This window comes from Simiaoa sp., from assembly GCF_051972595.1.
Lineage (GTDB): Bacteria > Bacillota > Clostridia > Lachnospirales > Lachnospiraceae > Acetatifactor > Acetatifactor hominis.
The window spans coordinates 1-57671 of sequence record NZ_JBOKRY010000016.1 but is presented as its reverse complement, the minus strand read 5'-3'; the positions used below and the strand labels follow the sequence as shown (position 1 = coordinate 57671).

53 protein-coding genes, 1 tRNA gene and 1 pseudogene (1 of these 55 running past the window's edge) are annotated in these 57671 nt (G+C 45.8%); 6 read left to right on the top strand and 49 right to left on the bottom strand.

Annotation, left to right across the window (positions count from 1 at the left end; genetic code table 11):
- Positions 1-127, bottom strand: partial view of a serine hydroxymethyltransferase gene (gene glyA / locus ACTRDR_RS07820; RefSeq protein WP_440526801.1) — the 5' portion only. Its footprint begins 1112 nt before the window's first position; the window shows 127 of its 1239 coding nt (coding positions 1-127); its start codon is at positions 125-127; the stop codon falls past the left edge of the window.
- 161 nt (positions 128-288) lie between these two features.
- Between glyA and ACTRDR_RS07815 the strand changes: the two genes are divergently transcribed.
- Positions 289-1257 carry a YegS/Rv2252/BmrU family lipid kinase gene (locus tag ACTRDR_RS07815; protein ID WP_176864330.1) on the top strand — a complete coding sequence of 323 codons (969 nt, stop codon included), beginning with the start codon at positions 289-291 and terminating at the stop codon, positions 1255-1257.
- Between the two features lie 122 nt (positions 1258-1379).
- Positions 1380-2063 carry a phosphatase PAP2 family protein gene (locus ACTRDR_RS07810; protein WP_176864332.1) on the top strand — a complete coding sequence of 228 codons (684 nt, stop codon included), beginning with the start codon at positions 1380-1382 and terminating at the stop codon, positions 2061-2063.
- A 98-nt stretch (positions 2064-2161) separates the two neighbouring features.
- Here the strand turns inward: ACTRDR_RS07810 and glf are convergent, their stop codons facing one another.
- Positions 2162-3277, bottom strand: coding sequence for a UDP-galactopyranose mutase (gene glf / locus ACTRDR_RS07805; protein ID WP_440526798.1), 1116 nt, complete (start codon positions 3275-3277; stop codon positions 2162-2164).
- 72 nt (positions 3278-3349) lie between these two features.
- Positions 3350-4897 carry a Na+/H+ antiporter NhaC family protein gene (locus tag ACTRDR_RS07800; RefSeq protein ID WP_440526796.1) on the bottom strand — a complete coding sequence of 516 codons (1548 nt, stop codon included), beginning with the start codon at positions 4895-4897 and terminating at the stop codon, positions 3350-3352.
- Positions 4898-5133: 236 nt separating this feature from the next.
- Between ACTRDR_RS07800 and ACTRDR_RS07795 the strand changes: the two genes are divergently transcribed.
- Positions 5134-6162, top strand: a complete 1029-nt coding sequence (locus tag ACTRDR_RS07795) for a 3-deoxy-7-phosphoheptulonate synthase (protein WP_440526794.1) — start codon at positions 5134-5136, stop codon at positions 6160-6162.
- Between the two features lie 12 nt (positions 6163-6174).
- Here the strand turns inward: ACTRDR_RS07795 and ACTRDR_RS07790 are convergent, their stop codons facing one another.
- The 8 genes from ACTRDR_RS07790 to ACTRDR_RS07755 form a co-directional block, all read right to left on the bottom strand.
- Positions 6175-6777 carry a hypothetical protein gene (locus ACTRDR_RS07790; protein ID WP_440526793.1) on the bottom strand — a complete coding sequence of 201 codons (603 nt, stop codon included), beginning with the start codon at positions 6775-6777 and terminating at the stop codon, positions 6175-6177.
- 132 nt (positions 6778-6909) lie between these two features.
- Positions 6910-7452, bottom strand: coding sequence for an NUDIX domain-containing protein (locus tag ACTRDR_RS07785; protein WP_176862218.1), 543 nt, complete (start codon positions 7450-7452; stop codon positions 6910-6912).
- 41 nt (positions 7453-7493) lie between these two features.
- Positions 7494-8780, bottom strand: a complete 1287-nt coding sequence (locus ACTRDR_RS07780) for an aminotransferase class I/II-fold pyridoxal phosphate-dependent enzyme (RefSeq protein WP_440526791.1) — start codon at positions 8778-8780, stop codon at positions 7494-7496.
- A gap of 240 nt (positions 8781-9020) precedes the next feature.
- Positions 9021-10592 carry a ribonuclease Y gene (gene rny / locus ACTRDR_RS07775; protein ID WP_440526789.1) on the bottom strand — a complete coding sequence of 524 codons (1572 nt, stop codon included), beginning with the start codon at positions 10590-10592 and terminating at the stop codon, positions 9021-9023.
- A 234-nt stretch (positions 10593-10826) separates the two neighbouring features.
- Complete coding sequence (locus ACTRDR_RS07770; protein WP_440526787.1) at positions 10827-11456, bottom strand: regulatory protein RecX; 630 nt, start codon at positions 11454-11456, stop codon at positions 10827-10829.
- 4 nt (positions 11457-11460) lie between these two features.
- Positions 11461-12489, bottom strand: a complete 1029-nt coding sequence (gene recA / locus ACTRDR_RS07765; protein ID WP_176862225.1) for a recombinase RecA — start codon at positions 12487-12489, stop codon at positions 11461-11463.
- Between the two features lie 365 nt (positions 12490-12854).
- The gene (locus ACTRDR_RS07760) at positions 12855-14120 is read right to left on the bottom strand and encodes a competence/damage-inducible protein A (protein WP_176862227.1); all 1266 of its coding nucleotides are present in this window, start codon (positions 14118-14120) and stop codon (positions 12855-12857) included.
- Positions 14121-14204: 84 nt separating this feature from the next.
- Positions 14205-15077, bottom strand: coding sequence for an AraC family transcriptional regulator (locus tag ACTRDR_RS07755; protein ID WP_440526785.1), 873 nt, complete (start codon positions 15075-15077; stop codon positions 14205-14207).
- Between the two features lie 235 nt (positions 15078-15312).
- Here ACTRDR_RS07755 and ACTRDR_RS07750 point away from each other — a divergent pair, with 235 nt between their 5' ends.
- On the top strand, positions 15313-17442 hold the full coding sequence (locus ACTRDR_RS07750; RefSeq protein ID WP_440526783.1) for a glycoside hydrolase family 3 C-terminal domain-containing protein: 2130 nt from the start codon (positions 15313-15315) through the stop codon (positions 17440-17442).
- A 169-nt stretch (positions 17443-17611) separates the two neighbouring features.
- Positions 17612-19234: an extracellular solute-binding protein gene (locus ACTRDR_RS07745; protein WP_440526781.1), complete on the top strand. Its 1623-nt coding sequence runs from the start codon at positions 17612-17614 to the stop codon at positions 19232-19234.
- Positions 19235-19339: 105 nt separating this feature from the next.
- Here ACTRDR_RS07745 and ACTRDR_RS07740 read toward each other — a convergent pair whose 3' ends face one another.
- From ACTRDR_RS07740 to ACTRDR_RS07560, 37 genes and pseudogenes are all read right to left on the bottom strand, one after another.
- The gene (locus ACTRDR_RS07740; protein WP_176862229.1) at positions 19340-20992 is read right to left on the bottom strand and encodes a Na/Pi symporter; all 1653 of its coding nucleotides are present in this window, start codon (positions 20990-20992) and stop codon (positions 19340-19342) included.
- 199 nt (positions 20993-21191) lie between these two features.
- The gene (locus ACTRDR_RS07735) at positions 21192-22103 is read right to left on the bottom strand and encodes a bifunctional riboflavin kinase/FAD synthetase (protein WP_440526778.1); all 912 of its coding nucleotides are present in this window, start codon (positions 22101-22103) and stop codon (positions 21192-21194) included.
- A gap of 2 nt (positions 22104-22105) precedes the next feature.
- On the bottom strand, positions 22106-23020 hold the full coding sequence (truB, locus tag ACTRDR_RS07730; RefSeq protein WP_440526776.1) for a tRNA pseudouridine(55) synthase TruB: 915 nt from the start codon (positions 23018-23020) through the stop codon (positions 22106-22108).
- A complete protein-coding gene (locus tag ACTRDR_RS07725) occupies positions 23020-23976 on the bottom strand; it encodes a DHH family phosphoesterase (RefSeq protein ID WP_440526775.1) in 957 nt (318 codons plus the stop codon). The genes truB and ACTRDR_RS07725 overlap by 1 nt, the downstream gene beginning before the upstream one ends.
- The gene (rbfA, locus tag ACTRDR_RS07720; RefSeq protein WP_176862237.1) at positions 23976-24389 is read right to left on the bottom strand and encodes a 30S ribosome-binding factor RbfA; all 414 of its coding nucleotides are present in this window, start codon (positions 24387-24389) and stop codon (positions 23976-23978) included. The genes ACTRDR_RS07725 and rbfA overlap by 1 nt, the downstream gene beginning before the upstream one ends.
- Positions 24390-24557: 168 nt before the next feature.
- Positions 24558-27557: a translation initiation factor IF-2 gene (infB, locus tag ACTRDR_RS07715; protein ID WP_440526772.1), complete on the bottom strand. Its 3000-nt coding sequence runs from the start codon at positions 27555-27557 to the stop codon at positions 24558-24560.
- Between the two features lie 17 nt (positions 27558-27574).
- Positions 27575-27892, bottom strand: a complete 318-nt coding sequence (locus ACTRDR_RS07710; RefSeq protein ID WP_440526770.1) for a L7Ae/L30e/S12e/Gadd45 family ribosomal protein — start codon at positions 27890-27892, stop codon at positions 27575-27577.
- Positions 27879-28151 (bottom strand): RNase P modulator RnpM, encoded by a 273-nt coding sequence (gene rnpM, locus ACTRDR_RS07705; protein WP_118546568.1) that lies wholly within the window; start codon positions 28149-28151, stop codon positions 27879-27881. Before rnpM ends, ACTRDR_RS07710 begins: the two co-directional genes overlap by 14 nt.
- 3 nt (positions 28152-28154) lie before the next feature.
- Positions 28155-29279: a transcription termination factor NusA gene (gene nusA, locus ACTRDR_RS07700; protein WP_176862260.1), complete on the bottom strand. Its 1125-nt coding sequence runs from the start codon at positions 29277-29279 to the stop codon at positions 28155-28157.
- Positions 29280-29375: 96 nt separating this feature from the next.
- Positions 29376-29840 carry a ribosome maturation factor RimP gene (locus tag ACTRDR_RS07695; protein ID WP_176862243.1) on the bottom strand — a complete coding sequence of 155 codons (465 nt, stop codon included), beginning with the start codon at positions 29838-29840 and terminating at the stop codon, positions 29376-29378.
- Positions 29841-29962: 122 nt separating this feature from the next.
- Positions 29963-31276 carry a sensor histidine kinase gene (locus tag ACTRDR_RS07690; RefSeq protein WP_440526768.1) on the bottom strand — a complete coding sequence of 438 codons (1314 nt, stop codon included), beginning with the start codon at positions 31274-31276 and terminating at the stop codon, positions 29963-29965.
- A gap of 6 nt (positions 31277-31282) precedes the next feature.
- The gene (locus ACTRDR_RS07685) at positions 31283-31969 is read right to left on the bottom strand and encodes a response regulator transcription factor (RefSeq protein ID WP_440526766.1); all 687 of its coding nucleotides are present in this window, start codon (positions 31967-31969) and stop codon (positions 31283-31285) included.
- A 57-nt stretch (positions 31970-32026) separates the two neighbouring features.
- On the bottom strand, positions 32027-33847 hold the full coding sequence (locus ACTRDR_RS07680; RefSeq protein WP_440526764.1) for a Na/Pi cotransporter family protein: 1821 nt from the start codon (positions 33845-33847) through the stop codon (positions 32027-32029).
- Between the two features lie 380 nt (positions 33848-34227).
- Entirely contained in the window at positions 34228-34893 is a 666-nt protein-coding gene (gene phoU / locus ACTRDR_RS07675) for a phosphate signaling complex protein PhoU (RefSeq protein ID WP_440526762.1), read from the bottom strand.
- Between the two features lie 30 nt (positions 34894-34923).
- Positions 34924-35682: a phosphate ABC transporter ATP-binding protein PstB gene (gene pstB / locus ACTRDR_RS07670; RefSeq protein ID WP_440526760.1), complete on the bottom strand. Its 759-nt coding sequence runs from the start codon at positions 35680-35682 to the stop codon at positions 34924-34926.
- A gap of 26 nt (positions 35683-35708) precedes the next feature.
- On the bottom strand, positions 35709-36596 hold the full coding sequence (gene pstA / locus ACTRDR_RS07665; RefSeq protein ID WP_440526758.1) for a phosphate ABC transporter permease PstA: 888 nt from the start codon (positions 36594-36596) through the stop codon (positions 35709-35711).
- The gene (gene pstC / locus ACTRDR_RS07660; protein WP_440526756.1) at positions 36589-37527 is read right to left on the bottom strand and encodes a phosphate ABC transporter permease subunit PstC; all 939 of its coding nucleotides are present in this window, start codon (positions 37525-37527) and stop codon (positions 36589-36591) included. The genes pstA and pstC overlap by 8 nt, the downstream gene beginning before the upstream one ends.
- 29 nt (positions 37528-37556) lie before the next feature.
- Positions 37557-38477 (bottom strand): phosphate ABC transporter substrate-binding protein, encoded by a 921-nt coding sequence (locus ACTRDR_RS07655; protein WP_440526754.1) that lies wholly within the window; start codon positions 38475-38477, stop codon positions 37557-37559.
- Between the two features lie 118 nt (positions 38478-38595).
- Positions 38596-39117: pseudogene (locus ACTRDR_RS07650) on the bottom strand (N-acetylmuramoyl-L-alanine amidase family protein); the annotation flags it as partial.
- Positions 39118-39184: 67 nt separating this feature from the next.
- Complete coding sequence (locus ACTRDR_RS07645) at positions 39185-40159, bottom strand: RsiV family protein (RefSeq protein WP_440526753.1); 975 nt, start codon at positions 40157-40159, stop codon at positions 39185-39187.
- 144 nt (positions 40160-40303) lie between these two features.
- Entirely contained in the window at positions 40304-40783 is a 480-nt protein-coding gene (locus tag ACTRDR_RS07640) for a sigma-70 family RNA polymerase sigma factor (protein ID WP_440526751.1), read from the bottom strand.
- A gap of 81 nt (positions 40784-40864) precedes the next feature.
- Complete coding sequence (locus tag ACTRDR_RS07635; protein WP_440526749.1) at positions 40865-41008, bottom strand: hypothetical protein; 144 nt, start codon at positions 41006-41008, stop codon at positions 40865-40867.
- A gap of 93 nt (positions 41009-41101) precedes the next feature.
- Positions 41102-41344, bottom strand: a complete 243-nt coding sequence (locus ACTRDR_RS07630) for a hypothetical protein (RefSeq protein WP_176862258.1) — start codon at positions 41342-41344, stop codon at positions 41102-41104.
- A gap of 240 nt (positions 41345-41584) precedes the next feature.
- Positions 41585-42157 (bottom strand): CDP-alcohol phosphatidyltransferase family protein, encoded by a 573-nt coding sequence (locus tag ACTRDR_RS07625; protein WP_440526747.1) that lies wholly within the window; start codon positions 42155-42157, stop codon positions 41585-41587.
- Complete coding sequence (locus tag ACTRDR_RS07620; RefSeq protein WP_440526745.1) at positions 42147-43211, bottom strand: FUSC family protein; 1065 nt, start codon at positions 43209-43211, stop codon at positions 42147-42149. The genes ACTRDR_RS07625 and ACTRDR_RS07620 overlap by 11 nt, the downstream gene beginning before the upstream one ends.
- A gap of 31 nt (positions 43212-43242) precedes the next feature.
- Complete coding sequence (locus ACTRDR_RS07615) at positions 43243-44286, bottom strand: ATP-binding protein (protein ID WP_440526743.1); 1044 nt, start codon at positions 44284-44286, stop codon at positions 43243-43245.
- The gene (locus tag ACTRDR_RS07610; RefSeq protein ID WP_440526741.1) at positions 44286-44957 is read right to left on the bottom strand and encodes a response regulator transcription factor; all 672 of its coding nucleotides are present in this window, start codon (positions 44955-44957) and stop codon (positions 44286-44288) included. Before ACTRDR_RS07610 ends, ACTRDR_RS07615 begins: the two co-directional genes overlap by 1 nt.
- Before the next feature lie 18 nt (positions 44958-44975).
- Positions 44976-46409, bottom strand: a complete 1434-nt coding sequence (locus ACTRDR_RS07605) for a phospholipase D family protein (protein WP_440526739.1) — start codon at positions 46407-46409, stop codon at positions 44976-44978.
- A gap of 196 nt (positions 46410-46605) precedes the next feature.
- Positions 46606-48165 carry a cardiolipin synthase gene (gene cls, locus ACTRDR_RS07600; protein WP_440526737.1) on the bottom strand — a complete coding sequence of 520 codons (1560 nt, stop codon included), beginning with the start codon at positions 48163-48165 and terminating at the stop codon, positions 46606-46608.
- A 35-nt stretch (positions 48166-48200) separates the two neighbouring features.
- Positions 48201-48881 (bottom strand): GTP pyrophosphokinase, encoded by a 681-nt coding sequence (locus tag ACTRDR_RS07595; protein ID WP_118547576.1) that lies wholly within the window; start codon positions 48879-48881, stop codon positions 48201-48203.
- Between the two features lie 38 nt (positions 48882-48919).
- Positions 48920-49897, bottom strand: a complete 978-nt coding sequence (bsh, locus tag ACTRDR_RS07590) for a choloylglycine hydrolase (protein WP_005347230.1) — start codon at positions 49895-49897, stop codon at positions 48920-48922.
- Between the two features lie 266 nt (positions 49898-50163).
- Positions 50164-50301 carry a hypothetical protein gene (locus ACTRDR_RS07585; protein ID WP_413088277.1) on the bottom strand — a complete coding sequence of 46 codons (138 nt, stop codon included), beginning with the start codon at positions 50299-50301 and terminating at the stop codon, positions 50164-50166.
- 417 nt (positions 50302-50718) lie between these two features.
- A complete protein-coding gene (locus ACTRDR_RS07580) occupies positions 50719-52263 on the bottom strand; it encodes a glycoside hydrolase family 43 protein (RefSeq protein ID WP_440526735.1) in 1545 nt (514 codons plus the stop codon).
- Between the two features lie 124 nt (positions 52264-52387).
- Positions 52388-52561, bottom strand: a complete 174-nt coding sequence (locus ACTRDR_RS07575; RefSeq protein WP_022153764.1) for a hypothetical protein — start codon at positions 52559-52561, stop codon at positions 52388-52390.
- Positions 52562-52931: 370 nt separating this feature from the next.
- Positions 52932-54557: a chaperonin GroEL gene (groL, locus tag ACTRDR_RS07570; protein WP_440526734.1), complete on the bottom strand. Its 1626-nt coding sequence runs from the start codon at positions 54555-54557 to the stop codon at positions 52932-52934.
- An 87-nt stretch (positions 54558-54644) separates the two neighbouring features.
- Positions 54645-54929, bottom strand: coding sequence for a co-chaperone GroES (gene groES, locus ACTRDR_RS07565; RefSeq protein ID WP_022153767.1), 285 nt, complete (start codon positions 54927-54929; stop codon positions 54645-54647).
- A 387-nt stretch (positions 54930-55316) separates the two neighbouring features.
- The gene (locus tag ACTRDR_RS07560) at positions 55317-56180 is read right to left on the bottom strand and encodes a formate/nitrite transporter family protein (protein ID WP_440526732.1); all 864 of its coding nucleotides are present in this window, start codon (positions 56178-56180) and stop codon (positions 55317-55319) included.
- A gap of 476 nt (positions 56181-56656) precedes the next feature.
- On the opposite strand from ACTRDR_RS07560, the gene ACTRDR_RS07555 reads away from it, so the two are divergent.
- Positions 56657-56727, top strand: a tRNA-Trp gene (locus ACTRDR_RS07555).
- Between the two features lie 497 nt (positions 56728-57224).
- Here the strand turns inward: ACTRDR_RS07555 and ACTRDR_RS07550 are convergent.
- The gene (locus tag ACTRDR_RS07550) at positions 57225-57602 is read right to left on the bottom strand and encodes a hypothetical protein (protein ID WP_003509342.1); all 378 of its coding nucleotides are present in this window, start codon (positions 57600-57602) and stop codon (positions 57225-57227) included.
- Positions 57603-57671: the final 69 nt, after the last annotated feature.

The window sequence follows — 57671 nt, the reverse complement described above, 5'->3', positions numbered from 1 at the left end:
TGACTGCCTTACTCACCCAGTTCTCGGAAGCGATCAGCTCGATATGACTGTTCTGACGATTCTCCTCGTCAATAATGGTCTGTGCCACCTCGGGATCTACTTTTTTTACTTCATCCAATGAATACATGCCTCATTCCTCCTTATGTTACGTTAATTCGCTAAACTTATGGTTTAGTATAGCATAGAACTATTCAGTTGCAAAGATGGAAAATGAACAATGTTGGCAGAAGCCCCTGAGTGTGTTAGAATAAACTTTAGTTATATCCTTACGAAAGATGAGGTATCCTCATGTATCATATTATTATCAATCCCGCCTCCCGCTCCGGCAGAGGGGCGAAGATCTGGTCAGAGCAGATTGAACCTGCTCTGAAAGAAAGCAATGCCGTATATCAGACCTATTTTTCAAAAAAGGCCGGAGAAGTAAAGCAGCTGGCTGCACAGATCACCGCAGAGCATCCTGACGATCCTGATTTAAAACTCATTATCTTAGGTGGCGATGGCACGGTGAACGAAGCCCTGCAGGGCATCGCTGATCCTTCTAAGGTGATCCTGGGTTACATTCCCACCGGCTCCAGCAACGATCTGGCCAGGGATCTTCATATTCCCAAAGAGCCGAAAGCAGCCCTTGATCTGATCCTTCGGGATGCTGCTCCCAGCATCATGGACTTAGGGAGACTTACTTATCTCGATGCGGATCAGCCGGAAGAATCCAGGCTGTTCGCTGTCAGCTGTGGAATCGGCTTTGACGCAGCCGTCTGTGCAGAAGCCATGCATTCCCCCATCAAGGATACCATGAACCGGATCGGTCTTGGCAAGCTGACGTATTTAGGAATCGCCTTAAAGCAGCTGATCACCGCCCGCAAGGTCTCCTGTACCCTGACATTGGAAGACACCGTGCATAACAGGCAGGAAGACTTAGCACTTCCACGCTTTTTGTTCGTTACCTGTATGAGTCACCGCTACGAGGGCGGCGGTTTCATGTTCTGTCCCTCCGCCAACGATCATGACGGCGTGCTGGATCTGTGCTCGGTAGGTAATATTTCCAAAGGACTGGTGCTGCTTGCCCTGCCCACAGCCTTTTTCGGTAAACACTATTTTGTTAAGGGGATCAATGCGCATACCGCCACCCGGATGTCCATTACCACTTCCTCTCCGTTGTGGGTACATACCGACGGAGAAGTAACCAGAAAAAGCTGTGGTTTTCGGGTAGAATGCCTCCCCGGTGCCATCCGCATGGTCACTCCCGAAGTGAAATAAACATACCCTAAAGATTTTCTTAAGAATGCTTAAGTATTCCAAAAAAACCTTGATTTTTTTCTTCCGGTGATTATACTAAAATTGATTTTGAAGCATAGGTTTGGTAGAGAAATGAGGTTTTTATGGAAAAGCTTAAGATCTTCTATTTAAAATATAAACATGCCGTTCCACTTATTATATATGCCATTATCTATATGACATGGTTCGCCTGGCTGGAGAAGAACACCACCGGGCATTACCGGATCATACATATGGCTGCCGATGACTACATCCCTTTCTGTGAGGTGTTCGTCATTCCTTACTTTTTATGGTTTGCCTATGTATCGGCAGTGGTCATCTACTTTTTCTTCAAAAATAAAGAGGATTACTACCGCACCTGTATTTTTCTCTTTACAGGCATGACGATCTTCCTGATCGTATCCACTCTGTGGCCCAACGGACAGCACCTTCGTCCCGCAGTAATGCCCAGAGACAATATCTTCACCCGCATGGTAGCCGCTCTGTACCGGACGGACACACCTACCAACCTGTGGCCCAGCATTCATGTATATAATTCTCTGGGTGCACATTTTGCGATCATCCGCAGCAAGTGCTTCGAGAAGAAAAAGGGCATCCGCATCGGATCCCTGATTTTGGCTTCTTCGATCATCCTGGCGACCATGTTCATCAAACAACACTCTGTCTTCGATGTACTCACCGCTTTCGTTATGGCAGCGATAATGTATACCCTGGTATATCGTTACGACCTGCTGATCGCAGTCAGAGAGTTCCGCAACAAGAGAAAAGCAAAACCGCAGATCGATTAATACATTCAATTTCTTGAGATAAAAAATGCAACGGTGTGATTCACCGTTGCATTTTTTATGAGTCACACCAGGTATGCTCACCGCTGTGGTCTGAATGATCACAGTACTTCTTCACTTTTCTGCAGTGCCGACGCAATGACCGCATCCATATCATAATAGCGATATTCCGCCAGTCTTCCTCCGAAGATCACATTCTGCTCGGCATCTGCCAGCTTCTTATACTCAGCATACAACGCGCCGTTCTTTTCATCGTTGACCGGATAGTAAGGCTCATCTCCCGGCTTCCATTCGGAGCTGTACTCTCTGCTGATGACCGTCTTCGGTAACTCCTGTCCCTGTTCGTCTTTGCCGAACTCGAACCATTTATGTTCAATGATCCGGGTCCAGGGAGTCTCACGGTCCGTATAATTCACTGCCGCATTGCCCTGGAAGTTCGGAATATCCAGCACCTCTGTCTCAAATCTTACGGAACGATATTCCAATGCTCCCAGCGAATATCCGAAATACGCATCGATGGGACCGGTATAGACGACTGTTTCCGCCAGTCTGTCCAGTTCCTCCTTCTGCTCCAGATAATCTGTATTCAGGTGTACTTCCATACCTTCTAACAAATGCTCCACCAGCCTCGTGTAACCGCCGATGGGAATGCCCTGATACAGGGCGTTGAAGTAATTATTATCAAAAGTCAGTCGAACCGGCAGACGCTTGATGATAAATGCCGGAAGTTCCTTACAGTCACGTCCCCACTGCTTCTCTGTATAGCCCTTGATCAGCTTTTCAAAAATATCTCTTCCAACCAGAGAAATGGCCTGCTCTTCTAAGTTCTTCGGCTCCGTGATACATGCTTCTTTTTTCTGCGCTTCGATCTTCGCCGCTGCTTCCGTAGGCGTCACCACACCCCACATTTTATTAAACGTATACATGTTAAAAGGCAGGGAATACAGTTCTCCACGGTAGTTTGCCACCGGGGAATTGGTGAACCGGTTGAACTCCGCAAATCTCGTAATATACTTCCATACCTTCGTATCATTGGTATGAAAAATATGGGCACCGTATTTGTGGACATGGATCCCTTCCACTTTTTCCGTGTAAATATTACCCGCCACATTGGGACGCTTGTCGATCACAAGAACCTTTTTCCCTCTGTCAGCCGCTTCTCTTGCGAACACGGCTCCGTACAGGCCGGAACCGACGACCAGATAATCGTATTTCATAGTTTCTATATATTTCCTTTCCCACAGACACATTCAGACACATTTCTGTACTAATATTATTCCCGTTTTATGTTACTGCTGCGTAGCAGTCTTCTGTCCGAAGACACGCTTCAGTACAAGCAGTGTCACCAGTGTCAGCAGAATACCGATCACCAGACAGATCACCACATTCTGTACAAATCCGGCAATGATATAGGTCACAAAAGAGATTGCTGCCACAGTCAGTACGTAAGGTACCTGGGTGGATACATGGTTGATATGATTACACTGTGCCCCTGCGGAAGCCATGATCGTGGTATCGGAGATAGGAGAACAATGGTCACCCATAACAGCACCTGCCAGACATGCAGACACACCGATGATGATCAGATGCTCGGCTCCGGGTACGATGGCTCCGGTAGCAGGATCGGTAAATACGCCGGTTACAATAGGGATCAGAATACCGAAGGTTCCCCAGCTGGTACCGGAAGCAAAAGCTAAGAAACATGCTACCAGGAAGATGATCGCGGGAAGCATATTGGTCAGCCCCGAAGAGGCACCCTGCATCAGACCTGCCACATAGACATCCGCGCCTAACAGTCCGGTCATGGTCTTCAGGGTAACTGCAAAGGTCAAAATCAGCATGGCAGGTACCATAGCGATAAAGCCCTGGGTCAGACAGTTCATGGCCTCCTTAAAGGATACCAGTCTTCTGCACATATAATATACAATGGCAAACAGCAGCGCGATCAGCGATCCCCAGGGAAGTCCCACAGAAGCATCTGTAGCACTGAAGGCATCGATGAAATCCACACCTTCGAAAAATCCGCCGACATAGATCATACCAACGACACAACAGATGATCAATACGATCACAGGGATCAACAGATCATATACTTTTCCTCTTTCAGAACCCTTGGGTGCGTTATCCGCATTTGTCACGCGTTCACCCTCCGTGAACAGGTCCCCCTTTTCTCTGGCATTACGCTCATGCTTAGCCATGGGACCGTAATCGAATCCCATCAGTGCCATTCCGACGACAAATACAATGGTTAACAGCGAATAATAGTTATAGGGAATTGCCCTTACAAACAGTTCGATGCCGGAATACACACCCTCATCCACCATACCGGATACTGCTGCTGCCCAGGAAGAGATCGGTGCGATCATACAGATGGGTGCCGCCGTGGCATCTATGATATATGCAAGCTTTGCGCGGGAAATCTTGTGTCCGTCTGTGACCGGCTGCATAACGGAGCCTACGGTCAGACAGTTGAAATAGTCATCCACGAAGATCAGAACACCTAATAAAAAGGTGGCAAGCAGTGCTCCCGCTCTGGTCTTTACATGCTTTTTCGCCCATTCACCGAAGGCTGCAGAGCCTCCTGCCTTGTTCATCAGTGCCACCATGGTTCCAAGCAGGATCAGGAACATGAAGATACCGATATTCCATGCATCCGCAACGGAATTGATGAATCCGTCGTTGATCACTGTGTCCAGCGTCGCAATGGGAGAAAATCCGGTATAGATCAAAGCTCCCGTAACGATACCGATAAACAGTGATGAATATACTTCCTTTGTGATCAGTGCCAGTACAATTGCTACCACCGGGGGTAGTAATGCCCAAATTGTTCCGTACATAATTTTGCCCTCTCTCGTAGTTTTTTTCGCAGTTTTTCACTACATATTTAAATTTATGTCAAACGTTTCAGTGTGTCAATATAATTTTCCAAATTAACGCTTTAGCACAGCAATTTATTTGTTTTAACTCTTTTTCGCTTTAAATCGCTAAATTTTCTTGCATCCGAACGCAATCTGGGCTATAATGGGCAATGACATTTATCAGAAAGGACGTGCCCCTCGCACGATGGAATACTATGAGCTTTGAATTTATCAAAAAACTCCCCACTCCTGCGGAGATCCGCAAGGAACTGCCTCTTCCGGCAGAATTAGCCAAGATCAAAGAAGAAAGAGACGCCGGGATCCGTGATGTTCTCACCGGCAAAAGCAATAAATTCCTTGTGATCATCGGACCCTGCTCCGCTGATAACGAGGATTCCGTATGTGACTATGTCAATCGTCTGGCAAGAGTCAATGAGCAGGTCAAGGACAAGCTGATCCTGATCCCCAGAATCTATACGAATAAGCCCCGTACTACCGGTGAAGGCTACAAGGGCATCACCAGCCAGCCCGATCCCGAGAAAAAGCCTGATTTCCTGGCTGGTCTGATGGCAATGCGTAAAATGCACATCCGTGCGATCCAGGAGACAGGACTTACCGCTGCAGACGAAATGTTATACCCGGAGAACTGGGGGTATGTATCCGACATCCTCTCCTATGTGGCCATCGGTGCCCGTTCCGTAGAGGATCAGCAGCATCGTCTGACCGTCAGCGGCTTTGATGTGGCTGCCGGCATGAAGAACCCTACCAGCGGAGACTTCTCCGTAATGCTGAACTCCGTATATGCGGCACAGCATCCCCACTCTTTCATCTATACCGGATGGGAAGTGAACACCCATGGCAACGACCTGGCACATACTGTACTGCGCGGTGCTACCAACAAGCATGGTGCCAACATTCCCAACTACCATTATGAAGATCTGATCCGCCTGTGGGATATGTACAATACGATGGACCTGAAGAATCCTGCCTGTGTCATTGATGCGAACCACTCCAATTCCAACAAGCAGTTCAAGGAGCAGATCCGTATCACCAAGGAGGTAATGCACAGCCGTAAGCTCAGTCCCGATCTGCACAAGCTGGTCAAGGGTGTCATGATCGAGAGCTATATCGAGGAAGGCAACCAGAAGGTAGGTGCCGGCTGCTACGGCAAGTCCATCACTGATCCCTGCCTGGGCTGGGAAGACAGCGAGCGTCTGATCTATGATATTGCAGAGTACGAATAAGGCAAAGCTTTTTTAGAAAAATTGCAGGAAGCCTTTTAATAACACAGGATTCACAAAGCATTCCAATATGCATCCGAAAACGAGCACCATCAGAATAAGTGCCAGTTTTCCCAATCTGCCGGGCAGGGACTTTTTTCCCTGCCCGGTTATATTATGATAAAAATAAATACTACGGTGCAGATCCTCACACCATCTGATCAACAGAAGTATCGCCGGCACATAACACAGATACTGTGGAAATGCACCTACAATTCCCAATAAGAGTCCTTTGACCCCATACCGGTAAATAGCCGTACTTATAAAAAAACCTATGGAAAATCCGTACTTTACCGTAATCCCCCCACAAAACACCAGTCCCAGATACGTGGTTGCCATAATGATCAGCACGATAAAATTCCGACATCTTTTACACAACACATACAAAAACAATCCTCTACTGTCCACTGTCATATATTTCATCCGGTACAACATATCTTCGTCCAGTATCCCCGTGGTCTGAAACCAGATTCTCCGTCCAAAATATGCTGCAGACAATCCGATTACAAATCCGATCAGGAACAAAAAACGCAGCGGAAGCTTTCCCGCCGGCAGCATTGATCTGTCCCATTTCCACAAATCCCCATCCTCCGCTTCACTGTGTTATGCTAATATATGCGGACAACATGCCGGATCATGCTTTGTCGGCACAAAAAAGCCCCATCAGACAGTTTTACTTGTCGGATGGGGCTTAGCATCTTAAATTATATATTATGCATTCAGATATTTTGAAGCATAGGTCAGAATACCACAGATGGTCTTGGAATCCTGAATCTTGCAGTCATAGATCATCTGCTTTAATTCCTCCACAGAATACGCCTCTACATTGATGAATTCATCTTCATCCAGATGCTGGCTTCCTCTGTCCTTCAGACCTCTCGCCAGATAGATGTCGATCTTCTCATTACAGAAAGCCACTGTGGTATAGATGGAAGTCAACAGTTCCACATGGTCGGTATGATACCCGGTCTCCTCCTGCAGTTCCCGCATAGCTGCCTGATCCGTAGGTTCTTCCCTGCCGTTCAGTCCTCCTGCCGGGATCTCCAGTGTCTCACGCTCCAGTGCATTACGGTACTGGCGCACCATCAGAAGCTTGCCGTCTTCTCTCACAGCCACCACGGCAGCCGCTCCCTTATGATCGATCAGATCCCATTTTGCAATATTGCCATTAGGAATCTGCATGGTATCCTGATAATAATCGAGAATGGCACCTTTTGCTACCAGATCACGGCTGATACGCTTGAATTTTTCCATGACTCATCGTCCCTTCTCATCCAAATATAACTCAAATAAACTTATTTGCTCTCCAGCAATTTATCTACGCTTACCATCTTGACACAAAGTACGAACAGATCCGTAGCCATTGCCATCTCTTCCGGAGTCGGGAAGGAAGGTGCAATACGGATATTCGAATCCTTCGGGTCCTTCTTATACGGGAAGGTTGCTCCTGCTCCGGTCAGCGTCACACCGGCTTCCTTACACTTTGCCACGATTGCCTTCGCACAGCCCTCCATGGCATCAAAGGAGATGAAATATCCGCCGTTGGGTTTCGTCCAGATACCGATACCAAGACCTCCCAGTTCCTCCTCCAGTACTTTCAGTACTGCCTCGAACTTGGGTCTCATAATAGCCGCATGTTTCTTCATATGTTCACGGACACCGTTGATGTCCTTAAAGTAACGCACATGGCGCAGCTGGTTGATCTTGTCATAACCGATAGTCTGGATCGTCATGGACTTACGCATATCATCCAGATTTGCCTTAGAGGATGCAATCGCTGCAATACCCGCTCCCGCAAATGTCACCTTGGAGGTAGAGCAGAACTCAAATACCATATCAGGATGTCCTGCCTTCTCACATTCAGAGAGAATCTCTAACAGCTGATCCTGTCTGTCATCGTATAAATGATGAATTGCATAAGCATTATCCCAAAAAATACGGAAATCCGGTGCCGCCGGCGTAAGCGCTGCGAAACGTCTTACCGTCTCATCGGAATAAGAATATCCCTGAGGGTTGGAGTACTTCGGTACACACCAAATACCCTTGATGGCGGGATCTTCGGATACCAGCTTCTCTACCAGATCCATATCCGGTCCTTCGGGAGTCATGGGAACGTTGATCATTTCGATTCCGAAATGCTCGGTAATACCAAAATGTCTGTCATAGCCGGGGACAGGGCACAAGAATTTAACATGATCCAGCTTGCACCAGGGGGTATTGCCTAAGAATCCGTGGGTCATAGCCCGGGATACGGTATCATACATGATGGTCAGACTGGCATTACCACAGACGATCACATTCTCCGGCTTCACTTCCAGAATATCAGCAATCAGTTTTTTCGCCTCGGGAATACCGTCCAGTCCCCCGTAATTACGAACATCCATGCCATCCTCAGCTTTCATAGCGCTCTGAGAATTCACAACATCGAGATAATCCATTGTCATATCCAGCTGGTTCACTGCCGGTTTTCCTCTGGACATATCCAGTTTCAGTCCTTTGCCTTTTGCATCTTCGTATGCAGCGTTAAGCTCTGCCTTCAATGTTAAAAGTTCTTCCTTGGATAATTCCTGATATGCTTTCATTTCGTACCATACCTTTCTCGTTCTTTCCCATGGGGAATACGCTTTCTTCTGTGAATATTGGATAATCGTATACAATCATACACTTTGAATATCATACTATAAGACAGCAGATAACACAATAGGGAACTTTCACTTTTTTTACTACTGTTTTTGATACAAATGTATGAAAACAGCCGCTGCATGTTTCCATACAACGGCTGTCAGTTACATCTTATGAAATTGTCATTTCTGACTGGTCAGTTATTTGGCGTAATCAATTACGCGGCTCTCACGGATCACATTTACCTTGATCTGTCCGGGATATTCCAGTTCAGCTTCGATCTGCTTGGAAATATCTCTTGCCAACAGTACCATATCGGCATCTGAGATCTGCTCAGGCACTACCATAACACGAACTTCACGACCTGCCTGAATAGCAAAAGATTTATCTACACCTTTGAAATTGTTTGTGATATCTTCTAACTGTCTTAATCTGCTAGTATAGGTTTCTAATGTTTCCCTTCTAGCTCCCGGTCTTGCAGCGGATATTGTATCAGCAGCTTGTACAATACATGCAATCAGGGAAGTAGGCTCTACATCGCCATGGTGAGATTCCACTGCGTTGATAACAGTAGCATTCTCTTTGTATTTCCGACACAGTTCAGCACCTAACTGAATATGGGAGCCTTCCATTTCGTGGTCAACTGCCTTACCGATATCATGCAGCAGTCCCGCTCTCTTGGCAAGTCTCACATCCAGTCCCAGCTCTGCAGCTAACAGCCCTGACAGCTGTGCCACTTCGATGGAATGCTTTAATGCGTTCTGACCATAGCTGGTACGGAATTTCATCTTGCCGAGTAATCTTACCAGTTCGGGATGGATGCCATGTACGCCAACCTCCAGGGTTGCGGCTTCTCCCTCTTCCTTGATCATTACTTCGACTTCCTTCTGCGCTTTCTCTACCATCTCTTCGATTCTGGCGGGATGAATACGTCCATCCACGATCAGCTTCTCCAGCGCAATTCTCGCTACCTCACGTCGGATCGGATCAAATCCGGACAGAATAACTGCCTCCGGTGTATCATCAATGATCAGGTCTACACCCGTCATGGTCTCAAGGGTACGGATGTTACGTCCCTCACGCCCGATGATACGTCCCTTCATCTCGTCATTAGGTAACTGTACAACGGAAATTGTAGTCTCAGAGACATGATCTGCTGCACATCTCTGTATTGCGTTAACCACATATTCCTTTGCCTTTTTGTCTGCTTCTTCTTTGGCCCGACTCTCCATTTCCTTGATCATCACGGCCGATTCATGCTTCACTTCATCTTCAACAATTTTCAATAAGTAATCTTTTGCTTGTTCAGAGGTTAATCCGGAAATTCGTTCCAGTTCCTGCACACGCTGCTCATTCAGCTTGGAGACTTCATCCTTCATACGGTTGAGAGTTTCTTCTCTGGATGCTAAACTTGCTTCGCGCTTCTCGATGGCATCTGCTTTCTTGTCGATGTTCTCTTCCTTCTGCTGAACTCTGCGCTCATACCGCTGAGCTTCCGCTCTGCGTTCCTTGATCTCTTTGTCCAGTTCATTCTTGGTACGAATGGACTCTTCCTTGACTTCCAGGAGTGATTCACGCTTTTTGTTCTCCGCAGTTCTCAGAGCTTCATCAATAATCTCTCTTGCCTTCTCCTCCGCATTACCGATCGTACTCTCCGCATTGTTCTTCAGGCGGGAAGTAGTAACTTTGGATGTGATCAGCACGGCTGCGATAACGGCTACGACAAGAACGATCGCAGAAGCCACTAATACTATTACAATATTAGTGTCCACTACAGGAGCACCTCCTTATGAAATTTTCATTGTACATTTTGCTCCGACAATACAAATTATCGTTCATAATAGAATGCAATTTATGTACATTCTAACAAGCAATTCACAACAGTATTAGTGTAAACTGAAATTACACCTCTGTCAAGTACAAGTCGCAATTACTCCAAAAATAGTTCCCATATTAAAATATTCTTTGTGCATTATTTCTTGTAAATACCACTCAATCCGACATTCTTAAAAATCATCGCCATGCATGCCGCCGATTGCCTTACGAATTACTTCCGCGGAAAACCCCTTCCTTGCCAGGAAGGCGTATATCTTCTGCCGTTCCTTCCAGTCCGTCTCGCCTTCTGTATCGTAGTGCTTCTTATGAAGGAGCTCCCGGATCATAGCCTGTTCATCCTGCTTACCACCGTTCTCCCGCCATACCTGCCATGCCTCTTCTATGGTCGCTGCTAAGATTCCCTTGCCCTGCAGATCCTGTTCGATCCGACGTCTGCTGCGGCTGTCCTCATGATAGGTAATATAGTCCACCGCATACCGCAGGTCATCAATATAATGAAATCCTGCCACATAGTCGATTGCCTGCTCTATGATCTTGGGCGGATAAAAGCCCTGCTGCAGCTTCGTCCGAAGCTGCGATGTGGTATATTCTCGTCCCTGTAACAGATTCATGGCACGAAGCTTCGCCCGTTTGGGAAGTACTTCCCCCATGATGGTCCGGTAGTCCTCTTCCTTTAACGGCTCGCCCTCTTTTATATGGTAGAGACGCAATTCGCCTTTGTATAATACAAAGGCGAATTCCTGGTCAATATATACCTTACTTCTCGATTTGGAAAGTTCCGTAACCTGTGTTACCAGCATGTATCTACTCTTCTTTCTCGGCTGCGGCAGCAACGTCTGCCTTCAGTCCGTAATGCTCTCTGACCTTCTCGGCGATCTCATCACAGACGGCAGGATTGTCCTTCAGATACTGCTTGGCATTCTCGCGTCCCTGTCCGATCTTGTTCCCTTCATAGGCATACCAGGCACCGGACTTGGCTACGACATCACAGCTGGCTGCCAGATCCAGAATATCTCCTACCATGGAAATACCCTCACCGAACATGATATCAAACTCTGCTTCCTTGAAAGGAGGCGCGATCTTATTCTTAACGACTTTGACACGGGTACGGTTACCGATGACTTCACCGCCCTGCTTCAGCGCTTCGATTCTTCTGACGTCCAGTCGTACGGAGGAGTAGAACTTCAATGCACGACCACCGGTGGTAGTCTCGGGATTACCGAACATTACACCTACCTTCTCACGCAGCTGGTTGATGAAGATTACGGTACAGTTGGACTTGCTGATGACAGCAGTCAGCTTACGCAATGCCTGGGACATCAGTCGTGCCTGTAAGCCCACATGGCTGTCTCCCATGTCACCGTCGATCTCCGCCTTCGGTACCAGTGCGGCAACAGAGTCCACTACAATAATATCGATGGCGCCGGAACGTACCATGGTCTCAGTGATCTCCAGTGCCTGCTCACCGTTATCCGGCTGGGAAATGTACAGATTATCAATGTCTACACCGATATTCTTCGCATAGACGGGATCTAAGGCATGCTCCGCATCGATGAATCCGGCAATACCACCTCTCTTCTGTACCTCTGCGATCATATGTAAGGTAACGGTGGTCTTACCACTGGATTCCGGTCCGTAGATCTCGATGATCCTTCCCTTGGGAATACCACCCAGTCCCAAGGCTATATCCAAACTTAAAGAACCGGTGGGAATGGTCTCCACATTCATCTGCGCTGTGGGATCTCCCAGCTTCATTACCGCGCCCTTTCCATATTGCTTCTCAATCTGGCTCAGTGCCGCATCCAATGCTTTAAGCTTATCGTCTTTTTCCATGTTAATCTCCTTTTCTTACAAGGAACAAATGTTCTGCTTTTATTTAGGATAAAACATTTGTTCGTGTTTGTCAATGTCTATTTTTATTATATCTATTTTATGTCCAATAAAACTCCCTTTAATAGCATCCCCCCCTATTTACTAATTTTGTCCCGATAATCGTCTGAAATTTTGGCGAATGCCTGAATTGCCGATAATCAGAGATAGAAAGACATGTCAGCGAATTACTCCGCTACAAGATATAAAAAGAATGTACCACACATCCCCGCTTCCCGCAAGGACGCATGATACATTTCTTTTTTTTCGGCACTATCTACAATTTTTACCCCCTACGTTTTGAGGGTATCTCACAAATTATTTTTTTGTTACTTTTTACCAAAAGTAACCTTGCTGAAGTATTTCAGTATACAGCTGCGCATCAGGATCAGCGCTGCACAGGTGGTTGCCTCTCTGATCTGGCTGCGGGTTCCTGAGAAATGATATTCCTTCACCGTAAGCTCTCCCTTCACGCTACATCCGATGTATACCAGCCCTACCGGCTTCTCCTCGGTTCCACCGTCCGGACCCGCAATGCCGGTCACTGCCACTGCCACATCCGACTTCATCAGCATTGCCGCTCCCTTTGCCATTTCACCGGCGGTTTTGCTGCTGACAGCACCGTATTTATCCAGTGTGCTCTTGCGTACACCCAAAAATTTTCTCTTGGCTTTGTTCGAATAAGTTACCAGTCCCGCCTTATAGCATTCCGATACCCCGGGCACGTTGATAATCCTTGCAGCGATCATACCGCCGGTGCAGGACTCTGCGGTAGTCACCGTCAGATCGTTGGCAAGCAGTAGATCCGCCACTGCCGTTTCCAGCGTCGTCTCCCCTTTTGTGCTGTAAATATCCGCTCCGAAACGGGATTTTAATTCCTTCACCACAGGTTTGATGGCTTTTCCGGCTGCCTTGGCATTCTCCCCGGAAGCCGTCACCCGGATATGTACCTCGCCGGTCTTGGCATAGGTGGCTATGGTCGGATTTGTCTGTTCGGCGATCAGATCCTTCAGGGTATCCTCCACCTGGCTCTCCGGCACACCGCAGATCTTCACAGTCTGGGAGCAGATAATTCCGGGAGTCAGGCCCTCCAGATACGGGAATACCTGCTGCTCGAACATCGGGATCAGCTCCGCAGGAGGCCCCGGTAATAATACAATACGGTTCCTGTCTGTCTCCAGAATAATGCCCGGAGCGGTTCCGTTGTCATTATCCAGAACCTTCGCTCCTTCGGGTACCATGGCCTGTTTCCAGTTATTATCCGTAGGCTGTATGTCTCTTACAGCAAAAAATTCTGCGATCCGTTCCATGCTGTGATCATCCACAGATAAATTTTTCCCGCAGACCTTTGCCACGGTCTCCTTGGTCAGATCATCCTCCGTGGGACCCAGTCCGCCGGATAACAGAATCACATCCGAGCGTTCCATGGCACATTTCAGTACTCCCGCCAGTCTCTCCGCATTATCTCCCACCACCGTCTGGTAGTAGCAGTCCAGTCCGGCTCCTGCCAGCTTTTCCGCAAGATATGCCGCATTGGTATTCACAATGTTCCCCAGTAATATTTCGGTGCCTACACAGATGATCTCCGCTGTCATATATTTACCGCCTTTCGCTATCCTTGTCACAGGTTTGTCCACAGACAGTATACTACACTTCCAAAGCAGAGAAAAGGAAATATTTTACTGCAGAGAGTTTTCTGCCTCCACCTTTTCCTGATTCCAGAGCTGATGTCGTATTTTTTCATCGGTTCCCCGATGGCTTCTCTCCCGCCACTGGGTAGGGGTGCATTCATACCGTTTCTGGAAACTGCGATGGAAAGAGCGCATGTTGGGAAATCCACACTCGTAGCTGATCTCCGTCACGGTTTTGCGGCTGTCCTTTAACAGATTGCATGCCAGAATCATCCGCTGCTGCGCTACATAAGAGGGAAATGAAATATTCAACTGAGAAGAAAAAATGTGAGACAGATAATACGGGCTGATCCCCAGCTCTTTTGCCACCTTCTGTGCTGTCAGTTCTACGGTAATATTGTCGTTGATATATTGTAACAGCCTCTGCGTAATATTCAGGTCAGATGGCTTGTCCTTTTTAATCACCGCAATATTTTCATACATGTCCGCAAGCAGTGCCATTAACAGCCCTTTATCCTGCCTGAACGGTCGCAGTTCCTTATGTAACCCGATGTCCGCCAGGATGTCTAACACCATCTGTCCGTACCGGCTGAGCATCCCTTTCTGAAAATAGGGAGACTTCATATCATAATAGGTAAGTTCTTCCTGAAATTCCCCAATGTAATCCATATCCGCAATGATCAGAAGCATCCCCACCTCTCCCACAGAGCTGTAAGAATGAATCTGATTCGGGTAGATCATCAGACAATCTCCGGTAGTCAGATGATATTTTACTCCCGCTACCGTGGCATCCATCTCTCCTTCCGTCAAATGAACAAATTCCATATGCTTATGCAGATGAAATGGGAAGTTCGGATGCCACCAGACATGACAGTCATAGACCTTTTTTCTGCTCTCATAAAACGGTTTTACTGTATTCATACTAATCTCCATTCCGCAGACGATTCCTTTCATCGAAAGAATCACAAATCAAATTTTGTACCGTCTGTATTCTACATACCATATTCCATTCCAGATTTCCACTATTTTCCCTGAAATAGCAATTTTTGTCCTATAAGTATTTTCTTTTTGTCGTGCAGCTTAAGCATTTTTCACGTACAATAATCTCAAATGAAAGCAGTACCAATTTATGAACAATATAAAGAAGAGGTGCTTTATGAATCGTACAGAAGCCAGAGAAAAAGCTGCCGCACTGGTAGCAAAAATGACAATCGAAGAAGTTGCATCGCAGCTGCTGCACTCCTCTCCCGCGATTCCACGTCTGGGCGTTCCCGCCTATGACTGGTGGAGCGAAGCGCTCCATGGAGTCGCCAGAGCCGGCACTGCCACCTGCTATCCACAGGCGATCGGTCTGGGCGCAACTTTTGACCGTGATCTTCTGCAAAAAATTGCCGGTTCCATCGCACTGGAAGCCAGGGCAAAATATAACGCATATTCCCGTCTGGAGGATCGTACGCGCTATAAGGGTGTGACCATGTGGTCTCCCAATATCAATATCTTCCGCGATCCCCGCTGGGGAAGAGGTCAGGAGACCTACGGAGAAGACCCCATGCTTACTGCTACCCTTGGCTGTGCCTTTGTAGAAGGATTACAAACGAAACGGGACGGGTACTTAACTACCGCCGCCTGTGCCAAACATTTTGCGGTACACTCCGGTCCGGAAGCCCTGCGTCACAGTTTTGACGCCAAGGCTACGAAAAAAGATCTGTGGGAGACATATCTTCCCGCTTTTGAAGCCCTGGTAAAGCAGGCAGATGTGGAAGCTGTCATGGGTGCCTACAATCGCACCAACGAGGAACCCTGTTGTGCACACTCCTATCTTATGGAAGAAGTACTTCGCGGTAAATGGCATTTTCAAGGACATTTCGTCTCCGATTGCTGGGCAATCCGGGATTTCCACGAAGGACACCATGTGACTGCTTTTCCTGAAGATTCTGCTGCTCTCGCCCTGGAGAAGGGCTGTGACTTAAACTGCGGCTGTACCTATGAATATATCTTACAGGCATATAAACAGGGAAAAGTGAGCGAAGAAGAGATCCGCCGCAGTGCCGTGCGCCTCTTCACCACCAGATATCTGTTGGGACTCTTTGACCACAGTATATTAGACGAAATTCCATACAATGTGGTGGGCTGCAAGAAGCACAGAGAACTGGCTTATCAGGCTGCTGTGGAGAGCTGTGTACTGTTAAAAAATAACGGCACACTGCCCCTTTCCCTGAAGGATAAAAAACGTGTGGCAGTCATCGGTCCCAACGCCGACAGTCATGCCGCATTAGTCGGCAATTACAACGGTACCCCGCCCCGCTCCATCACTGTGGTGGAAGGCATCATAAGAATCTGCGAAGATACCGACTGGGATGTGAATTATGCGGAAGGGTGTCTGCTCTATGACGATCCTTCTATTCGGAAGGTATTTCAGAATTACCGCATCCCGGAGGCTGTGGCTTTGGCGCAGTCCTGCGATCTCGCCATCCTCTGCGTCGGTCTCGATATTACACTGGAAGGTGAACAGGGAGATGCCGGCAATGCGTTTGCCAGCGGTGACAAACCGGATCTATTGCTTCCCAAGATTCAGAGAGACCTAGTGGAACAGGTACTTGCTACCGGCACTCCGGTGATTCTGGTCGATCTCGCCGGAAGCCCCATAGATCTATCCGCTTATGAGGATCAGGTGTCTGCGATCCTGCATGCCTGGTATCCCGGCGGCGAAGGTGGACGTGCTATTGCGGATATTCTGTTTGGCAAAGTATCTCCCGGCGGCAAACTGCCACTTACCTTCTATTATAATGATAGTCCTCTTCCGGACATTACCGATTATCGCATGACCGGACGTACCTACCGTTATTTGGAAGGCAAACCCTGGAAGCCTTTCGGCTTCGGACTGACATACGGAGAATTACAGATTACAGAAGCGAAAGTGTCAGAGGTAGAATACACGAGGGAGATTCCCTCCGCACAGATCACTCTGCACTGTCAGAATCCCACGGATCGTGACTTAAGTGATGTCATACAGGTTTATGTCCATGTGAATGGCTCCGCCAATGAAGTGCCGAATCACAAGTTGGCAGCCTTTGAGCGGATCCGCCTGGAAGCCGGAGCAGACCGGGAATTACGGATTGAAGTTCCCGCCGTGGCATTTACTACAGTAGATGATTCCGGTAACCGTAACTGTGATGGTACATCCGCTACATTATATGTAGGATTTGCCCAGCCGGATCTGACCGAAGAAGGTCAGAAGACCTATGAATACGGCAGAGGACAGATCCTCGAGATCCCATTACACTGAGCACTATGGTGGTAAGCCATTTGCTATAGAGAGATGTATTTTTAAAACAAGAAGGATAAATCCTCTCCTCGACATAGAGGTCTGGATTTTCCTTCGGAAAACAAGGAGGATAAATCCTCTCCTCACCATAGAGGCTCGGATTTTCCTTCGGAAAACAAGGAGGATTACAATGAAAAGAAACAAGATCTTAAGCTTACTGCTGTCAGTTTCCATGCTGACCGCACTCACCGCCTGCGGAAACCAGGGTTCCGATACTCCCGCAGCATCCACCGATGCCGCAGGCACTGCAGCGGCTACCGAAAGCGCCGCTTCTTCCGATAACGGCTATGTGCTGGACAAGGTTACCCTCGTCGTAGACGGTACTTTCAATGCATCCGTAGATGCTTATCAGGACAAGTTCATCGAACAGTGGGACGTTGCTGTCAGTGAAGCACTTGGTCATCCCATCAGCCTGAATATCCAGCAGTTAGACCATTCCAGTTATGTAGATGGTGTCGGTCGTCTGTTCGCCAGCGGTGATTATCCTGATGTGATTCTGCTGAATGCAAGTCAGTATGCCGAATATGCAAAAACCGGTCTTCTGTGGGATATGACAGATGCCTATGATAATGCAAAGTTCCAGAGCCATATGGTACTTCCCGCAGTGAACCAGAGCGTTCGTATCGATGGCAGACAGTATGGTCTGTCCACCGGTCTTGGCGGCGGTTGTATCACTTATGTAAAACAGGCATGGCTGGATGCTGTTGGCATGAAGGCTGAAGATGTTACCGACTGGGATTCCTACTATGCAATGTTAAAGGCATTCACCGAGCAGGATCCTGACGGCAACGGCAAGAATGATACCTATGGCGTTGCTGCGGCAGGCTTTATCGGTTCTGAGGCTCCTTATACCAACTACCTGCCTCAGTTCTGGCAGAATGCATACCCCAACTTCACTTATGATGAGAATGGTGTATGGTATGATGGTTTCAACACTCAAGAGACCAAGGATGCTCTGCTTCGTTTACAGCAGGCTTACGCTGACGGCGTTATCGATCCCGAGTCCCTGACCATGGGTACCAAGGATGTTCGTGAAAAATGGTGGTCTTCTGACCAGTCCGGTTCCTTCGGCGCTTTCACTTACTGGTCCGGTTACTGGAACGATAATCTGATCAACAACATGGACAAAAACGGTGTGGATTCCGGGCTGGCAAGACTGGCTCCCCTCGCTGAAATGGATGGCTACCTGAACCGAGAATCTCCTGTGTACTGCATTATTGATGACGGTGACGGCGATGATTCCAGAGAACAGGCAATTTTTGATGCAGTCTTCGAAACCATGTTTGATGGTGGCACTGTACAGACACTGTGGGTATACGGTGCTGAGGGTTATCACTGGTCTACCAAAGCAGAAACTATTGTTACCGGTGAAGGTACCGACAATGCAAAGACCTATGAGTATAAAGATGGTGAATTTCATCTTCGCCTGAACCCTTCCGATCCCAGTGCTCTATGGAAAAAGAATGCTATTGATCCTTCTTCCATGATCTGCTCCTTAGAGAATGGTTTTGAATCCGCTACCGACCTGACCAAAGAATGTAACGAGTTTTTCTCCGAGCACAGCGTAGATGCTCCTCATTCCGCATCCTGTGATGCCATCACCAACTACGGTGGCACCATCACCGATGCCAAGAACGCAGTCATCGCTGAAGTGGTTGTAAAGGGTGGCAATGTAGATGCCGCTATGGACAACTATGTGAAGACAACTCAGGATATGGTAGATGAGATTCTCTCCGAGTTGAATGTACAGTAGTCCTTATATTTGGTAAAAGCTATCATTTCATTTCTATAACTTCCAAAAAAGGCTGTCCCACATATATGATATGTAGGGCAGCCTTTTACAGCTTCTGTCATGTATCTAGTTATTTACTTTGCCTTCATCCATTTCCTCTTCCGTGGTAATGGCGAATGCAATGTTGGTAGCATGATCCGCAACTCTCTCCAGACCGGATACGATATCAGAGAAGATCATACCGGCTTCGGGAGAACATTCTCCCTTGGTAAGACGCTCTACATGCTTCTTCTGCAGTTCGCGTTCTTTCTCATCTACCTGATCCTCTAAAGTGACGATCTCCTGCATATGGGTCTCATCGCTCTTGGCGAACATCTCTACGGCATAACGAATGATCTTATTGACCATCTCCAGCATGTCTCCCAGTTCCTTCTGGGCTTCCTTACTGATGGAGATTCCCTCTTCCTTGCGCTGTCTGGCGGCATCCGCTACGTTCTCTGCATGGTCACCGATACGCTCGATATCGTTCACCACATGGAACAGGGCACCCAGACTGTTCAAGTCTTCGATGGGCAGCGTCGTCTGGTTGATCTTCACCAGATAATCTGTAATGGCATGGTTCAGGAAGTTGATATTTTTCTCTACCTCGTAGACTTCCTCAATGTCTTCTTCATCTAATGTAATCAGCGCATTCATGGCACGGTTTAAGTTCTCCTCCGCCAGGGAAGCCATACGCTCCAGCTCCTTGACAACCTCTACCACTGCGGTAGCGGGGTTGAACACCACTTTGTCTCCGATGTATTTTAACTGATAGCTTTCTCTGTAACCAACCTTCTGATCTTCGCCGGGAACGATCAGGTAGGTCATCTTCACCAGCCAGCCGGTGAACGGGAACAGCATGATTACCTGAGCGATCTTGATCATCGTATGCGCATTTGCCACGAACCGGCCGTTGTCTGCGGAGATAGACTTGATCAGTTCCACGATCTGATCTCCTGCCACAAACAGAGCAATGTAGATAATAACAGTGCCAATGATATTGAACAGCAGATGGATCAGTGCAGCTCTCTTCGCATCCTTTTTACCGGTCATGGAAGCTAACATTGCGGTAGCACAGGCACCGATATTACATCCTAAGATAATGTACAGTGTAATAGGTAACGGCAGCAGATCCTGATTGGCAAGTAAAAGTACGATACTGACCGTTACGGATGAGCTCTGAATAACAGCAGTCAGGGCGAATCCCATAAGTGTAGCTAAGAACGGGTTCTTCAGGGACATCAGCAGATTCACTACCTGAGGTTCGTTCTTCATATTCGCCATCGCCTGGGACATGGTACTTAAGCCCACGAACAGGATACCGAATCCTACGACCACTTCCGCAACCTTGCGGACTTTTTCTTTTTTCGTGAACATCATCACGACCACACCTACTAATAAGATCAGCGGTGCTATTTTCGATAAATTAAATGATACCAGCTGTGAGGTGATGGTAGTACCGATGTTGGCACCGAGGATAACTCCCGCTGCCTGATACAGATTCATCAGCCCGGAGTTAACGAAGCTGACGACCATGACCGTACATGCTGAGGAAGACTGGATGATACCGGTGAAAATAATACCTACGATCATACCCATGAAACGATTCGTGGTGAAAATCTCCAGAATACGACGAAGCTTGGCACCTGCTACCTTCTCGATGGAATCACTCATAAGTTCCATTCCGAATAAAAACAGTCCCAGACCTCCGGCCATTGTCAATATTGTTCCAAAGCTCATTTTTAATCCCTCAATCTCTCTCGATTCTCTTACGAAAAAACAAAATAATTATTTTCAAACTTTATTCTAAATAGAAACAATCCAAAATATATTTTACGAGATAGAATAAAAACTTGCAATGTAAATTTTACTTTTCTTTTACTTTTCTTTACAAAATTTTACGCGTTTTCCACCATTTTTGCGCATAACAGCCGTTTTTCTATGCGTTTCGCCCATCCGCAATATCCAGGTCCAGCTGCTTCTTAAGTTCTTCCAACGATCCGAATCTGCGTTCCGGGCGTCGGAAGCTTTTTAATGCCACCTCGATCTCCTGTCCGTAGATGTCCAGATCAAAATCGTACAGATAGGATTCCACTCCCATCCTTTTTTCGGAAGAAACAGTCGGTTTGGTTCCCACATTGCTGATGGCTTTGTAGATTTTCCCATTATAACGTACTGCCGCATAATAGACACCGTTGGGAGGCAGAAGTTTGCCTGCGGGCGGCAGGAGATTTACCGTGGGAAATCCCAAAGTATGACCGATATGGTTGCCATGTTCCACGCATCCCACCAGAGTATAGGGCATTCCCAGCATCTTTTCTGCTTCTTCCATCCGCCCCTCTTCCACCAGCTTGCGGATGTAAGTGGAGCTGACCTCGATGCCATCCACTTCGATCTTCTCTATGGTCCGGACACAAAAACCTAACTGCGGAGCCATTTTCTCTAAAAGCTCGGCATTGCCTGCACCATTTTTTCCAAAAGACAGATCTTCACCTGCCGCCACAAAACGGGTATTCATCTGCTTCGCCAGAATCTCTGTCACGAAACGCTCCGGTTCTGTGGCCGCAGTCTCTTTTGTCAGCGGGAACTCGATCAGGATGTCGATACCCAGACGTTCGAAGAGACGTCTTTTCTCTTCTCTTGTCGTCAATTCTTTTCCATCCGACAGTCCGAACAGCACCGCCGGTGTGGGATCAAAAGTGAAAACACAGGCTGCCAGTCCGTTCTTTTTCCTATTCAGGATTTCCTCTAAAAGTCTTCTGTGCCCCAAATGCACACCGTCAAATTTGCCGATGGCTACCGCTGTATCTTTTTCCAGATAAAAGTCTGTTGTTCCTGCAATAATTTCCAAGTCTATTTCCTGCTTTCTGTGTTACTGGGGAAGATTTTCACGGGCTTGTACCATTCTTTTGCCCCGTCATACGCATAAATGCCCACAAAGCTGTCATCCTCTCTGTAAACACGCACCCACTCTCCCACAGGATAAGTAGTCTGCTCCATGGTCTGTCCCGGATAAAAAGCGTTCCCGTTATCGATCAATTTCCGCCATTTTTCCTCTACATGCACTGCATTAAAATCCGCAAAAATACGGTCCGTGGGAAGCAGTGCCTCCTCTAATCTGCCCGTATCCCGAAGTTCCTGCAGCTGTGTCAGTGTCAGGGCATCTTTAAGCCGGAATTCTCCGACTCTGGTGCGGACGAGGCTCTGCATGGTGCCACCGCAGCCAAGCTTCCCACCAATATCGGCACAAAGACTGCGAATATAGGTTCCCTTGGAGCATTCCACACGGAATTTCACCACCGGAAGCCGGATCTCCAGGATCTCGATCGCCGGCAGATCCACGTGTCTTGCCTGCCGTTCTACTTCTTTACCTGCCCTGGCCAGTTCATAAAGCTTCTTTCCGTTGACCTTCAGCGCGGAATACATAGGCGGGATCTGGTCATAACCGCCGACAAAGCTTCCGATCACTTCACGTACCTGTGCCTCATCCACCGCTACTTCCCGCTCTTCCAAAACGGTTCCCGTGGTATCCTGGGTATCTGTGATCTTCCCCAGCAAAAGTTCTGCCACATATTCTTTGGTCCTGTCCGTCAGCATTTCGCATGCTCTGGTAGCACTCCCCAGACATACAGGAAGCACACCGGTAGCCTGTGGATCCAGTGTACCTGTGTGCCCTATCTTTTTCTGCCGGCAGATCCCACGAAGCTTGGCTACCACATCATGAGAGGTAAAACCTGCTTCCTTGTATACATTGATGATGCCGTCCATTAATCCTGTTCTCCCCGCAATTGCTTATCGATGTGCAGTGACAAATTATTGATGCAGTCATGGAAAGTTCCCTTCATGGTGCAGCCTGCGGCACGTACATGTCCGCCACCTCCAAAGAAAGATGCCACCTTCGCCACATCAACCTTCTCATTGGAACGCATGCTGACCTTGTACTCCAGTACACCGGTCTCATACATGAAAATCGCACAGTCGATTCCCTTAATATTGCGCAGCTGGTTTACAATGCCGTCCAGATCTCCCGGAACCGCATTGTAGAAATCCATAGTCTTGCGATCCACCATGCTCACGATACAGCGACCGTCCATGAAACGTATGCTCTCCATCAGGGCTCTGCCCATGATCTGTGTCTGCAGATATGTCTTCTGATAAAAGCTTTCCTCGATCAGCTTGGGAAAATTAAATCCGAAAGAGATCAAAAATGCCGCTGCCTGCAATGTCTCCGGTGTCGTATTAGAATACTGGAATACGCCGGTATCGTGGATGATGCCGGTGTACAGTGCTTCCGCAATATCTCTGTCAATAAGTTCGGCATCCATGATGTGATACAGTACCTCACAGGCACTGCCCACCTCGGGACGGACGAGATTTACATCACCGCAGCCGGAATTGCTGATGTGATGATCGATGTTGATCTTCTTTTTCGCATTCTGAAAATATTTCTCTGCGTCTCCCAGTCGGTCTCCACTGCAATCCAGCGCAAAATATATATCAAAAGGATCCTGCTCCAGACATTCGGTCTGAATCTCATCGTATCCCTTCAAATAGGAAAACTCTTCGGAAGGCTTCTGTAAATATATGGTAACTTCTGCTTCCGGAAGGAGTTTACGCAGGTACATCTGTAAGGACAGACATACACCCACGCAGTCTCCGTCGGGACGAATATGTCCGCTGATGCCGATCTTTTTTGCACCACGACATTCCTCACGCAAATCCATTATTCGTCACCTTCCTCTGTTTCTTCCATAACTTCATTTTCCGGCTTCTGTGCCTGTTCGTCCGCAGCAATGACCTCATCGATCTTATGGGACATATTGACACCGTATTCAATGGACTGGTCCATCACAAAAGTAATATCCGGAGTGTTGCGCAGATTGATGGTACGCGCCAGTTCTCTGCGGATATAGCCTTCGGCACTCTTTAAGCCCTGCAGGGTAGACTTTCTGACTTCCTCGTCTCCCAACACACTGATCCATGCCTTACAGCTTTTTAAATCCGGTGCCACTTCCACAGCGACCACACTGGTCCAGGGACTGATCCGGGGGTCCTTAAGACCGCCCCGGATGATCTCCGCCAGGACACGCTGCACTTCCCCGTTCACACGGGTATTTTTTACACTATTTTTTCTCATTCTTATTCCTTCTTACTTCAAACCTAAACCATGATATACCAAAAGCTTCGCTTCGTACCACACCGGAAGTTTCGCTTCGTACTACACCGGAAGTTTCGCTTCGCGAAACTTCGCGCTAAAGCTTTAGAATATCTTAGGCGTGGTATTTTCACGCCTTAGATATTCTCTTTAGCGTGGTACCTCGACCATGATGTAGGCTTCTACGATATCCAGCTCCTGCATCTTGTCAAAGCCTTCGAATACGAGACCACACTCATATCCTGCCTTAACTTCCTTCACATCATCTTTGAATCTCTTCAGGGAAGCCAGGTTGCCCTCGAAGATCTGCTCGCCCTCACGGGTGATACGAACCTTACAGCCTCTCTGGAATACACCGTCTAAGACATAGGAACCGGCAATGTTACCGATAGCGGATGCCTTGAAGATCTGACGAACCTCTGCATGACCGATCACCTTCTCCTCGTATACGGGATCCAGCATACCCTTCATGGCAGCTTCGATATCTTCGATGGCCTGGTAGATGACCTTGTACAGACGTACATCCACGCCTTCTCTCTCTGCGGTTGCCTTGGCAGTCGCATCGGGACGGACGTTGAATCCGATGATGATCGCGTTGGACGCACTTGCCAGGGATACGTCGGACTCGTTGATGGCACCTACGCCGCCGTGGATACATTTTACTACTACTTCTTCATTGGACAGCTTCATCAGGGACTGTTTTACTGCCTCTACACTACCCTGTACGTCAGCTTTGACGATCAGGTTCAGTTCCTTCAGATTGCCTTCCTGGATCTGGCTGAACAGATCATCTAAGGACATTCTGCCCTTGGTCTCTTCCAGCATCTTTTCCTTATTCTGTGCCAGGTAGGTCTCCGCATAGGATTTTGCTGTCTTATCATTATCATGTGCCAGGAATACTTCACCGGCACTGGGAACATCGGACAGACCCAAGATCTCTACGGGAGTAGAAGGTCCTGCTTCCTTGACTCTGCGTCCCTTGTCATCGATCATGGCTCTTACCTTACCATGAGCCACACCTGCGGAGATAAAGTCTCCCACATGCAGGGTACCCTTCTGTACCAGTACGGTAGCCACAGGACCGCGTCCCTTATCCAGCTCTGCCTCGATGACCAGACCTCTTGCCTTTCTCTTGGGGTTCGCCTTCAGTTCCATGATGTCTGCAGTCAGCAGGATCATGTCAAGCAGCTGGTCGATGCCCTCGCCGCTTTTTGCGGATACGGGTGCAAATACGGTGCTTCCGCCCCAATCCTCGGGGATCAGCTCATACTCAGCCAGCTCCTGCTTTACACGATCAATGTTTGCAGAGGGCTTATCGATCTTGTTCACTGCTACGATGATCTCAACGCCTGCTGCCTTTGCATGGTTGATCGCTTCTACCGTCTGGGGCATTACGCCATCATCCGCTGCTACTACCAGGATAGCAATATCGGTCGCATTGGCACCACGCATACGCATGGCAGTAAATGCTTCGTGTCCGGGAGTATCTAAGAAGGTGATCTTGCGATCTCCCACATTTACAGTATAAGCACCGATGTGCTGGGTGATACCACCTGCCTCGCGATCGGTTACGTTGGTCTTACGAATAGCGTCTAACAGGGAAGTCTTACCATGGTCAACGTGACCCATAACACAGATTACGGGAGGTCTTTCCACCAGATCTTCCTCTTTCTCTTCGTCTTCCTTCAGCAGCTCTTCGATGACATCAACCTTGACCTCTTTTTCACAAAGAATGTCATATTCCATGGCGATGTTTTCTGCATCTTCATAGGAGATCTCCTGGTTCACGGTTACGACCTTACCTTCCAGGAACAGCTTCTTGATGATGGCTGCAGGCTGTAACTTCATCTTCTCAGCCAGTTCTTTGATGGTGATGGATTCCGGCAGCACGATCACCTTGATCTGCTCTTCCTGTACCTCTTCCTTCTTCTTTTCCGGCTTGATGAAACGTCCGGGCTTGTTCTTCAGTGCGTCCTCGTCCTCGTAGATATGGTCCTTCTTGGAGCGCTTGTTGTCCTTCTCCTGGCTGAAACGTCTCTTTTCATCTTCGCGCTTCTTCTCCATATCTTTGCCTGCAGGTTCCGGAGCGAAGCCCTTATTCTGTCTGTTATCTCCGAATCGATTACCCGATCCGCCATTGCCTCTCTGGTCGCGGCCGTTATTGCCGTAACCGCGCTCACCGTTGCCGTTATTTCTGCGATCACCCTGGCCGCCTTCCATACCCGGACGACCCTGTCTGTTAAATCCGCCTCCCTGAGGTCTGCCATTGCCCATACCTCCTCTGTTTGCGTTCTGTCCGCCCTGGCGGTTGCCCTGACCATAGCCACCCTGACGATTATCACGATTGCCATCTCTGTTATCACGATTATAACCGCCTTGACCACGATCGTTCTGTCCACGATTATCACGGTTCTGTCCGTAATTATTCTGTCCGTAACCACCCTGACGGTTGTCGCGGTTATTGTTCTGCGGTCTGTCCGCAGGTCTTGCCTGTGCAGTATTCTGTGTATTCTGCGCTGTCTGCGTGGCTACGGTATTGGTACTCTGCGCTGCCTGTTCCTTTACAGGAGCCTGCGTGGCTGCGGTATTGTTTACAGGCTTTTTCGCAGGCTGTTGTCCCTTATTGCCGGGTACCATTGCCACACTGGGTGTGGGAGAAGGCGGGGTCAGCGGCTTGATGGGACGTACTGGAGCCTGGGTCTGCACACGGTTATTGTAAGAATTGTTCTGATAACCGTTGTTCTGGTATCTGTTATTCTGTCCCTGGTTCGGACGCTGTCCGCCGGCATTTCTCTGTCCCTGTCCGTTCTGTCCACCCTGACGCTGTCCGGGCATCTTGGAATTCTGAGGGTTGCTTACAAAGATGATCTTTTTCTTCTTTTTCGTCTCTTCGGGAGATTTTGTTTCCTCCTGCGCCTTTTCCTCAAGAGACTTTGTATTTTCAGCCTTTGCGGGAGCCTCTTTTTCTGCAGCAGGTGCTGCAGCCGCCTTCTTCTGTCCTAAGCTGTTACGTACCAGTGCTGCCGCATCCTCTTCCAGCGAGCTCTGTGCAGCTTTCGCCTCAATTCCTTTTTCCTGTAAAAAATTCAATATATCCTTACTCTGTAATTCTAATTCTTTTGCGAGTTCATGTACTTTGATTTTCGCCATGCTTTCCTCCATTCTGCCTAACCTGGCAAATTTGCTTCCAATTGCTTGATGAGTGCATCTGCCAGTCCCGCATCACACACACCTATCGAAGATCTTAAGTTCCGGCCGATTGCCCAGCCGAGCTCTTCTTTTGTGCCATATTCGTATACCGGGACTTCATAATAGGAACATTTGTCGTGAAACAACTTTTTCGTATTGGCGGATGCATCTTCTGCAACGATCACCAACATGGCAGAACCTTTTTTCACAGCGTCCTCCGTCTGGAATTCACCGCTTACCAGGTTACGCCCCCTCATCGCAAGTCCCAAAAGGGAATAAATCTTATTCTGTTTCAAGCTGATCAAACTCCTTTTCCAGCATATCATAACTTTCCGGAGAAATACTCATCTTGAAAGAACGCTCTAAGCCTTTATTCTTTCGGGCCTTCTGCAGACATTCCTTCTGTCTGCATATATATGCGCCACGTCCGTTCTTTTTGCCCGTTGTATCTAAACAGATCTCTCCTTCCGGAGTCTTCAGAACACGCAGCATTTCTTTTTTGCCTTTCATTTCTCCGCAGCCTACGCACTGCCTCAGTGGAATCTTTTTTGCCATTGATTATTCCTGCTCTCCATCAAAATCGTCTTCGGTTTCATCCTCGTAATCGTCCACATAATCCTCATAACGGAAGCCGGGAGCATCCTTGGCCTGTGTCTCGGATTTGATGTCGATCTTGTAACCGGTCAGTCTTGCTGCCAGTCTTGCATTCTGACCTTCCTTACCGATCGCCAGCGACAGCTGATAATCGGGGACAACTACCTTTGCGGTCTTCTCATCGGGATCCGCAAATACTGCTACGATCTTGGCGGGAGAAAGTGCATTCTGGATCAGGTTACCGGGGTTCTCATCCCAGTTCACGATATCGATCTTCTCACCACGCAGCTCTTCTACGATAGCATTGACACGGGCACCGTTCATACCTACGCAGGCGCCGACTGCATCTACATTGGGGTTGTTGCTCCACACAGCGATCTTGGTACGGCTGCCGGCCTCTCTGGCAATGCTCTTGATCTCTACGGTGCCGTCCTTGATCTCGGTAACTTCAGACTCAAACAGTCTCTTTACCAGTTCCGGATGGGTACGGCTGACATTGATACGGGGTCCCTTCGGGGTGTTCTTCACTTCTACGATGTAGACCTTGATACGCTCGGTGGGTTTGAATACCTCACCCTTTACCTGCTCGTTCTCGGTCAGCATGGCATCTGCCTTACCCAGGTTGATGCTGATGTTTTTGCCGACATAGCGCTGTACCACGCCGGTGACAACATCCTTTTCCTTCTCGTAGTACTGATTGTAGATCACGCTTCTCTCTTCCTCGCGGATCTTCTGTAAGATCACGTTCTTGGCATTCTGGGTAGCGATACGTCCGAACTCTTTGGACTTGATCTCTACATGGATCATGTCACCGACCTGTGCCTTTTGGGAGATTTCCTGTGCATCCTCCAGAGCGATCTGTAAGCAGTCATCCTCTACATCGTCCTTGGTGGGTACGACTTCCTTCTCTGCATATACCAGGAAATCGCAGGTCTCTCTATTGATCTCCACATGGATATTGTCAGCCTTTCCAAAATGGTTCTTGCAGGCTGTCATCAGGGAGTTCTCGATGGCTTCAAACAAGGTTTCCTTGCTGATCTCCTTCTCCTTCTCCAGAACATCCAGTGCCTCCATTAATTCCTTATTCATCATTTCCTCCATTCCGGCTTTCGCCTTTTCTTAGTGTATGGTTTCTTCTTATTCTACAAGCTATAACTATCCTTCGCTCTTTGGTTCTGAATAGTATCAAAAGTCTAACGCCAGGCGGATCAGTGCGACGTCTGCTCTGGCAAAAGTCCTCGGGGTTCCTTCTTCTGTGATCGTAACAGTATCTGCATCAAAGCTATCCAGAATGCCTGAAAATTCCTTGCATTTGTCGATGGGTTTAAACAGTTTGATCTCCACCTCTTCGCCGATGCTCTTCTGTAAATGCTTATCCTTTTTCAGAGTTCTGCCCAGGCCCGGGCTGCTGACCTCCAAAATATACGCATCCGGAATGAAATCCGCCTTGTCGAGTGCTTCGGATAATGCTCTGCTGACATTTTCACAATCCAGAATGTTCACACCCTCCGGCTTGTCGATATAGGCTCTTAAATAGTAGTCACTGCCTTCCTTTACATACTCCACATCGTAGATCTCCACCTGATTTACTTCTGCGATAGGCGTAAGCAGTTCTTCGGTTCTGCTTTCGTAGTCCTCTCGTTTGGACATGTATGCCCTCCTTTACTGATATGAACTGTCATCACAACAACAAGAAAGAGTGGCACGCGTCCACTCTTACTCTAGTAATCATCTTTAAACTATACACAGTATAGACCCTGTGTTGGAAAAAGTCAAGAAAATATTACCCGTATCGTGGTTCCTTTGCCGGGTTCGCTCTCGAGCTGCAGCTTGGCGTGGCTCTTGGCGATGATGTGTTTTACGATGGCAAGCCCTAACCCGGTGCCTCCGGTGGACTTGGATCGGCTCTTGTCCACGCGGTAAAAACGCTCAAAAATCCTCTCCTGGTGTTCCTTGGAGATGCCGATTCCGGTGTCTTTTACCACGAGATTGGTATGTCCTTCTCTGGAGTAGGTCTGTACATTCACGCTTCCCCCGGGATTATTATACCGGATGGCGTTATCACACAGATTATACAGCAGCTCTTCCATCATCTGTCTGTTCGCCGTCACATAGGCATCTGTTCCGTCAAGCTGAATAGTCACATTGTGTTTCTCGGCACTCATGGAGAGCATTTCCACACAATTCTTCGCCATCTCATGGAGATTCAGAAGTTCCGTGTCCGCTTCCTCTTCCGTGCCGTCCAACTCCGACAGGCGGATAATATCATTGATTAAAGTAAGCAGACGGTTTGCACTGTTATGGATTCCATGGGCAAAACGCACCGTATCCTGCTCCGATGCCATTCCGGTCTCGATCAGTTCCGCATAACCGGAAATTGATGTAAGCGGTGTCTTTAATTCATGGGACACATTGGCACTGAATTCCTGCCGCATTCTGGCATTTTTCATAATATCCTCATGCTGCTTGCGGATCATGGACATGAACGGGGTCAGCTCCTCATAGGTCTGCATCTCCGTACATTCCCCGATATTCTGTGCCAGTTTCTCGATGGGAGCCACCAACTTCGTGGTCAGCACTCTGGCTGCCACCATACACAATACCAGCAGTACCACGAAGATCCCCACCATCATTGGCAGCGCCTGGGTAAAGATGCTGTAGATGCTTCTGGCATCCTTGGACAGTCGTAAGATACTGCCATCCTCCAGGCGGATCGCATAATAAAAGGTGGACCGGGACAGAGTCTCCGAATTACGGACTGCTTCGCCTTCTCCGGACTGCTTCGCCTCCCGGATCTCCGGGCGGGAGGAATGGTTCCCCATCGCCACAGAATCTGCCTCATTGTCATATAACACCTGTCCGTCACCGTTAATCAGGGTCAGTCTTAGATCCGATTCTACGGGTGCTCCGTTTGCCTCGATCTCTTCTACCGAAGAGCAGTTTTTCAACAGGGAGCCATAGCTTTTCAGATCCTCCAGCACCTGTTTTCTAAACAGATCATAATACACTACTGTGATCAGCACCATGGTAAGAAGAATCGTCACCGTGGCAATGAGGATCATCATTTTGTTAATCTTTTTCTTCATCTTCTGTTACGCTTTCTCACCGTTCATAATGTATCCCACATTACGTACCGTCTTGATCAGGCTGCCCTCTTCCTTCAGCTTCTGACGCAGAGTCTTGATATGCATATCCAACGTTCTGGACTCTCCCTCGAAATCAATCCCCCACACCCGGTCTAAGATCAGTTCTCTGGTAGTCACGATACCGGCATTCGTCATCAAAAGCTTTAACAGTTCATATTCCTTGTAAGTCAGTTCCACCGGCTCCTTACCTACCATCACGGTATGTTTCTCTCTGTCCAGCACAATATTGCCAAGCTTCAGCACCTTATCCTTCTCCTGAGTCTTCTGGCTTCTGCGAAGCATTGCCTTGACCCTGGAGATCAGTTCCATGACGCCGAAGGGCTTCGTGATATAATCGTCTGCGCCCAGATCCAGGCCTTTTACCTTGTCGATTTCCGTGGTCTTTGCCGTGACCATGATTACCGGCACCAGCACGGTATCCTGTCTGGTACGCAGTTTTTTCACAATACTCAGGCCATCCTCGTCCGGCAGCATGATATCTAACAGGATCAGATCCGGTGCTGTCTCGTTCAATGCCGCATAGAAATCTGTGGCGGAATCAAAACCTTTTACCTCGTACCCGACATTTGCCAGGGCAAAGGTCTCGATCTCCTGAATATTTTTATCATCCTCTACTACATAGATCAATGCCATCTCACAGCACTCCTCTCTGACTGTGCTTTCTCTTCTTAACTATACCCCTGTAATTCCTTACTCCGCAAGTAATTTTGCATTCTTTTCCATAACACGTTCCTGCTTCGTGGGCGGTAACTGGTATTTTTCACGGCAAGCCATTACCTTGCCCTGGAAATCCAGATTATCCTCCTGCCGCAGTTCGTCCAGATAAGCATGCGTATCGAATTCATCTTCATTTACCTGTACCAGACATACCGCAATGTTGGAGCAGTGATCACTCACACGTTCAAAGTTCGTGATCACATCGGATAAAATGAATCCCAGTTCAATGGTACATTTTCCCTTACGGAGTCTGCGTACATGACGCTGCTTCACATCCAGGCTCAATCCGTCAATAACCTCTTCCATGGGTTCTACCTGTCTTGCCAGGTTCAGGTCTCCCTTTATAAAGCTGTTCATGGTAATATCCAGAATGTCATGTACCGCTCTTTCAAATACCTTCAGTTCTTCCTGTGCTTTATCGGAAAAATCCAGCTTTTTGTCATACATTTCCTGTGCAGCCTCTTTCACATTGCGGGCATGGTCGGAAATCCTCTCAAAATCACCGATGCAATGTAAAATAGTGTTCAGTGTCTCGCTGTCTTTACCGGACAGCTGTCTGGAGCTGAGCTTCACCAGATAAGTACCAAGCTCATCCTCAAAGCGGTCCACATCTGTCTCCATCTGTGCTACCTGCTCTGCTTTTGCGTCATCATACCCCTGCAGTAATTCCATGGCAAGATCCATTGCCTTGCGGGATTTGTCCGCCATAACAGACGCCACCTGTCTGCTCTGTTCTACCGCATAGGCAGGCGTATCCAGGAATCGGGGATCCAGAAGACTCAGTGTCTTGTCTGTCTCAGACATTTCCTTCACATCTTCATGCGTAGGCAGTGTCAGGCAGGCAAGCTTTACCAGTCCATTGGAAAAGGGCAGCAATACCAGTGTGGCAGCAACATTAAAGCAGCTGTGGACCACTGCAATGCCGAAGGGAGTTGCCACTTCTCCCAAAAAAGCAAAGGGATGAATGGCATTCGCAGTATAAAAGATTCCAAGGAATAATATCGTTCCGATAATATTGAAATACAAGTGGATCAGTGCCGCACGCTTTGCGTTGCGGGAAGCACCGATACCGGAGATCATGGCGGTAACACAGGTACCGATATTCTGTCCCATGATAATGGGAACTGCTGCGCCGAAGCTTACCGCTCCGGTCATGCACAGTGCCTGCAAAATACCTACGGATGCGGAAGAAGACTGGATCACCGCTGTGAGGATGAGTCCTGCCAGCACACCGAATACGGGATTTTGGAACTTGATCAGCAGATTGGTAAACTCCGGTACCTCTGCAAGCGGTGAAACTGCTGCGCTCATGGAATCCATGCCAAACATCAGAATTGCAAAGCCCACCAGGATGGTTGCCGCATTTTTTAATTTATCTTTATGGGAAAACAGCAAAATACCCACACCCACGATTGCCAGAATCGGCGAAAAAGAACTGGGTTTGAGCATACGGATCCAGAAAGCATCACTCTCAATGCCTGTAAGGCTTAAGATCCAGGAGGTCACCGTGGTACCAATATTGGCGCCCATGATGATGCCCACTGCCTGTTTCAGGCTCATAATGCCGGAATTGACAAAACCGACTACCATAACAGTGGTCGCGGAGGAGGACTGGATCACACCGGTGACCACCGCACCCATCAATACTGCCTTGATCGGGTTGCTGGTCAGTTTCTCCAGGATACGCTCCAGACGTCCGCCGGATGCCTGGGACAATCCATCCCCCAACAGATTCATTCCATATAAAAACAGTGCAAGTCCTCCTACCATCTTCAGCAAATCAAAAAAGTCCATACTCTAATCCTCTCATTTTACATAACATACTTTACATTTTCGGTTTCTATCTACACTTTATCTTGCTTATGTAAAATGTGTTACCAACGAATGTAAAATTTATGTAAAGTTGCAACGATGCAGAGCCATGAACTATTGCTCTATGCTCGTCAGATGCTGGCATCTGTAAGAGCATATGACAATAGTTCTTTGGCGAGCAAGCCTCAATGAGCAAAAGTAAAGCCTCGCAGAGGCGATTTTGCGAATTGCGGCTCTGCATCGTTGCTGACCTTCGTAAGAGCATATGACAATAGTTCTTTGGCGAGCAAGCCTCAATGAGCAAAAGCAAAGCCTCGCAGAGGCGATTTTGCGAATTGCGCCTTAGCATCGTTGCCGGGATTCTAGTATAATTTTACCCCTTCCATATCTCCGGTCATCCGGAAGATCGCCCACTGGGCAATATTTACTGCATGGTCGCCTACCTTTTCCAGGTATTTTGCCATCATCAGATAATCCACCACGCGGTCGGCATCCAGATTCTGTTCCCGGATAGCCTGCATCATCTCTTTCTTCATATCGTTAAAGAGGTCGTCCACCACATCGTCATGCTCCACAACTTTTTGGGCATTCGCTTCGTCTCCCTCCACGAAAGCCTCTACGGAATTATGGATCATATCCTTTGCCTCTTCCATCATTTCCAGAAGCAGCTTTTCCTGTTTTCCTTCGGAATTCATATTCCCCATCCGCAGATACAACTCCACCATATCTGCCACATGATCACCGATCCGCTCAATGTCTGTTACAACCTTCAGTGCTGCACTCACCAGCCGCATATCTCTCGCCACCGGCTGTTGTCTGGTCAGCAGACTTAAGCACATAGATTCAATGCTTCTCTGCATATCCACCATCTTGTGATCCGTATCCACCAGAGTCTTTAAAATATCCGCTTTGTTCTCCCGGATTCCATATAACATATGGTCATAACTGATCTCTGCATGTTCTCCCATCTCCGATACTTTATTTTTCAAAGTCTCAAGATCCTGCTCAAATAATACTCTGGGTGACATCTCCCATTCCTCCTATCTTTTCATTCATAATCAACCAAACCGTCCGGTGATATAGTCTTCTGTCCGTTTATCTTTAGGTCTTGCAAAGATCTCTGAGGTTGCATTCTTCTCGACCACTTCTCCTACCAGGAAAAATGCGGTGTCATCCGACACACGGGCTGCCTGCTGCATATTGTGGGTTACGATGACCACGGTGTACTTTTTCTTCAGGGTCTCCATCAGTTCCTCGATCTTTAATGTAGAGATCGGATCCAGGGCGGAAGTGGGTTCGTCCATCAGAAGCACTTCCGGGGATACTGCCAGGGCTCTGGCAATACACAGTCTCTGCTGCTGTCCGCCGGACAGACCCAGTGCGGATTTGTGCAGACGATCCTTTACTTCTTCAAAAATAGCAGCACCCTGCAGAGAACGTTCCACGATCTCATCCAGTTCCTTTTTATTCTTGATGCCATGTAGTCTTGGGCCATAGGCGATATTGTCATAAATAGACATGGGGAAAGGATTGGGCTGTTGGAATACCATACCCACCTTTTTACGAAGCAATGTGGTATCCACCCGCTTATCGTAAATGTCCTCTCCGTCCAGGATCACTTTTCCTTCGACTCTGCAGCCGTCCACCAGATCATTCATCCGGTTCAGGCAGCGCAGGAAAGTGGATTTGCCGCAGCCGCTGGGACCGATAAATGCGGTAATGGCATGGTCTGCGATCTCCATATTTACATTTTTCAGTGCGTGATTCTCTCCGTAATGGAGATTTAAGCTTTCCACGGTTATTTTACTGTTATCCATAAGGTTACTCCTTCTTGTGATTTCTCTTACTCTCGTCTCAATTTATTTGCTGCCAGCTTGGTCAGCAGGTTCAGGATCAACACGATAATGATCAGAACGCAGCCGATACCGAAGGCGTTGTCGTACTGTCCCTTCTGCATCTGCAAATACAGCTCGATCGTCAGGGTACCGCCGGACTCCATTGCCTTGTGGGCCAGCTTCGCCAGATTGTCCCCGAAAGCTCCGGTGAACTTTGGCAGCTTATAGTCGCTTCCTGCGGTAAATAAGAGTGCTGCGGATTCTCCTACCATTCGTCCCAGCGCCAGGATGATACCGGTGACGATACCCGGCATAGAGGACGGCAGAAGAATGGTACGGATCATATGCCATTTTGTAGAGCCCATTCCCAGCGCACCGGTGCGATAGCTGTCCGGTACGGTACGCAGTGCTTCCTGCGTATTTCTGGTGATCAGGGGCAGCACCATCAGTACCAGGGTAAAAGAACCGGTGAGCAGCGAGTAACCAAATCCCAAAGTCTCTCCGAAGAAGATCATACCGAACAGTCCGAAAATGATAGAAGGAATACCGGACAGGGTCTCGGTGGTAAATTCAATGATGGAGACCAGCTTGCCGGGTTTGGCATATTCGTTCAGGTAAATAGCACTTCCCACGCCAATGGGGGTCGCGATCAACAGAGTGATCACGATGATGTACAGGGTATTTAACAGGTTGCCTGCAATACCCGTGGTCTGTTTTCTGGCACTGGTCACAGTCGTTAAAAAAGCCCAGTTCACGGTGTGAATGCCTTTCACAAAGACATACAGGATAATTCCCAGCAAAAGTGCCACCGCCAGTGTGGCGGAGATGTAAATCGCTGCCAGTAACAGCATGTCCGTGGGGCGTTTTCTTCTTACATATAAGGTGTCTTTATTCATTGTCGTCCGCCCCCTTTTTCAATATTTTATTGAGTACTACATTAATGATCATAATGAATACAAACAGCACCAGTCCGATGGTGAACAACACCTGTCTGTGCAGTCCGGAAGAATATCCCATCTCGCTGACAATGGCTGTGGTCAGGAATCGCACGGAGTTAAAGGGCAGGGGCACATTCACACTGCTGCCGGATACCAGCGTGATAGCCATAGCCTCACCGATAGCTCGTCCCACTCCCAGAACGATGGCGGTCACAATACCGGATTTGGCTGCCGGAAGGATGGACCGGAAAATGGTCTGCACGCGGGAAGCTCCCAGTGCCAGAGAGGACGATTTTATTCCGGCGGGAACGGCGCGTATGGAAGTCTCGCTGATATTGATCACCGTGGGCAGGATCATGATCGCCAGTACGATCACGGCAGACAACAGGTTCGCGCCTCCGGTGAACTGGTGTGTCGTGGATCCTTGGAAGATCAGTCTTTCTAATTTATACATGAGAGGATTTAATAAATAGATTCCCAACAGTCCGTAGATGACGGAAGGGATGCCGGCCAGCAGTTCTACCGCAGGCTTTACAATGGCAGCTAAGGTCTTAGGTGCCACCTCTGCCAGAAATACAGCTGTCAGTACGCCGATGGGCACACCCAATAAAATTGCCAGAGTCGTACCGATGATGGATGTCAGAATGACCCACAGAATACCGAATTTTGGATCTGCAGCCGTCGGCATCCATTCCGTGCCGAACAGGATCTCTCCCAGACCCACTTTTAAGATCGCGGGGGTACCGCTGATGATCATATATAAGGTAATGGAAACTACCGCCAGTACGGCGAAGAAGGCACAAATCGTAAATACTATTTGTGCCACAGTTTCCACAACCGCTTTATTTTTTCTGTTTCCCATTACGGAAGCGTGTGTTCCACTATTCATCGCTTTTTTCCTTTTTCTGTGTCAGGCTATTACTTTACAGTGATCAGACCAACTTCGGAAGCAACCTGCTGTCCTTCGTCACCCAGTACAAAGTCGAACCATGCCTGTACCAGATCGTTCTGATCGGAGACCTCACCTTTGGTAGCCATTACGAAAGGTCTGCTTAAGAAGTAGTTACCGGCCTTGATGTTCTCTGCGGTAGCTTCTACACCTTCCAGGGAAAGTGCCTTAACACTATCATCCAGTGCATCCAGGGAAGCATATCCGATAGCTCCGGGAGTAGATGCTACTTTAGCGATTACTGCACCGGTGCTGTCCAGTTCGTTTGCATATTTGCAGGCATCCTGCAGGTCAACCAGCTCTTCAAAAGCTCCTCTGGTACCGGAACCTGCCTCACGGCCGATTACGATGATAGGCTCATCTGCGCCACCGACTTCTTTCCAGTTGGTAATTGTGCCATTGTAGATGTTAGTCAGCTGCTCTTTGGTCAGATCTGCTACTTCGTTAGCGGGGTCTACACATACTGCAATACCGTCGATTGCTACTATGTTCTCTACAACGCCTGCTGCCTTTTCCTCATCCTTTAAGCTTCTGGAAGAGTTACCGATATCTGCGGTTCCGTTGGTAACAGCTTCGATGCCTGCGCCGGATCCTACGAACTCAGCAGTTACGGTTACATCAGGATATTCTTCCATGAAAGCTTCGCTCAATGCATTGGCTAACTTCTCCATAGAAGTACTTCCCACCATGGAAATGCTGCCGGACAGATCTGCGGTGGTTTCGGCAGGAGCTGCTTCACTGCTTGCTGCCACAGTGCTTTCTGCTGCGCTGCTCTCTACTGCGGAAGGCTGTGCTGTGGTTGCATCACCGTTACCGCATGCAACCAATGCGGTTACTGCTAATATTCCTGCTCCGATCAGAGCTAATAATTTGCTGTGTCTTACTCTCATAATAATGTCCTCCATGTGTTTGTTTTTCTTTCTCTTGATTACGCAATCATACTAACATGGGGGAAATTCACATAATATCACAGTCCGGTAATTTATTTGTAAGAATTAGGTAAAATCAGATGCTCTCTAAGATTCCGTCGGCGATGGCCCGGGCGATCTCGTCAAACCGGCTGTCAAAGAGTTCGTTGTCCGCATCCGTATTGATAAATCCCACTTCTATCAGCACAGCCGGCATATTTGTGCTGTTGAGCACCACCAGATTCGGTCTTTCATTCACTCCCAGATTCACGAACCCCACCTGCTCCAGTCCGGCATTGATGTTGTACGCCATCCTGGCTGCCGCTCCATAGCGGTTGTAGACTAAGCTCTCCACTCCACTGTACTGGTTCGGATAAGGACTGGAATTGCGATGGATCGAGACAAAATAATCTCCTCCCACCTCATTTCCCTCCTGTGCCTTCTGATAGGGGGACTCATAGATATCTGTGGTCCGGGTGTAATACACATCCACTCCGTTTTCTTCTAAGATGCTTCCCACCGCCAGTGTCAGCGCCAGCGCATCCTCACTTTCTTTTCTTCCATTATACGTGGCTCCGGGGTTCGCACCACCATGCCCCGCATCCAATACGATCAATGACATAAAAAAACTCCCGCATATCCTTTTGTTTCATGATATGCGGGAGTTTCCCCATTTAGATATTTTTTGCTTACTTTAAAATTGCTGCCGTCACTTCCTGCGGAATCACAAATTCCGGTGCTCCCATAGAACCGGGAGCCACTTCGTATTCGTCAAAGGCAATGACCAGTTCGTCTTTTTCATTAAAATAGAAGTTCGTCTGCCCCGTGATCCCCTGAAAATTGAATTCCGGCATATCGTCATTATCCAGGAAATAGATCACGCCTTCGTCCGCCGCCATCTGCTCCTGCATCTGGGTCTTAATGTTCTCGCTGATCACGGAAATATAGTCGCTCCCTTCCACAAACAGATCTTCCAGTGTCACCACATTTCCCGTCTGTTTATCAATCGTATAAAACTGATTATGCTCGTAGCCGCTGGCTTCCGTCTCCAACACGCTTAATTTTACGGTGTAATACCTGGCATTGTCCGTAACAACCTCCTGTGTTACATGCAGACCATGATATCCTTCCTCGGATAAGGTATCCTCGAACTGACGGATCAGTTCCTCTACCGTAGCCTCCATATTCTGGTTGACCGCTTCCACACCGTCTTCCGACAGATTTGCTACCGCAGCCTCCTGTCCGTCACTGGCTCCTTCCACATTTCCGGCAGCTGTGCCCTCAGGAGCGGCTGCCGCTTCTCCAACGGGAGCACCTTCTCCCGCATCTTCTCCATAATTGATCTGTGCAAGTTCTACTTCAGCATTATGGTTCTCGTCACTGTAATTGTACTGCCGCACTGTTACCAGCCTAAAAAAGCCACCCAGCAGCGGAATATTTTCCATGGCATGGGCTATCTGTATATTGGTATTTGGCAGTGCGATCATCACGACTGCTGCAGCAGCCACTGCCGTCCATGCAGAACGTCTCCTGGCGTGCTCTGCTCTTTTTTTCTCCATCCGGGCTCTGTCGATACCTGCCTGCAGCCGTTCCCGTCCCGCTTCGGGTATTATCATATTCTCATACTCCTCTTTTAATTGTCTCAACTGTTCCTGTTCTGTCATATCTATTCTCCATCTGCCCGGTCGGTTCGGACCGGTCATGTTATCTCTTCCTATATCTTCCTATATCTCTTTGTCTGTATCTGTCTTATGGCCTGCATATATATGATGTCGGGGCAAAATCCCACGACTTTGACTACGGATTGCTCAGCCCATGCTACCCTCGAGGTTCAGCCGCAGTTTTTTCATCACCCGGTATAGCCTGCTCTTTACCGTACTCAGGTTCTCATCCAGGATCTTCGCGATCTCCTCCAGCTGCCTGTCCTCAAAAAATCGTAGGACTACGATGGCACGATCCTTTGGGTCAAGATTTTCTATTGCGCGCTTTAAATCAATATTTTCATAGATATCTTCACTTGCCGCCTGGATCTCCTCCACATCCACGCTCTCCTTCCGGCTGCGCAGGAAGCTGCACGCCTCGTTGATCACGATCCGGTACACCCAGGTCTCCACGTATTGCGGCTCCTTCAGGCTTTCACTTTTTAAAATGGCTTTATAGGCTGCTTCCTGTACAATATCCAGCGCGTCCGCTTCATTATGTACATAACTATAAGCAAGACGGTAATACTTCTCATACCCTTCCGTCAGGGCACGCTCCACCGCCTGTTCTTTTTTTTTGTCCGACATATATCCTTTCCTCACTTTTGAAAACTGCATGCAATTATTTTTCGGTATTTATTGTAACACATATTCTTTTGATATATTCTACTATTTTGACGCTGTATTCCCGCAAAAAGTTTCACCGACAAAAAATATTCCAGACTGAGTTTTTTTTCTTTTTTCTTTTAGTTTCTTTTTTTCTTTTAGTTTTCTATCATTTTTGACGCAAATAAGCGGCATACGTCTCTTCATCAAGACATACACCGCTTGTCATGTTTATACTGTTACACCCTTTGCCAGTACGCTCCCACATTCCCACTTTTATTCAATTACTATGTCAGATACTTATTCTTCCTCAGAACCACTCTTTTTTCTTACATAGAATACGGCTCCAAAAACATTCAGTATAATACAGATACCTATAATAATGATTATCGTATTATTCCATGCATATTTTGAAGTGCTGTCATCTGTCTTAGGTGCAGGAATGGTTTCATCAGATTTGTTGTCTGCCTGACCGTTATCACTCATAATCTTGGCATCAACAACAATCGTGTAATCTGATGCATGGGTAAATACAAGTTCCACATTTCCATCCGGATCAATCTGTCCGGCGCTGATAAATTCCGATTCATATTTCCCTGTTTCGTAATTTAGTATTTTCCATACCGGATTTAATTGTTCATCCGTTAACGGAGTAACCTGATTGTCTTTATCCAGCCATGCAAAAATTATCTGTTCTGATTCTATCCATGTTAAGTTTTTATCCTTCTTTATCTCATCAATATTCTCCTAAATATTTTTCTAGTCATTGCAATATAAAATTGCTTATACAGTCTCTCCCTTAAGAGTCCTGGTATTCTGGATAATATACAGAGCGACCGATATGACCATCATTATAGCGCACAAACCAATCAACAGATCTGATACCATCGGTGTAATGTGGAACCATATAATATGCACCGCTGCAGTTCCATATAATAAAAAGGTTACTATCTTTCCATGCCAGTCTGCACCATGTACTTTTCCTGTCTTTCGTATCACAAGACATCCACTGACTACCATATACAGCTCCTTACCTGCCATTATTACGATTAAAAGAAGCATATGCGGAAAACGAGTAAACAGACAGATTAACATCGCTGCCTGTGTCAGCTTATCAGCCACTGGATCAAGTATTTTTCCTAAATTACTAATCCTATGGAATCTTCTTGCGATATATCCATCAGCAAGATCCGTAAGACCAGACAGCAATAAGATTTCACCAGCTAACAGAGGATTTTTCTTTACACAATAACTCCATATAATTACCAGAATCAGACAAAGCCGAAAAAAAGAAAGAAGATTAGGAACCGTAATAATTCTATTCAAATTTTCTTCCTGATTCACTTCACTCTGCATGTACGGTCACATCACTTTCCTTTTTTTTAGACATAAACCAATAAAATATAACACAAAATGCTAAAGCAAACACAACACCAAAAACATTTTGAATCACTCTAAGACTAACCGCTCCTTGTAGTCCATAAGTCTCTGCAGCAATGGCTAAAGCACCAAATGTGTTAAATAATGCCTGCCAGCCATATTGTGCTGAAAATCCTACACCGATTCCACCAAGAATTCCTATATATGCATAGATTGACGAAGGAAGCAGAAAATATAATACTGTAAAACATATAACACCTGCAATATTTCCGACAATCCTTTTACGGACTCTGTAGTGCATATCTTCCATAAACGGCAAAATCGCGGACATGGCCGCAATACCAGCCCACATTGCACGTGGCATATTACAAAGTTCTGCAATGCAAAGGACAATCGGTACGCATAAAATCTGACATATCTGCCATTTTGTTCTGGAAGAAGTGATATCAAATTCTTGTATCAGATCTTTCAGATTTCTTTTATAAGTTCTGTTTTTATGATTTCGATAAAATACAAAGCAGGTAAGTGCTGCACCTAAAGCCATTCCGACTAATCGCATCTGATAGCTTTTTCCCGTAACATCATAACCATATAGCAGCAGATACCCAAGAACCAATGTAGATTGATTAAACATGAATGGATTATGGCATCCGAACAGAATCAACACAGCCAGTGCCGCAATATTTAACAGCATTCCCAATACCGGTGAAAACTGATTTGCTAAATGCGGACATACAGTCATAATTACAAAGAACAAAGCCAAAAGCATCGTAGATTGTCCGGTGTGGATCCCCAGATCCGCATTCCGAAATACCATAAGGCATAATAAAACTACTACACCCACAATACTATTCTCATTTCCAAATAAGATACTGAAAATAGTAACAAATAAAAAACAAAATGCCATTGTAACAGCTATCTTTACCAAATATACCAGTATATGATATGATTTTTCTTTCACTGTTTCACTCTTTTTCAACAGATTTTTAGAACCTGCCTGATTTAACTGCAATTCCTGATAAAATGTCATGTAATTCCTCCTCTATCTGTTTTTCTTAAACTTATATGGCCTCATCTTTCTGTATTGGAAGCTCTACAACAAATCTGCATCCACCATATTCCCGGTTTTCTGCCTTGATTGTCCCGCCAGCACTATCTACGATCCGTTTCACAAGTGCAAGACCGAGACCATTTCCTTCTGCTTTGTGAGAACCGTCTGCCTGATAAAATTTATCAAATATTCTGGTTTTCACATCATCCTCTATTCCCGGTCCTTCATCTTCCAGAATAAACATTACAGAATCCTTTTCCTGCTTCAAAAACATCATAATTGTCCCCTTTGCAGGACTGAACTTAATCGCATTATCTAAAAGATTCATCCATATATGCATAAAAAGTCCTTCATTCCCAGTATATTTAACTTCCTCAAGCTCTACCTGGAAACCAATTTCTTTTTCTGTCCATTTTGTCTCCAGGGAAAGAAATGCCTGACGGATCTGTTCATCCAAACGATATTCTGTTTTTTTCATTGGTATGTTCTGATTCTCTAACTTGGATAACAGCAAAATATTTCCAACCAATCCGGAAAGCCTTTGGGTATTAAACAGGATTTTTTCTACATATTCCTCTTGCTCCTGAGACAGTTCTTCTCCCTGAAGAAGCATTGTATACCCTTCAATGGCATTGATCGGGGTCTTAAACTCATGAGAAACATTAGATACAAAATCCATCTGCAGCACCTCTGTTGCACGAAGTTCTTTTGTCATAACGTTAAAACTCTGATAAGATTCTCCAACTTCTGCTATACGGCTGTTCGTTTCCAAATGCTGTTTAAAATCTCCCCGAGAAACTTCCTTCATTGCTTTACTAAGTCTGGTAATTGGTTCCAGTAACTTTGCATTAATAAAGGAAGTGATCAGCCCTGCAATCAATGTATTGAAAATCAAAAGCCAGCCAAGCACAGGTATGCTGCCCGGCAGATGAAAAAAATGATTCAAAAAAGCAAATAATAAAGCAGATATGACTGTTGAAAATACAAGTGCCAGCCAGATTGCACCAGTCAGACAGGATCGGATCCGCAATCCTTTTTCTTTCTTTTGTTCCATTATTTTTTCACCACCTTGTATCCAATTCCACGCATTGTTACGATTTCAAAATCAGGGTTATCTTTAAAACGCTCTCTGATTCTTCCTATATGTACCTCTATCGTATGTGGGTCTGCCTCCGTCTCGTATCCCCATACTTCATCCATCAACTGTTGTTTTGTAAATGTTCTGCCTGGCGAAGCTGCAAGCTTATATAAAAGCAGGAATTCTTTTTTAGGCAAAACAAGACTTTCCTTATCAGTTATAACCGTCATTGCATCATAATCAAACTCTGTTGAACCGATCACAATTTTGTGTTCATTCAGTATCTGTGCACGGCGAAGCAGTGCTCCGACTCTTAAAACCATTTCATTCACATTTACCGGTTTTACCATATAATCGTCACTTCCCGAAAGAAATCCCTGGCGCATATCATCAAAGGAACCTTTCGCAGTGATCATAAGCACTGGTATCTGATATCCTGCTGAACGAAGTTCCGACACCAGTTCATAGCCATCCATAACCGGCATCATAATATCGGAAATGATCAGATCAATATATTCCTTATCCAACACTTCTAATGCCTGTGCTCCATCCGATGCACTTTTGACCTGATATCCATTCTTCTCAAGCACTTTTTGGAATAGCTGGCTTAATTCTTTATCATCTTCTACAATTAATATTTGAAACACGATCTTCTTCCTCCTTTATCAGAACAGATATCTTGCCCATCCAAGCAGATGCTGTACCAAAAGTATGTTTCTCTGACGCTTCTTTGTCAATTCAATTGGCTCTACATGATACGGATCACGATAGGTTCCATCTTCCAATACCTGTCGGGACACTCTTTCATATTCCATCATGCCTTCTTCCAACTGTTTATTAATCTCTTTGCTACGTATTACAAGCATCAGTTCCGTATCCAGATACGTGCTTCTCATATCCATGTTAAAGGAACCGATTACGGATAGATCATCATCAATCAGGATGCTTTTTCCGTGGTAAGAATAGCCGCCTTCATACTCCCAGATATCAATTCCTGTATTTAAAATTCTGTTTCTGTTTCTCGCATAATCAGCAGAACCAAACGGATTTCCATTGTTGGCAACCGAATTGGTCATGATAGAAAAATCCGGAACTCTCTCCGCAATCTCTTTCCATGTATTATACATCATATCATTGCAGATAATATATGGTGTATGAATTTTCACGCGCTCTTTTGCATTTTTCATTAGTTCTCCCAGTTGATACCAGACTACTGGTTCCTTGGGACCTGTGTGGATAGGATTTGACACTAATGCAATCTTTTCTGTCTCAAAAGTTTCGTCCGTGTAATCGGTATCGCAGATTCTTTCCTTATTCTCTTCAAAATATTTCTGATAGCCGTTCTGTAGCTCTAAAACTGCGTTCTTTACAGATTTTCTATTTGCCAGTTTTTTATTGTCATGAAAATAACCACTGTCTTCTTGTTCCCATATCGTTTCAAAATACTCTAACAACTGGTTAACTGAATTTTCTTTCTCAGGTTCATCGCAAACCACTAACACGTCTCTGTCATAGTTCTTATGTCCCGGAAAATCACCCAGGAAATAATTGTATGTATTTCTTCCCCCAAGAATATATCTCTTTCCATCTGCAATCAAATATTTATCATGCATTCTACCCATCATCTTCCACGGTTTCAACGGATTGGCCTTATTATACAGTTTAATTTCAACATTCTCATGGGAAGATAATCCATAGAAATACGGATTTCCTTCCATATCAATCCAGCTCTCCATTCCATCTACTAACAGACGAATATGTACACCTCTGTCTGCCGCATCATGCAGTGCTCCTAAAATCAATTTTCCACTTTCATCGGATTGAAATGCAAAAGTAGAAAGAACAATTTCCTTTTTTGCATTCTTGATCAAACGCACTCTTTGTAAAAGCGCTTCTGGATTCTTTTCTATGATTACTGCCCGTTCTGTATTTTCACTGCATTCGTTCCATGACCCATTTTTTGTTTCTTTTTTGGTTGTATTGGACACTTCCGGCTGCTTTTTATATGCAACGCAGATTCCGAGCAATTCATAAAAAGCCACACATAAAAAAATTGCCAGTATAACAAGAAGGATTTTACATATTTTATACTTTTTCATTGTACATCACCTGATTCCTTTTTATTTCATACTTATACAATACAAAGTCAATCTCAATTTAACCTCAACAAGGTTTGTTTTTTCATCCAGCAAAATCTTCTTTGTACAACAGACTATTAGATATAGCAAAAACGGCCTTTCAAAAACAGTTAACTTCTAAATCAACTGTTTTTTGAAAGGTCGTTTCATCAGATTCTTATAGCAATCCAGCAAATAATCTCATAAATAATTGTCCCAGTCGCAAATATGCACTTCGTCCGGTTTGATATTGGTCTGTCACATCACGACATTCTCCCATCGTTCTTATCAGATCATTTTTTATTTCCACAACTGCCTGACAATCTGCCATAAAACAGCCGTTTTCAAAATGGTGATATAAACTTCTATAATCCAGATTAATTGTTCCACAAGTTGCCATACAGTCATCTGCCACACTCATTTTGGCATGACAGAAACCAGGAGTCCACTCATAAACACGAACACCATGTTTAACTAATCCATGATAAAAAGAACGAGTTATATTATAAATGAATTTTTTATCAGGGATACCAGGTGTGATAATTCTTACGTCTACCCCTCGCTTAGCAGCCAGACATAACGCATGCGTCATTTCATCTGTTATGATTAGATATGGAGTCATAAACCAACAATATTTTTCAGCTTTATTTATCATACTGATATAAACTTCTTCTCCTACTTGCTCATTATCCATAGGGCTGTCTGCATAAGGTTGAACAAACCCAGTTTGCTGTGCCGCATAATCATAGTGGAAAAGGTATTTACTAAAATCAGAATCATTAGCATCCTTATTACTTACTGCATTCCACATTTCCAAAAATGTCACCGTAAGCGACTGAACAGCATCTCCTTCTAAACGAATACCTGTATCTTTCCACTGTCCATACGGGTGTGTGTAATTAAAATATTCGTTTGCTAGATTATATCCACCTGTAAATCCAACTTTTCCATCAATAACTGTTATTTTTCTATGATCACGATTGTTCAAAAACAGATTTAAACCTGGCATAAACGGATTGAATACACGGCAATGAATTCCTATTGCCTCCATCTTTTTCACAAAATCTGTGTTAATAAAGCCTATAGAACCCATATCATCGTAGAATACTCTAACTTCCACACCTGCTTTTACTCGCTCTTCCAGAACATCTTGAATCTTATGCCATGCTTCAGCGTCTTCTATCGCATGATATTCCATAAAGATAAACTTCTGTGCTTTCTCCAAATCCTTAAGCTGTGCCTCTAATCCTTTCACTGCTTCATCAAAATACACAATATCCGTATTCTGATAGATTGGATACTGCGAATTTCTTTGTATGTAACTTGCTATATTTCCTGCTTTCGGAATTGTTTCTTTTATTCTGCTCAAACACTCCTGACTGTCCGGAAGCATTGGTAACAATTTGCTATCAATTTCTGCATATCGCTCACGCATTTTATGTGTGCCACCATTCAAACCAATCAACAAATACAGGCCTACACCCATAATTGGGAAAATTAGAATTAAGATGACCCAAGGCATTTTCATAGAGGATGTCTTATTTGATGCGTACAATCCCAAAACCAAGATCCCACTCAAAATCCTTGTAAATAAATTTATGATTTCTGCATATTCATTCAAGCGTGTTACGATAGTAATAATAAAAATCACTTCCAGAAGAATGCAGATTATGGAAAAACACAGCCGTTTTACCCCATTTTTTGTTTTTGCTTTGCCCTCTAAAGTATCTTGTTTCATATATATTCCACCTTCCTACTTGCTCAGTTTTCTCCCTAAATTTCGTAGAACATACCAATTTTGTCTTTTATTCTCTGCATTTCATTATCTGCTTCAATGATAGCTCTTGCAGAATGAAGTAATTCTTCACTTATCTCATCATAGCCAGGCATTTCTTCAATTCCTTTTTTATAGCGAAGTTGATGTTCCAATGTTGCCCAGAAATCCATACCATTGGTTCGAATCTGTAATTCTACACGCATAGGTGTTTTACCCTTAGCAAAAAATACTGGTATTTCAACAATCATATGATAGCTTCGATAACCATTCGATTTTGGATTTTTTATATAATCTTTTATTTCAATAACTTTAATATCATCCTGTTGGGTAATTAAATCTGATATCATATAAATATCGTCAATAAACGCACAAACTATTCGAACGCCTGCTACATCATTGAGATATGTCTGTATATTTTCTGTTGTAAATTCATATCCCATCTTCTGCAGTTTATCGTAAATACTATTGGGCTTCTTAATTCTTGTTTTTATAAAAGAAATAGGATTTCGATTGTTCTCAGCTGAAAATTCATCATCCAAAACCTCAAGTTTAGTTTGTATCTCCCGAATAGCACAACGATACATCATCATTAAATTATAAAATTTTGTAGCATTATTTAAAAACTGTAGTGATTCCGGACTGTCCATCCTGAGTTTTTTTACTTCATCTTTTATCATGGAACTTTCCTTTCTACCTCATCCCTGATTTCAAAACATTATTTATTTTGATAGTTGATTCGTTCTCCTTGAATTACTGGATAACAAATCATTTTATCACTATCCAGATTTTCTACATGCATATCTACTGCACTGATCTGATGGTTTTCATAAGTATTGTAATAATAAATACCTTTTGTAACATTACAACACGACGTATACAATGTGATTTCATATTTTCCATCCGCTACTTCGCAACATCCTCGTTGCTGATCCACAGATCCGAGAATGTGGAAGAATTGGCTAACGCTTTCTTCCTCTGATTCACCTGAAATTGCATTTACCTTTGTAAAAGCTACACGTACAAATCGTGAGGAAGAGGAGAGATCTCCCGGAAGACCTAATCCTCCCATACCTCTACTATATGCATCAAGAGCCAAATTTTCGCAGAAAGTATTTCTGGGCTGTTTAGGAGATAAATACATATAATTATTTAGTTGAAACATCTGCTGTGGAAATGGCGGATTATTCGTAAGCACTCCTACTGGATTGTCATAAATATGCAAACCATCTGACATAGATTCTACCGTAATTGACTCATTCTCATCAGAAATGATCCAGTGTAATTGTGCTAATGGTAATTGCTCGCTGAAAGGAGTATTAACAATATTAATTCGTTCAAGAAGCTCGCGAACTTCAACTAAAGAAGAACACTGACTTAAAATCCACGGAATAAATTCAAACTGTGCAATATTTTCCACATCTGGCTTAATCGCGGCATAAACAGCATTTCCGACAAAATTCAGTCCTGCCATTGCCACTCCTTTTTCATTCATAGCATCATAATACAAAGGATAATCCTCTGCAACATGAGCCATTCCAATAATTGCATAATGATTTTTCATATCGCCAACATGGCGAAAATTAAACGCATAATTACGTGGTGTAATTACTATCTGATCACCATAAGAGAATTCATAATCGAGGGTTCGTCCAAAGTAAAAATCTTTTGTTTTATAAGTTGCTGCTGTACACATGATCGTTTATCCTCCTAAATAGATTGAAATATGTCAATGATTTTTTTCTTGAACAATAGTATAGCACAATTCTTTTATTTTGTTCCAACTTCATACATGATCATAACATGTAAACTTTAAACTATTTTCCTAGATTATTTCTCCATCAGTTTTTCAAACCAGGTATCCATAGCTAGGATGAATTGACCTACGTCTGGCAATTCTTGCAGCATTTCGTTTCTCGTATATATATTTTACCACATACTTTTTCCAAAGGCACTGACTTCTCAACCCTTAATTTTCATCTCTGCTATTATACGTTCTTCCCTCTGTCTCTCTTCACAATAATCCCAGAAGTCTTTCAATGCTTCCTCATCCGATTTCCACGGCAATGGTATGGGATCCAATTCATCTAATCGCTTCACAAGTTTGCGTACCTCTTCGGTATCGAACTCCTCATCACTTGCCTCCCATTACATAAAAATCCAGTTTTTCATTTATCATTCTGATTTCTTCGTCTTTAGTCATGTTAAAACCTCACTACATTATATACGTGACAGTTTTCGACAAAATCATACAAATTTTTTGAAATTATTTTCTATTCCTGACTGCTTCGGATGCACAAACCTCCGATGCACAAAAGATCCCGGGCTGCTCACCCGGGATCCTTTGAAAAGAGATGTATGAAACTATGCGTTGCATTTGTTCCTGTCAGTTCAAAATGTAAGCTCTTACATTTTGAACCATAATTATTTTACCATTATTTCGACTATTTGGCAAACAGATTTCTTGTCATTGCGACTTTTTCGCACTTTTAGCCAAAATCAGGACTTCTTTTTTGTCTAATCCTCATATTTAAAGTAGTCAAAATCCGCTGTCTTGCGGCTTCCACAGCCTCCGTTGTTGGCATAGATGCCTACCAGCGTACCGGTATGGCGTTTGGGATCGTCGGGAACACCCTCGTCGCAGAGGTAAATGCAATTTTCCAAAACGTCTACCAGTTCCCAGTTCTCCCCGTCATAGCTGTAATAGAAAGCTCTGGTCAGCTTCTCCACCACTACCTTCAGATACACAGGGGCTTCCTTCACATTGTCCACTTCCGCCATCAGTTCCTCACCATGGTTGCGGTTGATGACCAGTTGGATCTTCCGTCCGCCCTCATAGCACAGAGAGCATCTGGCATAGGTGGCTGTGCTGTAATAGCAGGTCAGTCCCGCCTGTTCTCCGTCCTTATCCGGGTAGAACTCCAGCTTCGTCTCCGCCACGTAGGACAGCTCCTGTTCTCTGCGTAACAACGTATTTTTCGCACGGATCTCATTCAGCTGTCCGTCTCTGGTCCAGATCCGGAAATATCCGGGACGTTCCGTCAGTGACCAGGATCCGTTGTCCGGGTTGCGCACGAACTCCCATTCCAGGTTCAGCTTGGTATCATCAAAGTCATCGAACAGATTTCTCTCATAAATGCACTCAGGAAGATTGGGTGCAACCTGTGTCAGGCTGGGACCTTTTCCTTCGTTGACGGTAAACCAGCCGTCCTTCGTCCACTGTACGGGATCCAGCGCCGACTCTCTGCCCACGGTCGTATAGTTGCCCTCGTTGGGTCTGCCACAGAGATAATAACACCACCACTGACCGTTCTGATCCTGTACCAGCTTGCCGTGTCCGGCTCTCTGAATGGGTGCCGCAGGGTCCTTCTGACGCATGACCGGATTGTAGGGGGAGCACTCATAGGGACCGTAGAAGTTCTTACTTCTTCCCACATTGATCCCGTGACCGTAACCGGTGCCACCCTCAGCCACGATAGCGTAATAATAGCCGTCCTTTTTCATGATATGGGGACCTTCGGAGCAGCGCTCGCCCGTGCCTTCCCATGCGGTCTTCGCAGGACCCGCCACTGCCAGTCCGTCCGCCGTCAGTGGAACTGCCTGTGCTGCCTTGGCAATGATCATATATCTGCTGCCGTCATCATCCACAAACAGGGACGGATCAATATCGTCCACTTCCAGACATACCGGCTTGCTGTAAGGGCCTTCCGGCTTATCGGATACCATCACCAATTGTCTTCGCATCACATTATTGTCACGCTTGCCGTCCGCATTCAGACGCAAAGTTACATAAATATAGTATTTTCCGTCCACATATTCGATATCCGGTGCCCAAATGCCGTGGGAATCCCGGATGTCACTGATGTCCAGCCACTCCGGATTCGTGATGGCATGGCCGATGATATGCCAGTGCACCATATCTCTCGAATGGGAAATGGGGATTGCCGGAAAATACTGGAAGCTGGAATTCACCATGTAATAATCGTCACCGACACGGATCACAGATGGATCCGGGAAAAAGCCTCGCTGTACAGGATTGTGATAGGTTCTTAGTTCGCTCATAGGGGTCTCCTTTTATCACTCATAATTATACTGTAAGTGTAGCTTCTTCCCGGACTTCTGTCGTGCCAGTTTTCTTTTTATTTTATGACAAATATTGCGTTAAATACAGATTGATCCTCCGGAATTATTCCATGATGGAGTACTGCATCCACTCATACAACAGCTTCGTGCCCTCCATGATCTCTGGCGGGAGCAGCGCACGCGCTACCAGCTTTAATTCATCGGATTCGATGTCCGTTCTGCGAAGATGGGCATAATCGCCATCAATGCTTTCTACGATATATTCAAAACGATTCATAGGGATACCTCTTTCTTTGATGTGTTTGAGATAAGTTTAAGAGGTTTTTGTGGGAGAGTCAAGGAAATCCGCTGTATCTTCGAAAATCGCTCTGCTTCGCACTTATAATTCGACGCAGCAGCGGCTTATCGCATAAATTGCTTCGCAATTCATGCGATATCCGCTGGACTTCGTCATATCCGTGACATAAAAAGTACCCGATCCCCCAAGCAAGCTTGGAGATCGGGTATTTTGCACATCCACGTTTATATCTTCGAAAATCGCTCTGCTTCGCAGAGCACGTGCTTCGCACTTATGATTTTCTCGATAAACACCCATAAAAAACAAATGCCACACCCGAAGGTGTGGCGCTTGTTTTTTCTATGGGTGTTTACATCATTCCGCCCATGCCGGCTCCACCGGCGGGCATTGCGGGAGTCTCTTCCTTGATGTTAGCTACAACGCTTTCGGTAGTAAGCAGTGTGCTTGCTACGCTGGTAGCGTTCTGCAGAGCACTTCTGGTAACCTTTGCAGGATCCAGGATGCCGGCACTTACCATATCTACATATTCCTCTTTCAGAGCATCGAAGCCGACACCGACCTCAGACTCACGTACCTTATTGATGATAACGCTGCCTTCCAGTCCTGCGTTTGCTGCGATGTGATACAGAGGAGCTTCCAGTGCTTTCAGGACGATGCCTGCACCAGTCTTCTCATCACCTTCCAGAGTAGCTGCCAGTTTGGCAACTTCCTTGGATGCATGAATATATGCGGAGCCACCGCCACAGATGATACCTTCCTCTACTGCTGCTCTGGTAGCTGCCAGTGCATCTTCCAGACGAAGCTTAGCTTCCTTCATCTCGGTCTCGGTAGCAGCACCTACACGGATGACTGCAACACCACCGGACAGCTTAGCCAGTCTCTCCTGTAACTTCTCTCTGTCAAAATCAGAAGTGGTCTCTTCGATCTGCTTCTTGATCTGTGCGATTCTGGACTGTAATGCTTCCTTGTCGCCTTCACCGTCTACGATCACGGTGTTCTCTTTCTGAACCTTAACGGATTTTGCACGGCCCAGCATATCCATTGTGGTATCCTTCAGCTCATAACCAAGCTCGGAACTGATCACGGTACCGCCGGTCAGGATTGCGATATCCTCCAGCATAGCTTTTCTTCTGTCACCATAGCCGGGAGCCTTAACAGCTACTACATTGAAAGTACCACGCAGCTTGTTGACGATCAGGGTGGTCAGTGCCTCGCCCTCTACATCCTCAGCGATGATCAACAGCTTAGCGCCGGACTGAACGATCTGCTCTAACAGGGGCAGGATCTCCTGAATGTTGGAGATCTTCTTATCAGTGATCAGAATATAAGGATTATCCAGAACTGCTTCCATCTTATCCATATCGGTTGCCATGTAAGCGGAGATATAACCTCTGTCAAACTGCATACCTTCTACCAGATCCAGTTCGGTCTGCATGGTCTTGGACTCTTCAATGGTGATAACACCGTTGTTGCTTACCTTCTCCATAGCATCTGCGACCAGCTGTCCTACAGCTTCATCTCCTGCGGAGATTGCTGCTACTCTTGCGATGTGCTCCTTACCGTTTACCTTCTGGCTCATCTTACCGATGGCTTCTACTGCACATGCGGTTGCTTTCTTCATACCTTTTCTCAGGATGATGGGATTAGCACCTGCTGCCAGGTTCTTCATACCTGCATTTACCATAGCCTGTGCCAGAACGGTTGCGGTTGTAGTACCATCACCGGCTACATCGTTGGTCTTGGTAGCTACTTCTTTTACCAGCTGTGCACCCATGTTCTCGAATGCATCTTCCAGCTCGATCTCTTTTGCAATGGTAACACCATCGTTGGTGATCAGAGGTGCACCGAAGGACTTATCCAGTACTACGTTTCTTCCTTTGGGTCCTAAAGTTACTCTTACGGTATCTGCCAGCTGGTTAACACCAGCCTCTAATGCTGCACGGGCTTCTGCGCCGTATTTAATCTCTTTTGCCATAATAATCAGCCTCCAATTTATTTGTTCTTAGTCTTAATTTCTTTTTAGGTCTTTGCAATTACTGGTAACTATTCAGAATAGTTACAATTACTGAATGATTGCAAGGATATCGCTCTGTTTAACGATGATGTACTCTTCGTCATCCAGCTTTACTTCGGTTCCGGAATATTTGGAATAGATGACCTGATCGCCAACCTTAACTTCCATCTTTACTTCCTTGCCGTCTACAACACCGCCGGGGCCAACAGCAACAACTTCTGCCTGCTGGGGCTTTTCCTTATTCTGACCGGGGAGCACGATACCGGACTTGGTAGTCTCCTCTGCAACTAACTGTTTTAATACTACTCTGTCACCTAAGGGTTTCAAATTCATGACAATTGCCTCCTTATAACTATTTAAATATCATATTACTCTTCTTCATTTGTTAGCACTCATTTTTGTTGAGTGCTAATCTATATAGCTTATATTAGTTTTATATGCCGAGATTTTCAAACGCATTCACAGTTGTTTAAAATGCGATTTCTTTTATTTTCTCGTTTTTTCTCTTGTTTTCTGCTATTTTTATATTACATGTCTGAAAATGCGATTTAATATTTCGTTTATAATTCTGAAAATCCATATCCGGATCATCCTCTGCAAACTCCTATGCAAGCATGATTTATATCTGATGCATCGTATAAGCAAAAAGCAGCCTGGGGTCCTATGATCATCCCAAGCTGCTCCTGTTCTGCTCTGTATTTACTATGTGACCCACTCGCCCTATGCGGTCTTAGACTCCTCATGCCATTTCTGCCACTTCTTCTTATAGATAAAGAAGCAGGGGATTCCTACGAATACCATTCCACCTAAAATATTGCCGATGGTAACGGGAATAAAGTTGTTCAGGCTGTGAAGCACTGTCAGTCCCTGGATCTGCTCGGCGGTCAGGCCGTAAGCTTCCTGTGCCTTTGCCACATAAGCGGGATTCTGTGCAGCCATCATGCCTACGGGAATGTAGAACATATTTGCAACACAGTGCTCAAAACCGCCGACTACGAATGCCATGATCGGGAAGAAGATCGCCCAGACCTTACCTACGATATCCGTAGCTGCCGCTGCCATCAGGATCGCAATACATACCAGAATATTGCACAGGATGCCGGAGGTGACTCCCTTCAGAGGAGAAATGCCTACCTTGCCGACTGCCACTTTGATGGCATAGGCACCCAAAAGCCCACCGGTGTAATCCAGATTACCGGAAAAATAAATCAGGGTATCAATGATCAGCGCACCGATCAGATTGCTGAAGTAAACCACGATCAGATTGCGGATACATTCGAACCAGGTCACCTTTTTGCCTACCACATCCATGACGATCAAGCAGTTACCGGTAAAAAGTTCTCCGCCCACAAATACAATGATCATCAGTCCCACAGGGAAGATGATGCCTGCCACGAATCGTGCCAGACCTACATTGTCAATGGCATGTGCTGCGGTACTGCTGGTAGCTCCGCCCAGTGCGATGAACGCACCTGCCATAATGCCTAACAGGATCATCTTACCCAGGGGAAGATGCGCCTTGCCCTCTCCTGCTTTCATGTTGTTATCAATGACTTCCAACGGGGTATTAAAATGCTGTTCCATAGATTCCCTCATTTCCGTACAGCCCTTATCTGCCGTACTTTCTCATACTCATATAACGCCTATATTACACGAAAGCTGCGCAGAAAAGCAAGCTTTTCCCAGTATGTATCTGATTATATACATTTTTCTCATTTTCTTCTGCACTTTGTTTTCTAAGCAAAATTATTTTTGCAATTTTTTTGCCGATTTTTGCAAAAAAGTGGTAGACAAAAGCCAAATTGTGTACTATACTAAACATGTTCGGTGAGAGCCGAACCGCTTATATAAGTAGATTTCCGGAAGAATTCCCCTTTTACACAATTAAAGTGGCTGCAGGTTTCCCGCCTGCGGCTGCTTTAATTGTGTTATAAGTTATTTTTTGTGGTTTCCTTTGGAATTGCAAAAGTTTTTGCAAAAATTTAAAATTTTCACTTGCTAAATAGTAAACATCTATGCTATAATAGCTTTCGTCAGTGATTCAACTGATGCAATTTCATAGGGGAATAGTACAGCGGTAGTGCGGCGGTCTCCAAAACCGTTAACGGGGGTTCGATCCCCTCTTCCCCTGCTTTAAAAAGTCGATGTTATCGGCTTTTTTTATTGCTTTATTTACTAACACTTACTAACTGTTTTATTCATACGCTATGACACAATCTGAAAGGCTGCTGTTGTAGCGTTTTTGCATTCTTCCAGTTTTGCTTCCAGTTCTTTCGTAAGCCGAGTTGGAAATTCCATAAGGTTGCTATCAGTGTAGTACAATTCGGATTCCTATTTACCCTAAAAGAACATTCATCTGCGACTAGCTTTTGCTCTGATCTCAAGAATACCTGTCTGATGCATATTGGCTCATAATTATACGAAGCACCTCACTTTTATTCATTTTCATTCATTTCTTACTACTGGGTATTCATTTTTACTTTAAGTTGTCGTGCAATTTATTAGATTTGAATTTTGAAAGAGCCAGCACCTTGAATGGACTGGCTCTTTCAATATCTCATGTAATTGACAAACTGGAATTTTTCGTTCTGTTTCTAAACAAAACAGCCTGAAAAATAATCGTCTGAATTACTCTAAACCAAGTGTTATATATTGAGCTAATATTGCATTTATACTTTCTTTCTCTTCGGCTGTTACAGGTAAGTTCTGATTGTTCTCTTTATCATTGAATGTTCCACATTCCGAATGATAATAATATGTCCTTTCATCAATTATAAGTTTGCAATCATTGGCACATTCGGCAGTCCCTTCTGTGTTCCAGGTGCCATTTTCAATAATGTCTGCGATTATTTTTACTTCTTCTTCGGTCAAATCATAAATTTTATCTTCCTCTGTACGAGTAATTATTCCACTTGTTACAGGTGCTTCACTGCCAGTTGCTTTATCACAAGCGACGAATGACAACATGCAAATTAATACCCCAAATAATACCAATACCCTTTTCATAGCAATCCCTCCTTAAATTCCGATTTTCTCAATTCTCCAAACTTGAAGTTTCCATTTATTTCTTTTTGC

Excerpts from the sequence above, each read along its gene's own strand:
- ACTRDR_RS07815 (WP_176864330.1), top strand. The coding sequence starts at position 289 with ATGTATCATATTATTATCAATCCCGCCTCCCGCTCCGGCAGAGGGGCG.
- ACTRDR_RS07810 (WP_176864332.1), top strand. The coding sequence starts at position 1,380 with ATGGAAAAGCTTAAGATCTTCTATTTAAAATATAAACATGCCGTTCCA.
- glf (WP_440526798.1), bottom strand. The coding sequence starts at position 3,277 with ATGAAATACGATTATCTGGTCGTCGGTTCCGGCCTGTACGGAGCCGTG.
- ACTRDR_RS07800 (WP_440526796.1), bottom strand. The coding sequence starts at position 4,897 with ATGTACGGAACAATTTGGGCATTACTACCCCCGGTGGTAGCAATTGTA.
- ACTRDR_RS07795 (WP_440526794.1), top strand. The coding sequence starts at position 5,134 with ATGAGCTTTGAATTTATCAAAAAACTCCCCACTCCTGCGGAGATCCGC.
- ACTRDR_RS07785 (WP_176862218.1), bottom strand. The coding sequence starts at position 7,452 with ATGGAAAAATTCAAGCGTATCAGCCGTGATCTGGTAGCAAAAGGTGCC.
- ACTRDR_RS07780 (WP_440526791.1), bottom strand. The coding sequence starts at position 8,780 with ATGAAAGCATATCAGGAATTATCCAAGGAAGAACTTTTAACATTGAAG.
- ACTRDR_RS07770 (WP_440526787.1), bottom strand. The coding sequence starts at position 11,456 with ATGCTGGTAACACAGGTTACGGAACTTTCCAAATCGAGAAGTAAGGTA.
- recA (WP_176862225.1), bottom strand. The coding sequence starts at position 12,489 with ATGGAAAAAGACGATAAGCTTAAAGCATTGGATGCGGCACTGAGCCAG.
- ACTRDR_RS07760 (WP_176862227.1), bottom strand. The coding sequence starts at position 14,120 with ATGACAGCGGAGATCATCTGTGTAGGCACCGAAATATTACTGGGGAAC.
- ACTRDR_RS07755 (WP_440526785.1), bottom strand. The coding sequence starts at position 15,077 with ATGAATACAGTAAAACCGTTTTATGAGAGCAGAAAAAAGGTCTATGAC.
- ACTRDR_RS07750 (WP_440526783.1), top strand. The coding sequence starts at position 15,313 with ATGAATCGTACAGAAGCCAGAGAAAAAGCTGCCGCACTGGTAGCAAAA.
- ACTRDR_RS07745 (WP_440526781.1), top strand. The coding sequence starts at position 17,612 with ATGAAAAGAAACAAGATCTTAAGCTTACTGCTGTCAGTTTCCATGCTG.
- ACTRDR_RS07740 (WP_176862229.1), bottom strand. The coding sequence starts at position 20,992 with ATGAGCTTTGGAACAATATTGACAATGGCCGGAGGTCTGGGACTGTTT.
- truB (WP_440526776.1), bottom strand. The coding sequence starts at position 23,020 with ATGGACGGCATCATCAATGTATACAAGGAAGCAGGTTTTACCTCTCAT.
- ACTRDR_RS07725 (WP_440526775.1), bottom strand. The coding sequence starts at position 23,976 with ATGGATTTGCGTGAGGAATGTCGTGGTGCAAAAAAGATCGGCATCAGC.
- rbfA (WP_176862237.1), bottom strand. The coding sequence starts at position 24,389 with ATGAGAAAAAATAGTGTAAAAAATACCCGTGTGAACGGGGAAGTGCAG.
- infB (WP_440526772.1), bottom strand. The coding sequence starts at position 27,557 with ATGGCGAAAATCAAAGTACATGAACTCGCAAAAGAATTAGAATTACAG.
- rnpM (WP_118546568.1), bottom strand. The coding sequence starts at position 28,151 with ATGGCAAAAAAGATTCCACTGAGGCAGTGCGTAGGCTGCGGAGAAATG.
- nusA (WP_176862260.1), bottom strand. The coding sequence starts at position 29,279 with ATGAATAAGGAATTAATGGAGGCACTGGATGTTCTGGAGAAGGAGAAG.
- ACTRDR_RS07695 (WP_176862243.1), bottom strand. The coding sequence starts at position 29,840 with ATGTCCAAACGAGAGGACTACGAAAGCAGAACCGAAGAACTGCTTACG.
- ACTRDR_RS07690 (WP_440526768.1), bottom strand. The coding sequence starts at position 31,276 with ATGAAGAAAAAGATTAACAAAATGATGATCCTCATTGCCACGGTGACG.
- ACTRDR_RS07685 (WP_440526766.1), bottom strand. The coding sequence starts at position 31,969 with ATGGCATTGATCTATGTAGTAGAGGATGATAAAAATATTCAGGAGATC.
- ACTRDR_RS07680 (WP_440526764.1), bottom strand. The coding sequence starts at position 33,847 with ATGGACTTTTTTGATTTGCTGAAGATGGTAGGAGGACTTGCACTGTTT.
- phoU (WP_440526762.1), bottom strand. The coding sequence starts at position 34,893 with ATGTCACCCAGAGTATTATTTGAGCAGGATCTTGAGACTTTGAAAAAT.
- pstB (WP_440526760.1), bottom strand. The coding sequence starts at position 35,682 with ATGGATAACAGTAAAATAACCGTGGAAAGCTTAAATCTCCATTACGGA.
- pstA (WP_440526758.1), bottom strand. The coding sequence starts at position 36,596 with ATGAATAAAGACACCTTATATGTAAGAAGAAAACGCCCCACGGACATG.
- pstC (WP_440526756.1), bottom strand. The coding sequence starts at position 37,527 with ATGAATAGTGGAACACACGCTTCCGTAATGGGAAACAGAAAAAATAAA.
- ACTRDR_RS07655 (WP_440526754.1), bottom strand. The coding sequence starts at position 38,477 with ATGAGAGTAAGACACAGCAAATTATTAGCTCTGATCGGAGCAGGAATA.
- ACTRDR_RS07645 (WP_440526753.1), bottom strand. The coding sequence starts at position 40,159 with ATGACAGAACAGGAACAGTTGAGACAATTAAAAGAGGAGTATGAGAAT.
- ACTRDR_RS07640 (WP_440526751.1), bottom strand. The coding sequence starts at position 40,783 with ATGTCGGACAAAAAAAAAGAACAGGCGGTGGAGCGTGCCCTGACGGAA.
- ACTRDR_RS07635 (WP_440526749.1), bottom strand. The coding sequence starts at position 41,008 with ATGAAGAGACGTATGCCGCTTATTTGCGTCAAAAATGATAGAAAACTA.
- ACTRDR_RS07625 (WP_440526747.1), bottom strand. The coding sequence starts at position 42,157 with ATGCAGAGTGAAGTGAATCAGGAAGAAAATTTGAATAGAATTATTACG.
- ACTRDR_RS07620 (WP_440526745.1), bottom strand. The coding sequence starts at position 43,211 with ATGACATTTTATCAGGAATTGCAGTTAAATCAGGCAGGTTCTAAAAAT.
- ACTRDR_RS07615 (WP_440526743.1), bottom strand. The coding sequence starts at position 44,286 with ATGGAACAAAAGAAAGAAAAAGGATTGCGGATCCGATCCTGTCTGACT.
- ACTRDR_RS07605 (WP_440526739.1), bottom strand. The coding sequence starts at position 46,409 with ATGAAAAAGTATAAAATATGTAAAATCCTTCTTGTTATACTGGCAATT.
- cls (WP_440526737.1), bottom strand. The coding sequence starts at position 48,165 with ATGAAACAAGATACTTTAGAGGGCAAAGCAAAAACAAAAAATGGGGTA.
- ACTRDR_RS07595 (WP_118547576.1), bottom strand. The coding sequence starts at position 48,881 with ATGATAAAAGATGAAGTAAAAAAACTCAGGATGGACAGTCCGGAATCA.
- bsh (WP_005347230.1), bottom strand. The coding sequence starts at position 49,897 with ATGTGTACAGCAGCAACTTATAAAACAAAAGATTTTTACTTTGGACGA.
- ACTRDR_RS07580 (WP_440526735.1), bottom strand. The coding sequence starts at position 52,263 with ATGAGCGAACTAAGAACCTATCACAATCCTGTACAGCGAGGCTTTTTC.
- ACTRDR_RS07575 (WP_022153764.1), bottom strand. The coding sequence starts at position 52,561 with ATGAATCGTTTTGAATATATCGTAGAAAGCATTGATGGCGATTATGCC.
- groL (WP_440526734.1), bottom strand. The coding sequence starts at position 54,557 with ATGGCAAAAGAGATTAAATACGGCGCAGAAGCCCGTGCAGCATTAGAG.
- groES (WP_022153767.1), bottom strand. The coding sequence starts at position 54,929 with ATGAATTTGAAACCCTTAGGTGACAGAGTAGTATTAAAACAGTTAGTT.
- ACTRDR_RS07560 (WP_440526732.1), bottom strand. The coding sequence starts at position 56,180 with ATGGAACAGCATTTTAATACCCCGTTGGAAGTCATTGATAACAACATG.
- ACTRDR_RS07550 (WP_003509342.1), bottom strand. The coding sequence starts at position 57,602 with ATGAAAAGGGTATTGGTATTATTTGGGGTATTAATTTGCATGTTGTCA.